Annotated in this window: 39 protein-coding genes and 1 pseudogene (1 of these 40 cut by a window edge); 22 read left to right on the top strand and 18 right to left on the bottom strand. The window is 68.8% G+C overall.

Annotated elements, in window-relative coordinates; genetic code table 11:
- Positions 1-63: 63 nt before the first annotated feature.
- The 4 genes from betT to AC5P9C_RS03310 all read right to left on the bottom strand — a co-directional run bounded on the left by betT (position 64) and on the right by AC5P9C_RS03310 (position 3,404).
- On the bottom strand, positions 64-2,043 hold the full coding sequence (betT, locus tag AC5P9C_RS03325; RefSeq protein ID WP_057493251.1) for a choline BCCT transporter BetT: 1,980 nt from the start codon (positions 2,041-2,043) through the stop codon (positions 64-66).
- 193 nt (positions 2,044-2,236) lie between these two features.
- The gene (locus tag AC5P9C_RS03320; RefSeq protein WP_343541796.1) at positions 2,237-2,617 is read right to left on the bottom strand and encodes a VOC family protein; all 381 of its coding nucleotides are present in this window, start codon (positions 2,615-2,617) and stop codon (positions 2,237-2,239) included.
- A 110-nt stretch (positions 2,618-2,727) separates the two neighbouring features.
- Positions 2,728-3,051, bottom strand: coding sequence for a DMT family transporter (locus AC5P9C_RS03315; protein ID WP_053462985.1), 324 nt, complete (start codon positions 3,049-3,051; stop codon positions 2,728-2,730).
- The gene (locus AC5P9C_RS03310) at positions 3,051-3,404 is read right to left on the bottom strand and encodes an SMR family transporter (protein WP_130767966.1); all 354 of its coding nucleotides are present in this window, start codon (positions 3,402-3,404) and stop codon (positions 3,051-3,053) included. Before AC5P9C_RS03310 ends, AC5P9C_RS03315 begins: the two co-directional genes overlap by 1 nt.
- Before the next feature lie 159 nt (positions 3,405-3,563).
- Here AC5P9C_RS03310 and AC5P9C_RS03305 point away from each other — a divergent pair, with 159 nt between their 5' ends.
- Positions 3,564-4,415 (top strand): LysR family transcriptional regulator, encoded by an 852-nt coding sequence (locus AC5P9C_RS03305; RefSeq protein WP_343541790.1) that lies wholly within the window; start codon positions 3,564-3,566, stop codon positions 4,413-4,415.
- A gap of 410 nt (positions 4,416-4,825) precedes the next feature.
- On the opposite strand, the gene AC5P9C_RS03300 is transcribed toward AC5P9C_RS03305, so the two are convergent.
- Positions 4,826-5,746: a M14 family metallopeptidase gene (locus AC5P9C_RS03300; protein WP_049464510.1), complete on the bottom strand. Its 921-nt coding sequence runs from the start codon at positions 5,744-5,746 to the stop codon at positions 4,826-4,828.
- 131 nt (positions 5,747-5,877) lie between these two features.
- Here AC5P9C_RS03300 and AC5P9C_RS03295 point away from each other — a divergent pair, with 131 nt between their 5' ends.
- The 3 genes from AC5P9C_RS03295 to AC5P9C_RS03285 all read left to right on the top strand — a co-directional run bounded on the left by AC5P9C_RS03295 (position 5,878) and on the right by AC5P9C_RS03285 (position 10,626).
- On the top strand, positions 5,878-7,959 hold the full coding sequence (locus AC5P9C_RS03295; RefSeq protein WP_343541786.1) for a TonB-dependent receptor family protein: 2,082 nt from the start codon (positions 5,878-5,880) through the stop codon (positions 7,957-7,959).
- A 62-nt stretch (positions 7,960-8,021) separates the two neighbouring features.
- The gene (locus AC5P9C_RS03290) at positions 8,022-9,794 is read left to right on the top strand and encodes a chloride channel protein (RefSeq protein WP_053463223.1); all 1,773 of its coding nucleotides are present in this window, start codon (positions 8,022-8,024) and stop codon (positions 9,792-9,794) included.
- Between the two features lie 115 nt (positions 9,795-9,909).
- Entirely contained in the window at positions 9,910-10,626 is a 717-nt protein-coding gene (locus AC5P9C_RS03285; RefSeq protein ID WP_049464505.1) for an MgtC/SapB family protein, read from the top strand.
- A gap of 1 nt (position 10,627) precedes the next feature.
- Here AC5P9C_RS03285 and AC5P9C_RS03280 read toward each other — a convergent pair whose 3' ends face one another.
- The gene (locus tag AC5P9C_RS03280) at positions 10,628-11,032 is read right to left on the bottom strand and encodes a MerR family transcriptional regulator (RefSeq protein WP_182067477.1); all 405 of its coding nucleotides are present in this window, start codon (positions 11,030-11,032) and stop codon (positions 10,628-10,630) included.
- Positions 11,033-11,095: 63 nt separating this feature from the next.
- Here AC5P9C_RS03280 and AC5P9C_RS03275 point away from each other — a divergent pair, with 63 nt between their 5' ends.
- Positions 11,096-11,923, top strand: a complete 828-nt coding sequence (locus AC5P9C_RS03275) for a class I SAM-dependent methyltransferase (protein WP_343543041.1) — start codon at positions 11,096-11,098, stop codon at positions 11,921-11,923.
- 86 nt (positions 11,924-12,009) lie between these two features.
- Here the strand turns inward: AC5P9C_RS03275 and AC5P9C_RS03270 are convergent, their stop codons facing one another.
- The 3 genes from AC5P9C_RS03270 to AC5P9C_RS03260 form a co-directional block, all read right to left on the bottom strand.
- The gene (locus tag AC5P9C_RS03270) at positions 12,010-12,300 is read right to left on the bottom strand and encodes a DUF6959 family protein (RefSeq protein WP_014037513.1); all 291 of its coding nucleotides are present in this window, start codon (positions 12,298-12,300) and stop codon (positions 12,010-12,012) included.
- 121 nt (positions 12,301-12,421) lie between these two features.
- On the bottom strand, positions 12,422-13,264 hold the full coding sequence (locus AC5P9C_RS03265; protein WP_343543043.1) for an OmpA family protein: 843 nt from the start codon (positions 13,262-13,264) through the stop codon (positions 12,422-12,424).
- Between the two features lie 61 nt (positions 13,265-13,325).
- A complete protein-coding gene (locus AC5P9C_RS03260) occupies positions 13,326-19,493 on the bottom strand; it encodes an ESPR-type extended signal peptide-containing protein (RefSeq protein ID WP_495205068.1) in 6,168 nt (2,055 codons plus the stop codon).
- On the opposite strand from AC5P9C_RS03260, the gene AC5P9C_RS03255 reads away from it, so the two are divergent.
- Entirely contained in the window at positions 19,492-19,710 is a 219-nt protein-coding gene (locus AC5P9C_RS03255) for a hypothetical protein (protein ID WP_146038165.1), read from the top strand. The two genes, AC5P9C_RS03260 and AC5P9C_RS03255, sit on opposite strands and share 2 nt — an antisense overlap.
- 18 nt (positions 19,711-19,728) lie before the next feature.
- On the opposite strand, the gene AC5P9C_RS03250 is transcribed toward AC5P9C_RS03255, so the two are convergent.
- On the bottom strand, positions 19,729-20,709 hold the full coding sequence (locus tag AC5P9C_RS03250) for an AraC family transcriptional regulator (RefSeq protein WP_053506970.1): 981 nt from the start codon (positions 20,707-20,709) through the stop codon (positions 19,729-19,731).
- A 681-nt stretch (positions 20,710-21,390) separates the two neighbouring features.
- On the opposite strand from AC5P9C_RS03250, the gene AC5P9C_RS03245 reads away from it, so the two are divergent.
- The 13 genes from AC5P9C_RS03245 to AC5P9C_RS03185 all read left to right on the top strand — a co-directional run bounded on the left by AC5P9C_RS03245 (position 21,391) and on the right by AC5P9C_RS03185 (position 33,980).
- Positions 21,391-21,579 (top strand): Flp family type IVb pilin, encoded by a 189-nt coding sequence (locus AC5P9C_RS03245; RefSeq protein ID WP_049467634.1) that lies wholly within the window; start codon positions 21,391-21,393, stop codon positions 21,577-21,579.
- Positions 21,580-21,668: 89 nt separating this feature from the next.
- Positions 21,669-22,214: an A24 family peptidase gene (locus tag AC5P9C_RS03240; protein ID WP_326421679.1), complete on the top strand. Its 546-nt coding sequence runs from the start codon at positions 21,669-21,671 to the stop codon at positions 22,212-22,214.
- Positions 22,211-22,687: a TadE/TadG family type IV pilus assembly protein gene (locus tag AC5P9C_RS03235; protein ID WP_343541430.1), complete on the top strand. Its 477-nt coding sequence runs from the start codon at positions 22,211-22,213 to the stop codon at positions 22,685-22,687. Before AC5P9C_RS03240 ends, AC5P9C_RS03235 begins: the two co-directional genes overlap by 4 nt.
- A 25-nt stretch (positions 22,688-22,712) precedes the next feature.
- Positions 22,713-23,750: a Flp pilus assembly protein CpaB gene (gene cpaB / locus AC5P9C_RS03230; protein WP_343541428.1), complete on the top strand. Its 1,038-nt coding sequence runs from the start codon at positions 22,713-22,715 to the stop codon at positions 23,748-23,750.
- A gap of 18 nt (positions 23,751-23,768) precedes the next feature.
- On the top strand, positions 23,769-25,127 hold the full coding sequence (locus AC5P9C_RS03225; RefSeq protein ID WP_343541426.1) for a type II and III secretion system protein family protein: 1,359 nt from the start codon (positions 23,769-23,771) through the stop codon (positions 25,125-25,127).
- 28 nt (positions 25,128-25,155) lie between these two features.
- Complete coding sequence (locus AC5P9C_RS03220) at positions 25,156-26,412, top strand: CpaE/TadZ family protein (RefSeq protein ID WP_049467643.1); 1,257 nt, start codon at positions 25,156-25,158, stop codon at positions 26,410-26,412.
- Entirely contained in the window at positions 26,397-27,746 is a 1,350-nt protein-coding gene (locus AC5P9C_RS03215) for a TadA family conjugal transfer-associated ATPase (protein ID WP_049467645.1), read from the top strand. The genes AC5P9C_RS03220 and AC5P9C_RS03215 overlap by 16 nt, the downstream gene beginning before the upstream one ends.
- A 2-nt stretch (positions 27,747-27,748) precedes the next feature.
- Positions 27,749-28,705 (top strand): type II secretion system F family protein, encoded by a 957-nt coding sequence (locus tag AC5P9C_RS03210; RefSeq protein WP_049467647.1) that lies wholly within the window; start codon positions 27,749-27,751, stop codon positions 28,703-28,705.
- Positions 28,706-28,733: 28 nt separating this feature from the next.
- Positions 28,734-29,669, top strand: a complete 936-nt coding sequence (locus AC5P9C_RS03205) for a type II secretion system F family protein (RefSeq protein WP_343541422.1) — start codon at positions 28,734-28,736, stop codon at positions 29,667-29,669.
- On the top strand, positions 29,669-30,556 hold the full coding sequence (locus AC5P9C_RS03200; RefSeq protein ID WP_343541420.1) for a tetratricopeptide repeat protein: 888 nt from the start codon (positions 29,669-29,671) through the stop codon (positions 30,554-30,556). The genes AC5P9C_RS03205 and AC5P9C_RS03200 overlap by 1 nt, the downstream gene beginning before the upstream one ends.
- Positions 30,553-31,008: a DUF3613 domain-containing protein gene (locus AC5P9C_RS03195; protein ID WP_343541419.1), complete on the top strand. Its 456-nt coding sequence runs from the start codon at positions 30,553-30,555 to the stop codon at positions 31,006-31,008. The genes AC5P9C_RS03200 and AC5P9C_RS03195 overlap by 4 nt, the downstream gene beginning before the upstream one ends.
- A gap of 8 nt (positions 31,009-31,016) precedes the next feature.
- Positions 31,017-33,170: a TadG family pilus assembly protein gene (locus AC5P9C_RS03190; protein ID WP_150826788.1), complete on the top strand. Its 2,154-nt coding sequence runs from the start codon at positions 31,017-31,019 to the stop codon at positions 33,168-33,170.
- Between the two features lie 105 nt (positions 33,171-33,275).
- The gene (locus AC5P9C_RS03185; protein WP_049470692.1) at positions 33,276-33,980 is read left to right on the top strand and encodes a DUF2968 domain-containing protein; all 705 of its coding nucleotides are present in this window, start codon (positions 33,276-33,278) and stop codon (positions 33,978-33,980) included.
- A 76-nt stretch (positions 33,981-34,056) separates the two neighbouring features.
- On the opposite strand, the gene AC5P9C_RS03180 is transcribed toward AC5P9C_RS03185, so the two are convergent.
- On the bottom strand, positions 34,057-34,443 hold the full coding sequence (locus AC5P9C_RS03180; RefSeq protein WP_164082318.1) for a hypothetical protein: 387 nt from the start codon (positions 34,441-34,443) through the stop codon (positions 34,057-34,059).
- A 185-nt stretch (positions 34,444-34,628) separates the two neighbouring features.
- Between AC5P9C_RS03180 and AC5P9C_RS03175 the strand changes: the two genes are divergently transcribed.
- Both AC5P9C_RS03175 and AC5P9C_RS03170 read left to right on the top strand, forming a co-directional pair.
- Positions 34,629-35,453, top strand: a complete 825-nt coding sequence (locus tag AC5P9C_RS03175) for an alpha/beta fold hydrolase (protein WP_074725351.1) — start codon at positions 34,629-34,631, stop codon at positions 35,451-35,453.
- A 129-nt stretch (positions 35,454-35,582) separates the two neighbouring features.
- Positions 35,583-35,771, top strand: a pseudogene (locus AC5P9C_RS03170) (alpha/beta fold hydrolase); the annotation flags it as partial.
- Positions 35,772-35,893: 122 nt separating this feature from the next.
- Here AC5P9C_RS03170 and AC5P9C_RS03165 read toward each other — a convergent pair.
- The 7 genes from AC5P9C_RS03165 to AC5P9C_RS03135 form a co-directional block, all read right to left on the bottom strand.
- Entirely contained in the window at positions 35,894-37,537 is a 1,644-nt protein-coding gene (locus AC5P9C_RS03165) for an MFS transporter (protein ID WP_343542225.1), read from the bottom strand.
- Positions 37,531-38,814, bottom strand: coding sequence for an alginate export family protein (locus AC5P9C_RS03160; protein ID WP_343542223.1), 1,284 nt, complete (start codon positions 38,812-38,814; stop codon positions 37,531-37,533). The genes AC5P9C_RS03165 and AC5P9C_RS03160 overlap by 7 nt, the downstream gene beginning before the upstream one ends.
- Positions 38,793-40,640 (bottom strand): amidohydrolase, encoded by a 1,848-nt coding sequence (locus tag AC5P9C_RS03155; RefSeq protein WP_343542226.1) that lies wholly within the window; start codon positions 40,638-40,640, stop codon positions 38,793-38,795. The genes AC5P9C_RS03160 and AC5P9C_RS03155 overlap by 22 nt, the downstream gene beginning before the upstream one ends.
- A gap of 119 nt (positions 40,641-40,759) precedes the next feature.
- Positions 40,760-41,185, bottom strand: coding sequence for a DoxX family protein (locus AC5P9C_RS03150; RefSeq protein WP_074725355.1), 426 nt, complete (start codon positions 41,183-41,185; stop codon positions 40,760-40,762).
- Positions 41,186-41,187: 2 nt separating this feature from the next.
- On the bottom strand, positions 41,188-41,844 hold the full coding sequence (locus AC5P9C_RS03145; protein ID WP_343542220.1) for a hydrolase: 657 nt from the start codon (positions 41,842-41,844) through the stop codon (positions 41,188-41,190).
- A complete protein-coding gene (locus tag AC5P9C_RS03140) occupies positions 41,841-42,257 on the bottom strand; it encodes a helix-turn-helix transcriptional regulator (protein WP_049465175.1) in 417 nt (138 codons plus the stop codon). The genes AC5P9C_RS03145 and AC5P9C_RS03140 overlap by 4 nt, the downstream gene beginning before the upstream one ends.
- A 77-nt stretch (positions 42,258-42,334) precedes the next feature.
- Positions 42,335-42,664, bottom strand: a complete 330-nt coding sequence (locus AC5P9C_RS03135; RefSeq protein WP_049465174.1) for a hypothetical protein — start codon at positions 42,662-42,664, stop codon at positions 42,335-42,337.
- A gap of 96 nt (positions 42,665-42,760) precedes the next feature.
- Here AC5P9C_RS03135 and AC5P9C_RS03130 point away from each other — a divergent pair, with 96 nt between their 5' ends.
- Positions 42,761-45,563 carry the 5' portion of a sensor histidine kinase gene (locus AC5P9C_RS03130; RefSeq protein ID WP_414615276.1) on the top strand. Its footprint extends 227 nt past the window's final position, so 2,803 of the gene's 3,030 nt are visible here — the first part of the coding sequence; the start codon lies at positions 42,761-42,763; its stop codon lies beyond the right edge, outside the window.

Here is a 45,563-nt window from a genome sequence, read left to right as displayed (position 1 = left end):
TCGATGTCCGCAAGCAGGAGCAGTCGACTAACAGTCGACTCTACCCATCCAGGCGTTCCTGCATCACCGGCTCAGGTGCAGGAACTGCAGGTGCCGTTCGTACTGGCTGATGATGTCGTTGATGATCTGCTTGCGGCTGTAGCCGACCAGGTCATAGTCCTGGCTGCCTTCGAACAGGTGCACTTCAGCGCGGTAGTAGCGCTGGTTGCGCAGCTGCTGGGCGGCGAACGACGGGGTCAGGTAGCCGCTCAGGATCACCCGGTACAGGAAATCCTGCTGCTCGCCGTGGTTCACCGTCAGCTCCATGTCGCCGGCCTCGAAGCGGGTGGCCACGTCCCAGCCCTGCCCGCGCAGCTGTTCGGCCACCGCCTCCATCGCCGGCTTCACCGTGTCGTCCATGAAGCGGTATACCTGGTCGCGCACCGGGAAATGCATGGCCTGGCTCAGGCGCTGGCGCCAGCCCTGGTGGTGGCGGTCGTCGCCGATCAGCGGCGAGGGCCGGTACTGCAGCGCGCGCTTGCGGTGCGATTCATCACTGAAGGCGCGGGTCAGGCCCCACATCATCAGCAGCAGCACCGCCGAGAACGGCAGCGACGCCAGTACCACCGCGGATTTGAGCGCGTCGATGCTGCCGGCCAGCAGCAGCCCGGCGGTCAGCACGGCGATCACCGTGCCCCAGAACACGCGCAGCCAACGCGGGCCATCGTCCTCCGGTGCACCGCCGTGCGAGGACAGCGTGGACAACACCACCGCCCCCGAGTCGGCCGAGGTCACGAAGAAGATGAAGCTGACCAGCACCGTCACCGCGATCACCGTGCGGCTCCACGGGTAGCTGTCCAGCAGTGCATACAGCACCGTCGGCGGATCATCCACCGCCAGCTGTGCCAGCTGCTGCTGGCCGTGGTGCAGGACTTGGTCCAGCGCGCTGTTGCCGAAGATCGACAGCCAGGCCAGGGTGAAGCCCAGCGGGATGAGCAGCACGCCGAACACGAATTCGCGGATGGTGCGGCCACGCGAGATGCGCGCGATGAACAGGCCCACGAACGGCGCCCAGCCGATCCACCAGGCCCAGTAGAACACTGTCCAGCCGCCCAGCCATTCCGGCCGGCCACCGTAGGCGTACACGTCGAAGCTCTTGCCGACCACGCTGCCCAGATAGTCGCCCAGGTTCTGCATCAGCGTACTCAGCAGGTACTGGGTAGGCCCGGCGCACAGCATGAACAGCACCAGCGCGATCGCCAGCAGCATGTTGATGTTGGCCATCCAGCGCACGCCCTTCTCCACGCCTGATACCGCCACGGCCACCGCCGCGCCCATCATGCTGACCACCAGGATGATCTGCACCAGGTTGGAGTGCGGGATGTTGAACAGGTGTGACAGGCCCGCATTGAGATGCAGCACGCCGAAGCCCATGTCGGCGCCGATGCCGAACACGGTGGCGACGATGCCCAGCGCGTCCACGGTGTAGCCGATCGGGCCGTTGATGCGCTTGCCGATCAGCGGATAGAGCGCTGAGCGCAGTGCCAGCGGCAGGTTGTGGCGGTAGGCGAAGTAGGCCATCGCCATTGCTGCAAGCGCGAACACGCCCCAGCCGTGCAGGCCCCAGTGCAGGAACAGCAGCTGCATGGCCTGGCGCGCGCCGGCCTCGCCCGCCGCCGGGTCGCCCTGCGGCGGCTGCAGGTAATGGGTCAGCGGTTCGGATACGCAGAAGAAGAACAGGGTGATGCTGATGCCAGCGGCGAACAGCATGCCGGCCCACGAGAGATAGCTGAACTCCGGCTCGTCATGGTCGGCGCCGAGCTTGATGCCACCGTACTTGGACAGCGCCACGCCGACCACAAACACCAGGTACAGGGTCATCGCGAGCAGGTAGTACCAGCCGACATTCAGGGCGGCCCAGTCCTGGGCCTGCAGCAGCAGGCGGCCCGCACCGAGCGGATACAGGCTGACAAACAGCGCGAACGCCACGACAACGATCGCCGCGAAGGCGAACACAGGCCGAAGGGTGCGCACCGGGGATTGTTGCGGCTCCAGTGCATCCATGGGGCGGCGTTCTCCGGTAGATCAAAGGGTTAGCCGACCAATTCTGGCTGAACCGCAGTGGACGGCGCATGAAGTCGCGGCCTGCCTGCATCAGCCAGCCCCGCATTTCCGTGCTACCACGCGCGCGCCGGCACGCCTGTTTCGGGTTTGACCGCACGCGCCGGAACAGACCCGGACCGCGCGCGCCATCCCATCACGACAGGGCGTGCACTGCACACAGCTTGTTGCCATCCGGATCGCGCAGGTAGGCCAGGAACAGCTGGCGACCGGCCATGGTGCGGACGCCCGCCGGGTCTTCAATGGCGGTGCCGCCGTGGACCACGCCCGCATCCTGCCAACCACGCACGGCGTCGGCACTGCCAAGGCTGAAGCCGATGGTGCCACCGTTGGCACGGCACGCCGGTTGCCCGTCGATCGGCGCGGTCACGCCGAACATCCGCCCATCCTTGAAGTACAGCAGCCGGCCCTTCTCGTCGAACACGCCCGGGCGTGCCCCCATCGCGGCGAACAGGGCGTCGTAGAAGCGGCGCGCGGCATCCATGTCGTTGGTTCCGACGGTGATGTGGCTGAACATGCGGGCACTCCATGTGGAAAACCGCAGTGTCGATGAGCGCAGGTGACTTCGCAAATCGCCCGCACCGGTGCCGCCATGCCGCGAGCCGCCACGCGCGAAAGGACCCGGTGCTACTTGGCGGTGCTGAGCAGCAGCACCGCCGCGGTGACCAAGGCGATGCCAACCCAGCCGATCGGGCGCAGACGGTTGCCGAACAACAGGCGACCGCAGCTGGCCGTACCGATCACGCCGATCGCGCCCCACAGCGCGTACGCAGTGGCGAGGTCCATGTAGCGCACGGCCTGGCCGAGCAGGGCGAAGGCGATCCAGACCAGGACGATCGCGGCGACGCCCCAGCGCCAGCGGCGGAAGCCCTCCGACTTGGCCACCATCATGTTGGCGGCGACGTCGATCAGCGCCGAACAGATCACGAAAAACAGGGCCAGGGTATTCATCAGTGCGCCTCCCCAAGGGTGACGCAGACGATGCCGACCACCGCCAGCACCAGGCCGGCCAGCTGCTGCAGCGACAGGCTCTCGCCGAAGACGGTGAGGCCGACCACGGTCAGCAGGGTCAGGCCGAGGCCTTCCCACACCGCGTACGCCACGCCCACCGCGATGCGGCGCACCGACTGCGCCAGGAAGAAATAGGACAGCGCCAGCGCGCCGGCCATGATCAGATAACCGGCCCAGCCGCCATCGCGGGCGGCGTGGGCCATGAACGAGGTGCCGACCACCTCGGCGACGATCGCCACGGTCAGGCAGGCCCAGGCGACCAGTGCGCCACGGGCGGGAACGGTACGGGACATGTGAAACTCCTTGCGGGGCGGCATCGCGCACCGCCTTCAGTAGATCCACGCCGTGCGTGGATGATCTCGAGCGCGGTGCAGACACCGCTGATGGAGATCAGTATCATCGTCTTTTACGGTGGTATCAAAATGGATTCCATCGACTGGAGCGATGGATCAATGCCCTACTCCCCAGAATCCCTGCAGGCCTTCGTGGAAGCCGCCGCGCTGGGCTCGTTCTCGGCTGCAGCGCGACGGCTGCACAAGACCCAGTCCACGGTCAGCACCGCCATTGCCCACCTGGAGGCCGACCTGGGCGTGAGCCTGTTCGACCGCAGCGGGCGCTACCCGCAGCTGACCGAAGCCGGCCGCCAGGTGCTGGGTCATGCGCAGGAAATCCTGGCTGCCGATGCGCGCCTGCAGCAGTTGAGCGTGCGCCTGGCCGCACCGGTCGAGTCGCGCCTGACCGTGGTGTTTTCCGATGTCTACCAGCTCGATCCAGAGCAGCGGATCCTGCAGCGCTTCGCCGAGGCGTTCCCGGAGATCGAACTGGAATGGCTGGATGCCGAGGGGGAGGACGTGCTGGAACTGGTCGGCAGTGGTCGCGCCGGGCTGGGCCTGCTGCCCAGGCAGGAGCGCTATCCCGATGGACTGGTGGCGCGACCGCTGGCCCACCACAGCGAACTGTCGGTGTACGTGGCGCGCGACCATCCGCTGGCCAGCGCCGGGCGTCGCGCCGCCGCACAACTGGCACGGCATCGGCAGGTGCGCCTGAGCGCGGAAGTCGATCCTTCCCGCGTGGTCACCGGCCTGGCCTGGACCGCCACCGACTACCTGATGGTGATGGAGATGGCCGAGGACGGCATCGGCTGGGCCGAACTGCCGCGGGCGCTGGTGCAGCGCTATGACCGCGGGCGCCTGGTGGAAATGGTGCTGCCCGGCTGGCCGCGGCGCATCCACAGCGACCTGCTGTGGCGCCGCGACACCCCGCCGGGACCGGCTGCCCTATGGTGGGCCGACGCATTGGGGTGAGGTAGTGCCGGCCGCTGGCCGGCAATCCGGTCTCGCGTGGTTGCCGGCCAGCGCCCGGCACTACCGGTCAACGATGGGCGAGCGCATCATCCAGCGCCGCGACACGCCGCCGGAACCGGCCGCCCCAGGGTGGGCCGACGCATTGGGGTGAGGTAGTGCCGGCCGCTGGCCGGCAATTCCGGCCAAAGATGGGTGATCGCGTGACCCACCGCCGCGCACACCGCCGGGACCGGCCGCCCTATGGCGGGCCGACGCATTGGGGTGAGGTAGTGCCGGCCGCTGGCCGGCAATCCCGGTCAGCGATGGGCGAGCGCGTAACCCACCGCCGCGCACACCGCCGGGACCGGCCGCCCTATGGTGGGCCGACGCATTGGGGTGAGGTAGTGCCGGCCGCTGGCCGGCAATCCCGGTCAACGATGGGCGAGCGCGTAATCCAGCGCCGCGCACACCGCCGCCACCTGTGCGTCGTTGCACTGCTGCGGGGTCGCCCGTGGGCTGTCCGGGTAGACCTCGGTGGTGGTGGTGAACTTCGCACCGGTGATGCCCGCGCACAGTCCGAGCTTCACCAGCGGATACTCGATCACGCCGTGGGCGATCACCGGCGAACCGATGATCTCGCCTTTGTCATCGGCCGGGGCGATATGGGTGACCTTCTCCACGGCGGCGATGACCGTCTGCTGGAAGGCCGGCTGCGGGTTCTCGCTGTCATCCACCAGGTAGAAGCCATCGGGGATCAGGCCCGGCTCGAACGGCTTGCCGTCACGGGCGGCCAGCGCCGGGCGGAACTCGCTCTCGTCGCTGTCGGTGGTCTCGTGCAGGTCGATGTGCAGCACGAACTGGCCCTTGTACGGCGCGATCAGGTCGATGACCGCAGTTGATTCACGCGCAGGGCCATCGGTACGGAAGTTGCGGTTCGGGTCGATCGCATCGAAGTTCCAGCGGTTGATGCGCTCAAAGCCCCACGGATTCACGCACGGCGCCACCAGCAGGTTGGCCTTCCCGGCATAGTCGGCAGCGTGCTTTTCGAGGAACTCCAGCGCGCCCATCACGCCACTGGTCTCATAGCCGTGCACGCCACCGGTGACCAGGGCGGCCGGCAGCGCCGGGTTCCAGTCGCGGCTGCGCAGGGCGAACAACGTATAGGTCTCGCCAGCGTAGTCGAGCTGGCCGTAGGCCACCTTGTCGAAGCGCGAGGCCAGCGCGTCGATGCGCGGCAGCACCTCGTCGTCATAGCGACGCAGGCGCTGCTGGCGGCTCCGCCACGCCTCCCGTTCCGCTGCGCCCCACGGCTGGCCAGGGGTTCCAACGGGGTAGAAGGCGGCTTGGGACATGGCAGATCTCGGCGGTCAGGAAAGCAGTCGCGCACTTTACCACCGGGGCATCGGCATGACCCGGCAGCGCATTCCCTTGCACAACGGAATCGGCAATAATTCTCATTTACGACCTTCCGCAGCCCGAACCGATGCCCTTCCACGCCCTGCAACCGGCCCGCCTGCCGCTGGCCGCCGCCCTCGCCCTGTGCCTGTTCCCGGCTGCTGCCGCCTTCGCGCAGGACAGCGCCACCACGCTGGACAGCATCCAGGTTTCCGGCAGCTGGCTGGGCACCGGCCTGCACGACAGCGTCAAGCGCTTCGCTGGCGCACGCACGGTGGTCGACCGCCAGCGCATCGAGGCCAGCGGCGCGGCCAGCATCGGCGACGCCATGCGACGCATCCCCGGCGTGCAGGTCACCGACAACTCCGGCACGGCCGGCAGTTCGGTGTCGCTGAACATCGGCGTGCGCGGCCTGACCGGGCGCTACTCGCCGCGCTCGACCGTGCTGCTGGATGGCGTACCGCTGGCGGTGGCGCCCTATGGCCAACCACAGCTGTCGTTCGCACCGACCAGCCTGTCCAACATCGACTCGATCGACGTGGTGCGTGGCGGCGGCGCGGTGCGTTACGGCCCGCAGAACGTGGGCGGCATCATCAACTTCAGCACCCGCGCCATTCCGACCGACGCGGGCCTGCACGGCGAAGCCGGCGCGCGCTACACCGCCCATGACCATGGCGGCGGTGACAGCACCCAGTACAACATCTTCCTCGGCGGCACCGGTGACAACGGCCTGGGTGCGGCCCTGCTGTACTCCGGCCAGGATGGGCGTGGCTGGCGCCAGGGCAGCGATGACCGCTTCAACGACCTCGCACTGAAGTTCGCTTACGCGATCGACGAACAGCAGGAGCTGCGCGCCAAGCTCTCCTACTACGACGTGCGTTCACTGACCCCGGGCGGCCTGACCCGTGCGCAGTACGAGGCCGACCCGTTCCAGAACACCCGCCCCACCGATTTCTGGAAGGGCCACCGCACCGGCATCGACCTGGGCTACACCAACACGCTGTCGGCCAACAGCGAGTTCGAGGTGCTGGCCTATTACAACGAAAGCAGCCGCGCCAGCTCGTTGATCAACGCCGCCAACACCCAGCTGACCGTGCAGCCGCGTGACTACCGCGTGCTCGGCATCGAGCCGCGCTACACCCAGCGCCTGCACTGCGGTGCCAGCGTGCACGACATCACCGCCGGCTACCGCTTCCTGCGCGAACGTGGCAACGACCGCAGCTACACCGTCACCCGCCGCACCGGCGTGGCCAGTGCCACCACCCGCTTCGACAACGCCACCGATGCCCATGCGTTCTACATCGACGACCGCATCGCGATCGGCCCGTGGCGGATCACCCCGGGCGTGCGCATGGAATGGATCGACATGGACCGTCGCCAGGCCGGCGGCGGCGCCACCTTCAGCAGCCGCAACGACAAGGCCCTGCCCTCGCTCAGCATCGCCTACCTGCTGACCCCGCAGCTGACCTTGTTCGGCAACTACACCACCTCGTTCGGGCCGGTGCAGAACATCCAGCTCAACTCGCAGACCGCCCGCAATCCGCTGAACCCGGAAGTGGCAAAGACCGCCGAGCTGGGTGCGCGCTGGCAGGACGGCGCACTGCGCGCGGAGGTGACCGTGTTCAAGATGCGCTTCGACAACCAGATCCTGCAGGTGCCGGGCATCACCCCACCGACCTTCCAGAACATCGGCGCCACCGACCACAAGGGCGTGGAAAGCGCGCTGGAGTACCACTTCGCCGAGGACAGTGCGCTGGCCGGGCTGGAGCTGTACGCCAACTACACCTGGACCCAGGCGATCCAGCAGTCCGGTGACAACCGTGGCCTGGACGTGCCGTTCTACGCGCGCGACACCGACAGTGTCGGCGCCCGCTATGCGCTGGCCGGATGGACCTTCAATGTCTCCAGCACCCACCAGAGCGGCCAGTTCTCCGATGCGGCCAACACCTGGGACGAAAGCGCCGATGCGCGCGTGGGCCGCGTGCCGGGCGTGCGCCTGTGGAACGCGCAGGTGGCCTGGCAGGTACCGGGCCTGGGCGACAGCGAGATCGCACTGGGCGTGAACAACTTGGCCGACACGCGCTGGTACACCCGCAACGTCGATGGCAACGCCGGCCGCATGGTGGCCGCGCCGCGCACCTTCTACGTGCAGGGCCGCTACCGCTTCTGACGCGGTAACCGCCCGATGCAGTGACGGTGGCGATCACGGTGGCGGCGTATGATGCCGCCACCATGTCGCTGCCTGTTTCGCCATCGCGCCTGCACCTGGCCTTCCAGGGCCTGCGGCTGCGGCTGCGCGGCAGCGACCTGTGGTTCATCGCGCTGGCCCTGGTGGTCGGACTGATCGCCGGCTACCTGACCCTGCTGCAGTCCGGCATTGCGCGCTGGCTGCAGGGCACCCTGTACGGGCTGGACGACGGCATGCGCCTGAGCTCCCTGCCCGCGCTGACCTGGACCGCGCTGCTGGTGCTGCCACTGGGTGGCCTGCTGGTCGGCCTGGTCAGCCTGGCGGCGGCACGGCTCAAGCGCCCGCTGCTCGACGCGGTGGAAGCCAATGCCCTGCATGGCGGCCGCATGTCGATGCGCGACAACCTGATCGTGCTGACCCAGACCCTGCTCTCCAACGGCTGTGGCGCCTCGGTCGGGCTGGAGGCGTCGTATACGCAGATGGGCGCCGGCAGCGGCTCGCAGCTGGGCCGGGTGATGCGCCTGCGCCGCAACGATGTGCGCATCCTGGTCGGCGCCGGGGCCGCCGGTGCGATCGCCGCCGCCTTCGGTGCCCCCTTGGCCGGTGCGTTCTACGCCTTCGAGATCGTCATCGGCGCCTACACCCCGGCCGCACTGGCGCCGGTGGCGGTTGCCGCACTGGCCGGTGCGTTCGTGGCCGACCAGGCGGGCATCGAGGCCTACCTGCTGCCAGCCGCTTCGACGATTGATGTCCGCGCCGCCGACTATGCCATCTACGGCCTGCTCGGCTGCTGTTGTGCAATGGTCGGCATCCTGGTGATGCGCTTGATCGCCTCGATCGAAGGCACGGTCAAGCGCAGCCCGCTGCCGCTGTGGGGACGGCCGGTGGTCGGCGGCCTGCTGCTGATCCCGCTGGCCCTGGCCAGCCCGCAGGTGCTGTCGTCCGGCCATGGCGCGCTGCACCTGGACTTGACCACGCAGCTGCCGCTGATCTGGATCGGCGGGTTGCTGGCCCTGAAATGCCTGGCCTCGGGCATCTCGCTGGGCTTCGGCTTCCGTGGCGGCCTGTTCTTCGCCTCGCTGTTCATGGGCACCCTGGTCGGCGCGCTGTTCGCCGGCCTGCTGGCGCTGGCCACCGGCGTGCCGGTGATCGACGCCACCTCCGCCGCGCTCGCCGGCATGGCCGCGCTGGCGGCGGCCGTGGTCGGTGCGCCGATGACCATGGCCATGCTGGTACTGGAAGGCACCCACGACTTCCTGCTGACCAGCGTGGTGATGAGCGCGGTGCTGGTGTCCAGCACACTGGTCCGGCAGTGGTTCGGCTATTCGTTCTCGACCTGGCGCATGCACCTGCGCGGAGAGACCATCAAGAGCGCCCGCGACGTGGGGTGGGTGCAGAACCTCAGCGCCGGCCGGCTGATGCGCAAGGGCGTGGCCACCGCTCCGGCCGATCTCGACGCCGCCGCGTTCCGCCAGCGCTTCCCGCTGGGCTCAGGCAGCCGCGTGGTCCTGATCGACAGCGAGGGCCACTACGCTGGCATCGTGCAGATCCCGCGCGTCTACGGCGATGGCGTGAAGCCGGAAACCGCGATCGGCGAGCTGGCCGAGAACCGGGAGGTGTCGCTGTCGCCGGCCGCGGACGTCGTGAGCGTGATGCAGCGCTTCGACCAGACCCAGGCCGACGAACTGGCCGTGGTCGCCGCCGACGGCCAGGTACTGGGCGTCGTCTCCGAAGCTTTCGTGCGCAAGCGCTACGCCGAGGAGCTGGACAAGCGCCAGCGCGAACTGATGGGCGAGCGCGTCGAGGACACCGACTGACCCGCAAAAAGGGGACGGAGGGGATTAAGTCGTTTCCGGCACCTTGGCGATCGACATCCCGGATATCCACGCATGGCGTTGAGCCACTGTCACTTCGACGCGATAGACTCCGGCCATGCGCTTCATCGAGACCTTCCAGGCGGGCCCCTTCGCCGACACCGTCGTCAGCCTGCTGGCCGCCTTCGTGCTGGGCACCCTGATCGGCGCCGAGCGCCAGTACCGGCAGCGCACGGCTGGCCTGCGCACCAATGTGCTGGTCGCGGTCGGCGCCGCCGCCTTCGTCGACCTCGGCATGCGCATCGCCGGCAGCGCCGAGGCGGTACGGGTGATCTCCTACGTGGTTTCCGGCGTTGGCTTCCTGGGTGCCGGCGTGATCATGAAGGAAGGCATGAACGTGCGCGGCCTGAACACGGCCGCCACCCTGTGGTGCTCGGCGGCCGTTGGCAGCTGCACCGGCGCGGACATGCTGGCCGAGGGCGTGCTGCTGACCGTGCTGATCATCGCCGGCAACACCCTGCTTCGGCCCCTGGTCAATGCGATCAACCGCATCCCGATCAACGAGGCGGCGACCGAGGCCACCTACGAGGTGCGCCTGAGCGTAGACGCCGAAGCGGTGCCGCGGGTGCGCGAGCGCCTGGTCGACGCGCTGGAGGCGGCGCAGTATCCGGTGGGCGACGTACAGCTGGTCGAGCATGCCGACGCGCCCACCGACGTGATCGCAGTGCTGGTCAGTACGGCGGTCAGCGCCGACGAGCTGGACCTGGTCCTGGCGCGGATGGAGCACGTGCCGGGCGTGCTGCATGCCACCTGGGAAGTCAGTACCCGCGATTGATTCAACCGCCCATCCGCTGCTGCGCGCGCAACAGTTTCCGGAACGAACCGCACTTGCGGGCATCCTCCGCCTGCGGGCAGGCCGCCGCGCGCTGCAGGTGCCGGCGCACCCGCTGCAACCGGGTGATCTGCCGCTGCAGCACCTCGGCCTGTGCCAGCAGTGCCTCGCGGTCGAGTGAGATGCATCCCTGCGGCGACGGCAGTGATGCACCGATCTGCTGCAACGACAGCCCGGCCGCCTGGCCCAGGCCGATCAGCGCCAGCTGTTCCAGCACCTGCGCGTCGTACTGCCGGCGCAGGCCGCGGCGGCCCAGCGCCTGCAACAGCCCCAGCTGTTCGTAGTAGCGCAGGGTCGAGGCCGGCACGCCGCTGCGCTTGACCACCTCGCCGATATCCAGTTCACGCATGGGCTTGACCTCAAGTCACCTTCAAGCGCCAACCTAGGGCCAATTTCCCGGCGAGGCAAGGCCATGGCCAGTACATCCCCTGTTGATCAGAACACCCTGTGGAACGGTCCCGGCGGCCAGATATGGGTCGAACAGCAGGCCATCCTCGATGGCCTGTTCCAGCCGATGGCCGACCTGCTGGCCGCCGAACTGCCGCAGGCCGTCACGCAACTGCTGGACATCGGCTGCGGCACCGGCGCCAGCCTGCTGGCCGCAGCGGCAGCGCGCCCGGCGGCGCACTGCACGGGGCTGGACATTTCCGCGCCGATGCTGGCGCTGGCCCGCCAACGCGCCGAGGCCGCCGGACGGGCGGCTGACTTCATCCTTGCCGATGCACAGCGGCATCCGCTGCCTTCCGCGCACTTCGACTGGATCCAGTCGCGGCTGGGGGTGATGTTCTTCGACAATACCGAGGCAGCCTTCGCCAACCTGCGCCGCGCGGCACGACCCCGCGCCGGCCTGCACTTCATTGCCTGGCGCAGTGCCGAGGAGAACCCGTTCATGACCACCGCCGAGCGCGCCATCGGCGATGCGCTGGATCTGCCACCCCGCGTGCCCGGCGCGCCGGGACAGTTCGCCTTCGCCGATGGCGAACGCGTGCAGCGCCTGCTGCAGGCGGCCGGCTGGAACGATGTGGAGGTGACCGCCGTGGACCTGCCCTGCTCTCTTGCCCGCGACGACCTGCCCACCTATGTCGGCCAACTGGGCCCATTGGGCATGGCATTGCGGACGTTGCCGGACGAACGCGCCCATCCGCTGCTGTCCAGGGCGCTGGCAGCATTCGCACCGTTCATCGAGGGCGACCGCGTGCGCGTGGACGCCGCATGCTGGCAGGTACGCGCCCGCGCCTGATACAGGAAAAGGGGACGGAGGGGATTAAGTCGTTTCCGGCACAGCCGGGGCAAGAACGACTTAATCCCCTCCGTCCCCTTTTTCTTCTAGAGTGCCTCGCCGGCGTCGGCCAGGCGCGATTCGATCAGCGCGTACCACTGCTGCAGCACGTCGATCAGCATGTCCAGCTCGGCATCGGTGCGCTGGGCCCGGCCGCTGCGCAGGCACGCCTGCGCTTCCTGCAGCTGGGCCAGGAAACCGGCCACCGTATCGGCCTGCAGGATCAGGCCTGGCAGTCGCCGCCCGGGGATGCGCACCACGGCGTGGTTGCCGAGCTGCCCGTACACGCTGAGAGTGGCTTCCGTCTTCATGGAGAGGGGCAGGAATTGGGCATTCATCACGTGCACCGTTTGCAGACCTGAGCCGCCGGCAGGCGTGGACGACGGGGGAGACGTTGCCACGCCTGCCGGCAGTCAGGGGGGACTCGGGATGCCGGGGCATTGCCCCGGCGCAGGAAATTCAACGCGGCTGCGCCATGCCGGCGATCTGCACGCGCCGGTTCGGTGCCAGGCACGCAATCAGCTCACGCCGGTTGTGCTGCGCGCACTGCACGATCGGCTCGGCGGCACCGCGTCCTTCGGCACTGATGCTGGCGGCCGGCACGCCCCCCTGCACCAGCGCAGCGCGCACCGCCTCGGCACGCCGCTGCGACAGCGCCTGGTTGTAGCTGGCGCTGCCGATGCGGTCGGTGTAGCCGGTCACCCGGATCGACTGCACCTGTGCGGCCTCGCGTACCTGCGCCAGGATGCCCTGCACCGCGCGCTGCCCTTCGGCACTGAGCACTGCGCTGTCGAAGCCGAACAGCGCGTCGGCCGACAGCCGCAGCGGTTGTTCCGGCAGCGGCGCCGGCGCCAGTGCCGGTGGTGCCGGTGGCCGCGGCGGCTCGAGCACGGCCGCGCATGATTCCGGCTTCCAGTAGCCCGCCTGCGCAATGCCCTTGCTGTCGAAGCGGACCTGGAACTGGCAGGTGAAGTACTCCGCGCCCTGTGCGGTGCGGAAATTGAACAGGTAATTCCACTCGCGTACGCCCCACATGCCTTCGTTGAAATGCGGCGTACCCAGCAGTGTGTACAGCTGCCGCTTGCTCATGCCCGGTGCGAACCGGCGCAGGTCGGCAACGTCGGGATAGATGCCTTCCTTCAGCGAGGCCTTGGAGACCTCCGGGAAGTGCACGGTGGTGGCGTCGGCCGGACCCTCGGCGGCCGGCGCATGGCTGCGGCACGCGGCCAGCAGGCCCAACCCCAGGACCAGGCCCAGCGTTGCGGCGAACCGGCCGGCGCGGGCGATACGATGCGGTTTCATGTCATTCCCCCTGTAGACGTTTCCGCGATGCCGGGCCGCGCGTGCGGCCCGGCCGCGGGGATCACCACTGGATGCCGGCACCGACGGCCACGCCGGCCTCGCCTCGGCTGTTGGTCGAACCGCTGAACTTGTAGATCCAGCGACCGCCTTCGGAGACACCGGAGATGCCCACCGCCACGCCCGATTCGCCGTTGTAGCTGCCGGCCGCGATCGAGGCCATGCTGCGGCCCGCTTCACTGGGCTGCGGCAGGGCGGCGGTGGCCATCGCCGAAGCGATACCGGCCGAGGCGCGGTTGTCGGTCTTGCGCAGGTCGCGCTCGAAGCCGCCCATGCGCTCATCGGTATAGGCCTTGGACCAGTCCAGGGTCTGCGCCATGCCCGACTTCAGCTGGTCCACGTTGACCGCGTCGGTACCGGCGGTACCGGCAGCGACGTTGCGTACCGTGGTCGGCCCGCTGCTGGTGCTGCCAAGGGTGACGCTGTTGTAGTTGGTGGCCCCATTGACCGTGGTGTCGTAGCGGATCGTGCCCTGCTGCGAGGCCTGCAGCTGGCGCACGTTGACCGCGTCGGTGGCCTGCGAACCGTCGGCCACGTTGACCACCTGGCGTTCGGCACCGCTGGCACCCACCGAGACCGTGTTGGCACGGTTGGCCACCGAGCCCGCACCCAGCGCCACCGAGTTGTTGGCCTGCGCCTGTGAACCATTGCCCAGCGCGGTCGCGTTGGCCCCGGCCGCGCTGGAGCCTGCACCACCGGCGGCCGAGTTGGCACCGCTGGCGGATGGGTCGGCCAGGTTGTTGGTGTTGTTGGCACGGAAGCTGCCGGCGACGTTGGTGATGTTCTGGATCTTCTGGTCGGTGTAGGCCTTGGACTGGTCGATGGCGTAGTTCACGCCGTTCTTCAGCTGGCCGACGTTGGTCGCGTCATGGTCATCGGAACCGTCGGCGACATGCGTGATCTTGCGTTCGCTGCCACTGCTGCCGATCGACACCTCGCCAGCGGAACTGCTGGCGCCGGTCTGCCCGTAGGCCCCGGTATAGCCACTCTGCGCACCGACGCTGGCCACCGAACCTGCACCCAGCGCCACGCTGTTGCCGGCGCTGCTGCTGGCCCCGTTGCCGACCGCCACGCTGTTGGCGCCGGCTGCACTGGCCTGCGGGCCCACGGCCACCGCTTCGGCACCGGCCGCGCTTGCCGCCGCCGCGGTCGAGTTCACCGCCAGGTAGGCACTGCCACCGCCGCCGTTGCTGATGCGCTGGTTGAGGATCCTCAGCGAACCGTCCACGGCAGTGAAGGCCGCGGTGACGTTGTTGTAATCGCCACTGGTGAAGGTGCCATCGGTGGCGATGCTGGAGATGCTGAACGTCGGCGCGGTCCACACATTGGTGCTGCCGTTGTAGGCGGTGCTGCCACCGAAGTAGTTGGCGAGGGTGCTGTTCGTGTTGAACAGCTGGTCGCCGGTGATGGCATCAGTGCTGCCGGCCAGGATGCTGCCGGCGGCCACGTTGGTGATCTTCACCGCGCCGCTGCCGGTACCCGTCAGCGTCACGCTGTTGAGCACGTTGCCAGCGCCATCGACGTCGTACTTCACGGCCAGCTTGTCGATCTCGCCGGTCTGGTCGGCAACGTTGGCCAGCGAGTTGCTGACCGCATCGAAGGCGGTGCCGACATCGTTGTAGCTGCCCCGGGTGATGGTGCCGTTGGCGGCCACGTTGTTGATCGAGTAGGTCGGCGCGGTCAGCACGCCGTTGGCATCGACTGTGGCGCCACCCCCCAGGTGCGTGGCCACCGCCTGGTTGGCGGCGAACAGCTGGGCCCCGTTGATGGCCTCACTGCTGGTGGCGCTGACCTGGCCCGGGCCGAGGTTGCGCAGCGTGGTGGCGGTGCCAGTCTGGCCCAGCGTGGCGCTGGCATAGTTGACGCTGCCATCGGCGTTGAGGTCGTAGCGCAGCGCGCCCTGCTCCGATGCCTGCAACTGTCCTACGTTGACCGCATCGGTGGCCGCGGTACCGGCCGCCACGTTGACGACCTGACGCTCTGCGCCAGCAGCACCGATGGAAACCGTGTTGGCACGATCTGCAAGGCTTCCCGCACCCACCGCGATGCTGTTGGCCGCCGTCGCCCGCGCATTGGTGCCGACCGCAATCGAATCGGCGCCGCTGGCCACAGCCTCGGTACCGGTCGAGTTCACCCGCAGGTACTTGGTACCGCCGTTGCGGATATCGGTGATCTGCGTGTTGAGGTTGACCAGTGAACCATCCACCGCCGCGAACGCATCGGTGGCGTTGGTGTACAGGCCCTGGGCGATGGCGCCGGTGGTGGAGATCGTGCTGATCTCGAACAGCGGTGCGGTGAAGATGCCACTGGCCGGGTCAAAGGCTGCACGACCACCGAAGAAGCTGGCGATGGCGCTGTTGGTTGCCGCCAGCTGGCCACCGTTGACGGCCTCGAGGCTGCCCGCGGTGACCGCACCGGCGGCGAGGTTGCCGATGGTGGTGGTGCCCGTGCCTGCACCGAGGGTGACGCGGCGATAGTTCGGATTGCCGCCGGCGTCCAGATCGTAGGTCACTGCCGCATCCGCCACGCCGTTGATCAGGCTGATGGCCCCCTTCAACTGCGCGACGTTGACCGCGTCGGTGTTGCCGCTGCCCGCAGCCACGTTGGTGATCTGGCGCTCGCCCCCGCCGGCGGTGCCCACCGACACTTCACCGGCCGACACCTGCGGCGCCGTGAGGCCGTAGGCACTGTAGCTGGCCTGCGCGCCACGCAGTGCGGCCGAGCGGTAGCCCAGCGCGACCGAGTTGGCCTGGTTGGAGGTGGACTCGGCACCCAGCAGGGTCTGCCCGTTGGCGGTGCCGACGGCACTGTCGCCGACGATCACCGAATGGCCCATACGCGCGGCATAGTCGGCCGTCGGCACGCCGGTCGGGTTGCTGGGATCATTCACGCCATCACCGGGGAAGGCGACGTTGGCATCGACCTTCGGCAGCTCATGCCGTGCGTTGGCACCGATCACCACTTCCTTCGACCCGTTGGCAAAGGCGCCGTCACCCATCAGCACCTGGTAGTCCTGCGCGGCGTTGACGGCCCAGCAGGAGATGTCGGCCAGCGCGATGTCCAGGCACTTGGCCGCCCACGCCGGCGAATCGGTCGGCAGAAGAAGGCCCAGCAGGCCACCGGGATTGCCGTTGTTGATGTTGTAGATGTAGCTGTCGGAGGTCACGCCACCGATCAGGGTCAGGTGCGAGCTGCCGCCCGTGGCCGCGCCGCCCAGGCCATTGAGGGTGCTGCCGACCGGCGACAGGTTGACCACCGGCAGACCCAGCACGTTGACCGCCGAATAGGTCTGCATGACGTTGGCGTTGCTCAGCTTGAGATTGCCGTTGCTGACGTAGCCATCGCCGCCGAACAGGCTGGTGGTGGTCGGCCCGATCAGCTGGCCGACATTGCCGACCAGGCCGCCGGTGCCGATGATCAGGCCGGCATTCGGGTCAGCCGGCGCCGGCGCCTTCGGACTGGTCGGCGGGATCGCCGACGGCTGGGTCAGGCCGAGACTGCCGAGCGTGCCACCCACCAGGCCACCCACGGCGCTGCCCAGGTTGCCGACGGTGCCATTGAGATTGCCGTTGAGCAGGTTGCCCACCGCGCTGCCGACGTTGCCCAGCGTGCTACCCAGCACGCCGCCCAGCACGCCGCCCAGGCCAGTGCCGGGGCTGCCCGTGGTGCCGTTGAGAATGCCGCCGACTGCACCACCGACGGTGCCGACCGTGTTGTTGAGCGTGCCGCCCACTGCACTGCCGACCGTCCCGACGGTGCCGTTGAGTGCGCCACCTACTGCGCTGCCGACCGTGCCGACGGTGCCGTTGAGTGCGCCACCCACTGCGCTTCCTACCGAGCCAACCGTGCCATTGAGGGCACCGCCCACTGCGCCGCCAACCGCACCGACCGTGTTGTTGAGCGTGCTGCCTACCGCGCTGCCGACCGTCCCGACGGTGCCGTTCACTGCGCCACCCACGGTGCTCCCGACAGAGCCAACCGTGCCGTTGAGGGCACCGCCCACTGCGCCACCGACCGCGCCGACCGTGTTGTTGAGCGTGCCACCCACTGCACTGCCGACCGTGCCGACGGTGCCGTTCAGTGCGCCACCCACTGCACTGCCGACCGTGCCGACGGTGCCGTTGAGTGCGCCACCCACTGCGCCACCGACAGCACCGACGGTGTTGTTGAGCGTGCCGCCCACTGCACTGCTAACCGTGCCGACGGCGCCGTTGAGTGCACCGCCAACTACGCCACCGACAGCACCGACCGTGTTGTTGAGCGCGCCACCCACTGCACTGCCGACCTGGCCGACGGTGCCGTTCAGTGCGCCACCCACGGTGCTCCCGACAGAGCCAACCGTGCCATTGAGGGCACCGCCCACTGCGCCACCGACCGCGCCGACCGTGTTGTTGAGCGTGCCACCCACTGCACTGCCGACCGTGCCAACGGTGCCATTGAGGGCACCGCCCACCGCGCCGCCGACAGAGCCGACGGTGCCGTTCAGTGCACCACCCACGGTGCTCCCGACAGAGCCAACCGTGCCGTTCAGGGCACCGCCGACTGCGCCGCCGACCGCACCGACGGTGTTGTTGAGCGTGCCGCCCACTGCACTGCCGACCGTGCCGACGGCGCCGTTGAGTGCACCACCCACTACGCTTCCTACCGTGCCAACCGTGCCATTGAGGGCACCGCCCACTGCGCCACCGACAGCACCGACCGTGTTGTTGAGCGTGCCGCCCACTGCACTGCCGACCGTGCCGACCGTGCCGTTCAGTGCGCCACCCACTGCGCTTCCTACTGAGCCAACCGTGCCGTTGAGGGCACCGCCGACTGCGCCGCCGACCGCACCGACCGTGTTGTTGAGCGTGCCGCCCACTGCACTGCCGACCGTGCCGACCGTGCCGACGGTGCCATTCAGTGCGCCACCCACAGTGCTCCCGACGGAGCCAACCGTGCCGTTGAGGGCACCGCCCACTGCGCCGCCGACCGCACCGACGGTGTTGTTGAGCGTGCCGCCCACTGCACTGCCGACCGTGCCGACGGCGCCGTTGAGTGCACCGCCCACTACGCCACCGACAGCACCGACCGTGTTGTTGAGCGTGCCACCCACGGCACTGCCGACCTGGCCGACCGTGCCGCTCAGCGCGCCACCCACCGTGCTCCCGACCGCGCCGGCAGCGCCCTGCAGCGTGCCGCCCACGGCGCCCACGGCGCCGCCCACCAGATTGCCAACCCCGAGCGCGCTGTGCTGCGCGGCTACGGCCGTCTGCCCAGCCAGCTTCAGGTTGCGGTCGGCGACGACTTCCTGGCCGTCCGGCGCCTGCACGCGCACCTTGCCGGCGGCGCCGGTGTCGAACGCGGCGCTGATGGCACGATCGTGGGTTTCACCCGGCAACTCTTCCTTGGCTGGCAAGCGGACGGCCGCCGTCGCTCTGGCCTGGCCTTGCCCGTTGATGTGATGGCCGGCTACCGCCAGGCGCGCGTCGGTCCGGCTGTCGAGTGTGGTGTCCAGCCCGGGCAGCGACCCAGCGGTTGCGCCCCGCAGGCCGGCCGAGGCGTGCGTACCCGCATCAAGCGAAGCGATCTGACGGCCGGCGACGCCGACCTTGGCCTTGGCGCGCGCCCCAGCAGCGACAACCCCGGTTGACTGCGCGCCCGGCGCAACGTGCGCGGCCAGCGACGCATCCACCTGTGCCGCGCTGGTCGCGGCGTTGCCCAGGCCCACATTGGCGCGGACATCGGCCGCCAGCGCCGGCACGGCAATCTGCTTCGGTGCGGTGTTCGCTGCCAGCTTCACCTGCACCGTGGCCGGCAGCACGTCGCGCACCAGCGGCAGCGACGTGGTGTTCAGCTGCAGGCCCACGCGGGCGTCCGCGCTGAGTGCCGGGCTGCTCTGCGCCTGTCGTGCGGCAGCGGCCAGGGCGACTTCCGCGTCGACCTTGACCGGCATCGGCTGCGCATACTTGGCAGCCAGCGCCTGCAGGTCACGCAGCGATTGATTGGTCTCCGATGCTCCTGCGTGGCCGCTGGCCAGCACGCACAACAGTGCCAGAGCCAGCGCGGTGGGCATCAGCAGGGATGTGCGCGGATCGCGTGCGGCACTGCCACCGCTGTCGCCGGTGGCCAGTTCCGAGGCCACCACCAGAGCATTGAGCTGGCGGTTCCATACACGCCGGTAGATGCGGTTCATGAGCATTTCCCCCGTAGACGAACAACTGGAATGTCAGTGGACTTGCCGCGAGGCAGGTGACTGTCATTTCAGCGGTTGCAACGGAGCTGGCGCACTTCAATCCGGCACGGCAATCGCGCATTCCGGCAAATCCACGGCCGGAATCGGCAGCCGGTTATGCAGAAGCGGCAACACGATCGGCAAGCGGATGCGCAATTCCGGCACGAATGCCGGGTAAACCCTTGCAGGGCTTGGCTCAGGCCGGCTGGCCGATCTGCGCGGGGGCGCGCATCAGGGTGTCGCGCGGCAGCTCGCCGAATACCTTGCGGTAATTGTCAGCGAAGCGCGACAGGTCCCACAGGCCGCAGCTGAGCGCGATGGCCTTCACCGAGCGACGGCTGGAATCGGCCATCGACAGGCTGCGGCACGCCGCGCACAGGCGCAGCATGGAGAGATAACGATTGGGCGAAGTGCCGAACAGATCCTCGAACGCGTAGCGCAGGCCGCGTTCGCTGACACCGGCGGCATCGCATATTTCATTCATGTAGATATTGCGGCGCAGGTTGAGCCGCATGAAGTTTTCTGCCCGCTGCGCGATCAGATAATGCGTGCGCCGCGCGCGGCTGCACCCCGGGCGATCCGCCGCACCCGCGCCGAGCAGGGCCTGCACATGCTCGTGCAGAAGATGCTCGGTTTCTTCCGGCTGCAGGCCGGCGCCCTGCCCCAGTTGCAGGTGCAGCTGCTGGTAATGGCGCGCCAGCGGCGTGGCTTCGCTGCCCAGGGTGAACAGTGACAGGGCCTGGCCGGCCGGTGGCGTGCTGCGCAGGCTCAGCTCGGTCAGCTTGCGCTGCACCCGCGCCACCGGCACCAGCATCAGGGTCATGTGCGTGCCCGGGCTCAGGGTGAACTCACTGATGCCCTCCGGCATGATCGTCAACGCCATGCCCGCCGTCAGCGGTACGCCGTGGCACCAGCTCTGCGTTTCATCCGTGGCGTGCAGGTAACCGAGCATCGCCCAGTCCGGTGGCAGCATGAAGCGGCCACGGCAATGGAAACCGCAGCTGATGCTGCAGAACAGGGCTTCCTCGTGCACGCGCGAAGCAAACGCCGCACGTGGCCCGTTGCCATCCAGCAGCAGCAGTTCGACATCACAGACACGAAGCACCCCGCCCAGCGTCGCCAGGTCTATCGACCGCAGGCCGCTGTCGTCGCTGTCTCCTACCCCACCATCGACCATGACAGTGTTGTCCCCCCGTTGATCCGCCATCCGCTGCGGCCCCCACTGCCTGACAGGGCGCACAACGATCCAGAATCCATTTCCGTTGCCACGCCAGCCGCGCTGGCGTCGATGCGATCGTACAAATCAATGCAAGAGCTTGAATGCGAGTATGCCCGATAATCCGCAGCGGTAAAGCCATGGACCGGCATGAAGAAAGTAGATACACAGGTGAAGAAAATGTCGGAGCCGCTGGCATGGTTTTCGCATGCGGAATCACATTATCTACACGACGATGAATCGTTTTGCCTGGGAATGGATTTGCGTCACAGAAAAAATCTGAAAGTTTCAGGGCAGCGGGGTTTCTGCCGAATTTGCATATAGGTTCCTGTTGCAGCCAACTTCCATTCAGGCAAAGTCGATACCACGGTGATCCGGCCATCTGATCCGGCCGCACCCAGGGGACAGCATGACCAAGCACGCATCATCGGATGCCTCGACCAACGGCCCTGCGCCGTGCGGTCGCGACCGCGCGGCCCGTGTCCCGCCGGGAAACGATCACCCTGCTTGAGCACGGCGGGCCCGTCCCGCCGTGCCTCCCCCGCCAGGACGTGCGGGGGCCACGGACGATCCCGGCGGAGCCGGGCCACCGCCCAACGCAGGTGTACTGCATCCGCAGACAGGTAGAGGGAGACATTGGTCATGAACGCATCGGTCCGCAAATTCCTGAAGGAAGAAGACGGTGTCACCGCGCTCGAGTACGGGCTGCTGGCTGCCGTCATCGCTGGCGTCCTGATCGCGGTCGGCAACGACCAGATCAAGGGGTTCTTCGAAACGCTGTTCAAGAACCTCTCCGCACTGGCCACCAAGGCGTCCGGCTCGACGACCTAGGCGGCGACCGCGGGCCGCCTTGAGGCCCGCGGCCACGGGGGGCAGGGAACCAGGTGAAGACCGTCCAGTGACGGACGACGGAGTGTGCGATGACACTGCTGGGATTGTTGGCCATCGGCGTGTGCCTGCGGATCGCGATCAGTGATCTGTACGCCCGCAGGGTGCCCAATACCTGGCTGGTGGGTGCGGGCGTCATCGCTGCGCTCGCGATCATCGCCGGCCAGTTCAGCGCACCTCGCCTGCCCTGGCTGCCCCACGTCGCTGGCGCGGTGCTCGGCCTGCTGGCCCTGCTGCCGTTCTACGCCCTGCGCTGGATGGGCGCCGGCGACGTGAAGTTCTTCGCAGTGCTGGGGCTGATGCTGGGCTGGCAGGCGCTGCTGCCGGTCTGGCTGGTGGCCAGCCTCGCTGCCGGAGTGCACGCGGCGGTGGTGCTGGCGGGCCGCCGCTTGGGCGTGCTGTTGCCCGGCCACCTGCAGATGCAGGTCAGCCGCACCAGCACGCAGTGGCAATCCCATCCGGCGCTACGCGACATGCAGGCCGCCCGCCAGGGGCGACGCGGCATTCCCTATGCGGCGTATCTGGCACTGGCGGCCATCGGCTGGGTGCTGGTCCGCATCTACGGAGGTGCTCCATGAACGTCCACGGCCCTCGCCTGCAACGTGGCGCCGCCAGCATCGAGTTCGCCCTGGTGCTGATGCTGGGCCTGCTGCCATTGCTGCTTTTCACGTTTTCCGGCGTGATGATCATGGCGGCGCAGCAGACCCTGGCCACCGCCTCGGCCGAAGGTGCGCGTGCCTCGCTGCGCTACGGCACAGCCGGCGAACGTCGCACCGCCGCCTGCGTCGCCGCGCGCACATCGATGCAGTGGCTGCTGCAGTTTTCCAAGCAGAACGTCGACTGCAGCGCCGGCGGCAGCAATGCCATCGTGGTGTCGGCGCAGGCACCGTGCGCCGGCCTGGCCACGGCACAGTGCATGACCGTCACGGTCAGCTACGACTACGCCAGCCATCCCTTCCTGCCCGGCACCGCCACGCTGTACCGGTGGGTGATGCAGGCCCCCATCCGCAGCGTCGCGGTCGCCCAGCTCGATCTCGGCAGCGGCAATTGATGCTCGGTATTTTGGAGACGATTCCATGCTCAAGTTGACCCGCATCGCTGCCATTGCCCTGATAGGCCTGGCCGTGCTGCTGGCGCTGGTCGCCTTCATGATCGGACGCAAGCCGGCCGCACCCACCACAGTCGCGCCGGTGGCCCACAGCGAGGCGCAGGCAATCACCGTCGTGGAAGCCGTGGCACGCCTGCCCGCGGGCGAGCCGATCAGCGCCAACGGCCTGCGCCTGGCCCAGCGCACCACGCCGGTCGCCGGCGCCGCCACCAGCATCGCCGCCGTGGTCGGCAAAGTGCCGGTGCAGGACATCGCCGAAGGCAGCCCGATCAGCAGCAGCGCGTTGGCACAGGGTTTCTCGCTGCAACTGCGGCCGGGCGAGCGCGCATTGGCCGTGCCCGTGGACGAACTGGTCGGTGCTGGCAACCGCATCCTTCCTGGCGACTTCGTCGACGTCTTCCTCAACCTGCGCAACGCCCAGCCCAGCGTCAACGGCCCCGGCGAAGCCGGACAGACGCGCCTGCTGCTGTCGCGCCTGCGCGTGCTGAGCTACGGCCAGCAGGACATTGCGCCGGTCGCCACGGAGGTCTCCACCGGCAGCGACGTCGACACCCGCAACGATCCACGCGCAGCCGACATCACCGGAAGCGGCAGCAGCCGTGCCAACAACACTGAGCCGGCGCAGCCCGCGCGCAGTGCGGTGCTGGCCGTGCCCGTGGCCGATGCCAATCGCCTGCTGCTGGGCGCGCAGCAGGGCAAGCTGTTCCTGGCACTGCGCAATCCCGCCGACACCGGCCAGCCCGACCTGGCGCTGTTTCCGCAGTCGCGCGGCGTGATCGATCCCCTGCGCGGGCTGGATGCGGAACAGCAGCTGGCGCTTCAGCGCCCGGAAAACCATGCCTTCGCCGGCATCGACAGCGATGCGCTGGCCGGCCGTGGCACGGCGCCGGCGCGCACCGGCGCCGACACACCGGGCCGGGCGCAGGCGCCACGCCGCAGCGCGCCGCGCGCGTCCGGCATCGAGATCATCCGCGGCGACAGCTCCGCGCCTCGCGGCTCCCTCTGACCTGCATCGAGTGCATCCATGACCGAACGCCGCTGCCGTCCACGCATCTCCCCCCGCCAGCGCTGGCTGGCCCTGCTGCTGGTGCTGCTGGCACCGGCAACAAGCGTGGCCGCCGACGATCTGGTGCTGCAGGCGCGCGAGCAGCGCCCGTGGACCCTGCCGGCCGACCTGGAGCGCGTGGCCATTGCCGACCCCGGCGTGGCCGACCTCGTGATGCTGCGCGGCCAGCGCCAGGCGCTGCTGGTCGGCAAGACCCCCGGCACCACCACCCTGTTGCTGTGGCACCGCAGGCAGGCCGAGCCACAGCGGTTGACGGTAAGGGTGGAGAGCGCCGTGCAGGGCGCCGCGCGTACCGGCGGCAACGACCTGGTGTTCACCCAGCAGGACCAGCAGGGCCTGCTGCAGGGAAGCACCGACAGCGTGCTCTCGCACATGCAGGCGCAGCGCACCGCAGCGATGGCGCTGGGCAAGGATGGGGTCCTTGCCGATACATCCACCATCAGCAGCGGTGGCGTGGTCCAGGTCGAGGTCAAGGTGGTCGAGTTCAACAAGACCGCGATGAAGCAGATCGGCATCAACTTCCAGAACCGCAACGGCGGCTTCGCCTATGGCTTCGCACGGCCCGGCACCGGCCTGCCCGGCAATACCGGCCTGCTGCCCGGCATGAAGGAAGGCAACAGCAGCAACGAAGCAACGTCGCCCATTTCTTCGGCGTTCCGGCTGGTGTTCGGCTCGACCAAGGGGCTGTGGAATGCCGATGTCGAACTGCTGCAGAGCAATGGCATGGCGCGCGTGCTGGCCGAGCCGACGCTGGTGGCACTGTCCGGCCAAAGCGCCAGCTTCCTGGCCGGTGGCGAACTGCCGATCCTCGAACCGCAGGGACTGGGCACCACCACCATCACCTACAAGCCTTTCGGCATCGGCCTGACCGTAACCCCGACCGTGCTGGCCGCGAACCGGATCGCGCTGAAGGTGGCACCGGAGGCCAGCGATCTGGACTACAGCAACGCGATCGTGCTCAACAACGTGCAGATCCCTTCGATCACCACCCGCCGCGCCGACACCACGGTCGAGCTGGGCGATGGCGAGAGCTTCGTCATCGGCGGCCTGGTCAGCTCCAACATCGTCTCCAACGTCAACAAGATTCCACTGCTGGGCGACCTGCCGATCATTGGTTCGTTCTTCCGCAACTTCGACTACAAGCGCCAGGACAAGGAACTGGTGATCATCGTCACCCCGCGCCTGGTGCAGCCGCTGGCACGCAACACCGAACTGCCGCTGCCCGGCGAGCGCGAAGCCAAGCCGCATCTTCCCGAATGGGGTTCCTGGCTGCTGGGGCCGGTCAGCCAGGACCCTGTGCCCGGCTTCTCGCGCTGACCTCCATGACGCCTGCGGAACCACGCCCATGCCCTACGCCACCGCCCAGCCGCTGCATCCGCAAGGACCGCCGATGAACCTGGTCCTGTACGGCATCGACCGCGAACTGCTGCCCCGGCTGGCCGCCAAGCTGCCGCCGACCACCAGCCTGCACTGGCAGGACAGCAGTGCGCCGACCTCGGCGCAGGACCTGCAACGCGGCCCGCAGAGCCTGGTGCTACTGGACTTCCGGCCCGAGCACGCGGCTGCCTCGAGCGTGCTGGCACAGCAGCTGCAGCAGACCCAACCGGACCTGGCGCTGGTCGCGGTCGGCGCCACCAGCGCCGGCCAGGTCGAAGGCGTGGTGATTGCCCTGCGCGCCGGCCTGCGCGATGTGCTGGACCTGGACAGCGACAACGCCGGCATCGAGGCCGCCCTGCGCCGTGCGCTGTCACCACGCCCGGCCGCGGTTGCGCAGAACGCGCACAAGGCGCGCCTGATCGTGCTGCTGGGCGTGCGCGCCGGCGTCGGCACCAGTACCCTGGCCGCGCATCTTTCGGTGCTGGCGCAACAGACGCGGGCCCTGGCCCAGGGCGATGCAGTGCAGCAGGACGGCCTGCTGATGGAACTGGCACAGCCGTCCGGTGACCTTGCGCTGTACCTCAATCTCGACAGCCGCTTCCACTATGAGGATGCGCTGCGCAACGCCAGCCGCATCGATGCCACCCTCGCCCGCACCGCGATGGCGCGCCATGACTCCGGGCTGGTGCTGCTGGACCGTGCCGGCGGCAGTGACGCCGTGCCGCCGTCCGACCCTGGCGCGCTGCTGCAGCGCCTGCGCGGGGTGTTCGCCAGCGTGCTGTGTGATGCCGGCGGCTGCCCGCTGCGGCAGCTGCCGCCGCTGTTGCTGGACCAGGCCGACGAGATCTGGCTGGTCACCGATGCGTCGATCGCCACGCTGGTCTCGCTGGACCAGGCGCTGAAGCACCTGGCCGGCCAGCGCGAGCGCGAGAAGCGCCTGCAGCTGGTGATCAACCGCCACGACGACAGCAGCGGCATGAGCCCGGAGCAGATCGCACGCCGCTTCGAAGTGCCGTTGCTGGCGACACTGCCTGAACGACCGCGTGTGCGCTTGGCCGCCAGCCAGGGCCACCTGCTGCTGCAGGATGCGCCGCGCGATCCCTACCTGCGTGCCCTCGCCCCGCTCGTGCCACGGCTGGACCCGGCCGCCTGCCCGGTCCAGCCGCATGGCCTGCGGGAAAGACTCTCCCTTGCCCTGGGTGGATCGCAATGGAAGACAAGGTAACTCCTTTCCCGCATGCCGTTGCCCGCCCGGTGCTGCCCGAGAGTCCGCCGGGCCACCTGCCGTTCGCGCAGACCGAGCAGTACCAGAAGGTGCTGTCGGCCGCGCACGAGCATCTGCTCAACAGCATCGAGGACGAGCGCATCGACATCGATTCCTGGGCCCCCGACACCATCGCCCGCTGGGTGCAGGTGCAGACCGTGGGCTTCATCCAGGAATGGCGCATCCCGATCAACGAGGAAGAAATGCAGGTGGTCGCCGAGGGGCTGGTCAAGGAGCTGACCGGTTTCGGCCCGCTGGACGACCTGCTGCATGATCCCTCCATCGAGGACATCCTGATCAACGGCTTCAAGGATGTGCACGTTTCGCAGGGGGGGCAGCTCAAGCGCGCCACCCAGCGCTTCACCGATGACACCCACCTGCTGCGCATCCTGCGCCGCATCCTTGCCCCGCTGGGCCGCCGGCTGGATGATTCCAACCCGATGGTCGACGCGCGCCTGCCCAACGGCGGCCGCCTCAACGCGATCATCTCGCCGCTGGCGGTGGATGGCCCGATGGTGTCCATCCGCAAGTTCCGCAAGGACCCGTTCACCCCCGACGAACTGCTCGCCAAGGGCACCTTCGACGCGCCGATGCAGGCCCTGCTGAAGGCGATGGTGCTGGGCCGCTGCAACATCCTGGTCTCCGGCGGCACCAGTTCGGGCAAGACCTCGCTGCTCAACGCCCTGGCCAGCTACGTGCCACCCAGCGAGCGCGTCATCACCGTGGAGGACACGGCCGAGCTTTCGCTGAACCACCCGCACGTGGTGCGCCTGGAAAGCCGCATCGGCGGCGCCGAGGGCCAGGGCGCGGTCAGCATCCGCGATCTGGTGCGCAACAGCCTGCGCATGCGCCCTGACCGCATCGTGGTCGGCGAAGTGCGTGGCGCCGAAGTGCTGGAAATGCTGCAGGCGATGAACACCGGCCATGACGGATCGATGGCCACCATCCACGCCAACACACCGCGCGACTGCCTGTACCGCATCGAGATGCTGGCCGGCTTTGCCGGCTTCCAGGGCAGCGAGGACAGCCTGCGTCGGCAGATTGCCAGCGCCATCGATTTCATCGTGCAGATCTCGCGGCTGGGCAGCGGGCGCCGGGTGCTGGTCTCGATCACCGAGATCACCGGGGTCAGCGACAACCTGATCACCACCCAGGAAATGTTCCGCCACGAAGTGCAGATCGACGCCGCCGGCCGCGAGACCGACCGCTGGATCGGCCTGGGCTTCCATCCGCACTCGCACAAGCTGGAGCCGTTCCGCCAGCAACTGCGTGAATCGCTCTACGGGGACTTCTGAGCATGGGCACCGGCCTGCTGCTGGGCGTGTTGAGCATCATCTCGGTGCTGCTGGCGCTGGCGGTCTGGCTGTGGGGCGCTGCCAGCAGCCGCGAGCAGCGCCAGGCCTCGCTGCAGCATGCCGAGCAGCAGCTGGCGCGCGGCAGCGCGACCGGCGCGGTCCCGGCCGGGCCTTCCGTGGCCGCGGCCAACGACCCGGCCCGTCCGGCCAGCAGCGGCAACCGGGTGCTGCCCTGGGACGGCGTGCTGCAGCGCGCTGGGCTGCAGCCGGGCTGGAAGCTGCCCCTGATGCTGCTGGTGCCGGGACTGGCGCTTGCGATCATTGCGGCGATGCGTCTGGGCACGGCCTGGATGTTCCCGCTGACCCTGCTGCTGTACCTGCTGGGCTGCTGGTTGTGGGTGATGCGCCGGATCACCAGACTGCGCGCGCAGCTGCTGCACCAGATGCCGGACTTCCTCGACAACCTGGTCCGCCTGACCGCGCTGGGCAACAGCCTGCAGGCGGCGTTCCAGGTGTCCTCGATGCAGACCAGCGCGCCGCTGCGCAGCCTGCTGGACACCACGGTGCGCTACGCACGCAGCGGCATGGACCTGGACCGTGCATTGAGCCTGGCCGCACAGCCCTATCGCATGGACGTGCTGAAAGTGCTGGCGGTGGTGATCGGAGTGAGTGTGCGCATCGGCGGCCGGGCCGACCAGATCCTGCAGCGCATGGGTGATTTCATGCGCGACCTGGAACAGGCCCAGCAGGAACTGGCAGCCACCACCTCGGAAACGCGCATGTCGGCCTGGGTGCTGGGCCTGCTGCCACCGGCCAGTGCCGTGCTGATGGCGATCTCCAGCCCCGCATTCTTCCAGCCGGTGCTGCACGACCCGCTGGGGCACAGGATCCTGCTGATCGCGCTCGGCCTGGAGCTGCTCGGGGCGTTCCTGCTGTACCGCCTGGCCAAATCGCTATGACCGCCCGCAGCCACCCCGGAGGTGCCCGATGAGTGCCAGCGCCTGGTTTGCCCTGTCGCTGCTGGTGCTGGCGGCCGGTGTGGCCTTGCTCGGCATTGCCGGCTGGGTGCGCAGCCATCGCGAGCACCGCACCTCGGCCACATTGAAGACCGCCCTGCAGCCGCGCGACGACGCGCGCGACACCGAAGCCACGCGCCGCGACTCGCTGGGCTGGATCGAGCGCTTCGGCCGCTCGCTCAGTGGCGGCCGCCTGGAGGCGGCGCTGCTGGCCAACGAGGACAAGCTGCTGCTGGACCTGGCCGGCTGGAACACGCGCCGTGGCACCGCCATCTATCTCGGCCTGCGCCTGCTGCTTGCGCTGCTGGTGCTGGCCCTGGCACTGGCGTTCAGCAGCGCGCACGGACTGGCCCGGGTAATGGTGGTGATCGGGGCGCTGGCGGCCGGGCTGCTGCTGCCCAAGTTCGTGCTGTCGTCGTGGGTCAAGCGCCGCCGCCGCGCAGTCGAGAACGAGCTGCCCCTGCTGATCGACCTGCTGCGCCTGCTGCAGGGCGTGGGCTTCAGCATGGACCAGAGCCTGCAGACGCTGGGCGACAAGCTGCGCGATGCGCTGCCGGTGCTGGGCGGCGAACTGCAGGAGGCCAATGTGGCCTATACCCACGGCCGTACCCGCGCACAGTCACTGCGGCGGTTGAGCGAGGTCTACGCCGATGACGACCTGGCCAGCCTGATGCAGCTGATCCTGCAGGTGCATGCGCATGGCGGCGCGGTGCAGGAACCGCTGCGCCAGTTCAGCCTCCGCCTGCGCGAACAGCGCCGCAACACGTTGAAGGAGAAGGTCGGCAAGCTGTCGGTGAAGATGACCGTGGTGATGATGCTGACCCTGTTGCCGGCGCTGATGCTGGTGCTTGCCGGTCCAGCGCTGGTCGCGCTGGCCACCACCCTGTCCAAGATGGGATCGCCCTGATGCCTGCCCTGCGCACCACCGCCGTGTTGCTTGCCGTCGCCCTCGCCGCCCTGGCCAGCGGCTGCGCCTCGACCACTCCCAAGTACGTGCGGGCGCCCAGCCTTGCGCCACCGGAACCGGACCCGCAGGACAGCCGCAACGCGTATCTGGAACTGATCGAGCGCATGCAGCAGCAGGGCGCCTGGTACGCCTCGCTGGCCCATGTGGAGGCATTCCGCCAACGCTACGGCGATCGCCCGGCCCTGCGCCTGCTGCAGGCCGACGCGCTGCGCGAGACCGGCCAGTCCGACGCCGCAGCCGCGCTGTACCGCGAGCTGTCCAGCGGACCGCAGGCAGCCGCCGCCGCGCATGGGCTGGGCCTGATCGCCGCACGCCGCGATGACGACGGCGGCGCCGAACGGGACTTGGCGCGCGCGACCGAGTTGCAGCCCTTGAACACCGACTACCTGGGTGACCTGGGCTATGCACGGCTGCGTGCCGGCCAGTTCGACCAGGCCCGCGAGCCGCTGGCCAAGGCGCTGGAACTCTCGCCCGGTAACGCCAAGGCCACTGCCAACCTCGCGCTCTGGGCGGTACTGCGTGGCGACGCCGCCACCGCAGAGCGCTTGTCGGTGCAGGCCAACCTCACCGAAGAAACGCGGCGCAGCATCCAGCAGCAGGCCCAGCAGATCCGCACACGCCTGCAGCAGCGCCAGGCCGCTGCCAGCGTCAACGCCCACGGGGCGGCGCGCACTGCCAGCGAAGGCAGCGGACGCGCGCCCGGCAGCACGCGGCTGGCGGCAGAACCGCAACGCGACCCACCTGACCCGCGCAATCCACAGCGCCTGCCAGCGTCGATGCTGGAACGCTTCAGCGCCACCGATCACCCGACCGGAAGCACACCATGACCGCGATGCGCCTGACCCGACGCCTGTTGCCTGTGCTGTCCTGCGTGCTTGTTGCCGGTGCCGTGCAGGCGCAGCAGCCGCCCTTGACCGGACAGATGCTCGGCGGCCCGTCGCCGTCGGCAGCGACCACCGCGCCGATGCAGGCCGAGCCGCTGCCCACCGTGGAGCTGCCCGCGCCGGCCGGGAGGAGGGTGGCGCCACCGGCAACCGTTGCAACCGACATCGCACCCCCGCCGCCGGCGCCGCGCACGCGCCTGCAGAGCGGCGAGGCCACCCGCAACCTGTTCCGCCTGCAGGCATCCGGGCAGCACGCTGGCCAGCGCCTGCCGATCCTGGGTGACCAGGCCACGTTGAGCTATGCGCGGTACCTGAAGAGTTTTGAGCACGAGATCCCGGACTTCTTTGAGACCGATGTTGCCCGGTCCAAGGACGCCGCTTCCTCCGGACGCTGAGGTCGGTCATGAGACGCGCACGCCAGTTCAGCTTCAGCCGCCCGCGCGGCGGCATGTCGGTCACGATGATGCTGGTCATGCTGGCGCTGCTGGCCATGCTGGGCCTGGTCGAGATCGGCTACCTGTTCTGGGCCAAGCGTGATGCGCAGAAAGTGGCCGACCTGGCGGCGCTGGCCGGCGCACAGCGGCTGGAGCTGTGCACCGCGGACAACAGCGACAACAGCGCGGCCCGGCAGAACGCACTGGCCCAGAACAGGTTCGCCGGCACCCTGCAGATCCGCTGCGGCAACTGGAGCGCCAGCCGGAGCACCGGCAACCGCTTCGTTGCCAGCGTCGATGCCAGCAACCCGCGCAATGCGGTCCAGGTAATCGCCGAGCGCAGCGTGCTGCCGTTCTTCGGCCAGAATGCCAGCCTGCCCACGGTAAGCGTGCAGGCGGTGGCTCGCCGCGCCGAGCCCACGGCGGTGTTCGCGGTCGGTTCGCAGCTGCTGCGCACCAATGGCGATTCTGTGCTGCTGTCGACCCTGCGCCTGGTCGGCCTGGACGTCACCAATGCCACCGTGCTGTCCTATGACGGCCTGGCGCAGGCCAACGTCACCCCTTCGGGCCTGTTGAAGGCCCTCAACATCCCGGTGAGCGCCAACCTCAGCGTGGCTGACTTCAACCGCCTGCTGTCGGTCAACAGGGTTTCGCTGGCGCAGCTGGTCGATGCCACCGCCACCGTGGTCGGCCGCGACTCCACGGTGGGCGCGCAGCTGCGCGCCCTGTCCGACCTGGTCGCCACCCAGCTGGACATCAACAAGCTCAACATCGTGCTTGGCAGCCAGTCCGGCGGCGGTGGCCTGTTCGCCGAGGTCGTCTCGCCCGACGGCACCGTCGGCAGCGCACTGGAATCACAGATCAACGTGCTCAACCTGATCAACACCGCGATCTCCATCGCCAACGACGGCAACGGCGTGGCAGTCAAGGGACTGGACCTGCTGGGCATCAAGATCCAGGCCGGCGTGGTCGAACCGCCGTCGATCGCCATCGGCGGCGTCGGCAGCCGTGCCTACAACGCGCAGGTCCGGCTGCTGGCGGACGTGGACAGCAACAACCTGTTCGCGCTGGGGCCGCTGCTGAATCTGCTCGGCACCCGCCTGCATCTGCCGCTGCACGTCGATATCGCCAACGGCATGGGCACGCTGACCGGCATCCAGTGCGGCGCAAGTCCCCCCAGGGCGACGATCCAGGTGGACGCGTCGGTACTGCGCGCCTGCGTCGGCAATGTCGACCCTGCGCAGCGCTTTTCCAAGGCCAATGTCTGCGACGCCACCCTGCAGAACGAACAGTTGCTGAAGCTGCTGGGCCAGCCATTGATCAACGACAGGATCACCCTGCCCGCCCTGACCAGTTCGCAGAACCTGACCCTGGCCGCTGGCGAAACCGGATCCACCCGGATCAATCCGCTCGCGGTCGGTGACGCGGTCTCCGGCCTGGTCAACGAACTGCTGCGCGTGCTGTCGGGCATGCTCAGCTCGCCCAAGCAGGGCATGAGCGCCAATGACACCGCCAAGGCGCTGGCCGACCGCTACCTGCAGGCGGCGTTCCCGCCCAACACCCGCTACGACGTCGACAAACTGATTCCCCTGCTGCGCGATGGCGATCCCAGCAAGCAGCTGGCGCCGCTCAACAGCTGGACCGTGCCGGGGGGACTGCCGTATGCGTGCGGGCTGCTGAACCTGACCACCTGCCACAAGGACGGCCCGGTCTGGGATGCGCTGAAGGTGACGGTGACCGGCCAGGGCCTCGGCGTCCTCGACGGGCTGCTGGGCTCGCTGGTCGGCGGCCTGCTGATCAACCGCTGCGACAGCCTGCTCGGCAACCTGATCGACTACAACGGCTGCGTGCGCAACAACCTGGCGTCGTACATCCAGACCGCACCGGCCGGCTTCCTCGATGGCGCCGGCGGCAGTGGCGTCGCCAACCCCGACGGCAGTGTCAGTTGCAGCGGGCTGCTGTGCACGCTGCTGAAGCCGATCCTGGCCGCACTGCGGCCGGTGCTCAACAGCGTCGGCACCCTGCTGACCAACCTGCTGGCCAGCGTGCTTGGCCTGGAACTGGGCCGGACCGACGTCAACGTGCAGTCGATCCAGTGCAGCGCCGCACAGCTGGTCTACTGAAATCGAGCCGTGACGGGCGCCCTTGGCGACGCCCGCGCCCATGCTAGACTCCCGGCGGGGAACCACCTTCAACTCAACCCACACTCATCCGTGGATGGTCTAGACATGCGAGAAACTTCAGGGGGCGCGGTCTTCGCCCGGTCCGCGCGCAGCGCGGCAGTGCTGGCCGTGGCGATGATGCTGGTGGCACCGGCGGCGATGGCGGCCCGTGGCGACCGTGAGGCGGCCGCCGAACCGGCGCGCAGCGCGCCGGTGGTGCGCAACACCGTGGACGAGCTCAAGCAGTTGATGGATTCGCGCCAGCTGACCGAGCTGCGCACCACCTACAACGGCAACTACGGCGCCAGCCTGCTGTTCAATGCCAACACCCTGACCTACTACGTCGCCCTGTTCCAGGAGAAGAACTTCTGGCGCGTGATCAAGACCGACGCGGTGGACAACGCCGAGCGTGTCTATCGCACCTTCGCGCAGCAGTCCGAACAGCTGGCCCAGGTCTACATCGACACCACCCGCCTTGAAGCGGGCAAGCGCTACACCGAGCGCCTGGTGGCGTACAACGAGGAACGCCTGCGCACCCTGCAGCAGGAAATGGAACAGCAGCAGGCGCAGTCGGCACAGGTCAGTGCCGCCCTGCAGCAGGCCCAGCAGCAGGCGGTCAGCCTCAGCACCGACGTGCAGAGCACCAACAGCCAGCTGGACGCCCTGCAGCGCCGCATCCAGATCCTGCAGGCCGAACAGGGCAACCCGGAGCTGAGCCTGCCCAAGCCGGACAGCCTGCCCGCACCGGCCGCGGCCAGCGACGGTCGCTGAGACCTGCGCTCACGGCATTGCACACGACGGCGCCCCAGGGCGCCGTTGTTGTTTCCGGCATGTTCGCGCCACCGCCTCATCGGCAGGCGTCATGCACCGCGTCATCCCATTGCCGGCGCTGCACGAAGTCGGTGCGTCGGCGCTTGAGCAGCGCCTGCTCGCGTTGGCGCCGCGCGCGCTCACAGGCCACCGCATCCGAACTGATCGTGATCAACGCGCCCCGGGCCCGCGTCGCACGCCGCGGCCGGGCGGACGCCTTCGGTGCCGGAACCACGGGAGCCGCAGCGCCGCGGGACAGTGACTGCTCTGCCGGCACGTCCCAGCGCCACGCCGCACGCCCCTGGCAGGGCGTCTGCTGGTAGACCGGATGCGGTCCGTCCACGCATTTGTAGACAAGGGTCTGGGCCGGTGCCGCCATGGGCAGCAGCAGGCACAGCATCAGCGACCATCGCGTGGCAGGCATCCTGCGTTCCTGTGGCGGGTTGCGCTCATCCTCGGCACGTGGCACCGGTCCCGCCAGAGCGATACGCGTCACATCCGCTGCAATCCGCCACAGCGGTGCAAGTCCCTCGCCCGCGTCTGCGCTGTACTGCCGGAGGCACCGGCAGACCGCCGATGCCTTCCCTCCCTTCCGCCAAGGAACCTTCAATGAGCAACTTCGTCACCGTCGCCGACGGCGCCCGCATCTTCTACAAGGATTGGGGTACCGGCCAGCCGATCGTGTTCGCCCACGGCTGGCCGCTGTCTGCCGATGCCTGGGACCCGCAGATGCTGTTCATGGGCCAGAACGGCTTCCGCGTGATCGCCCACGACCGTCGCAGCCACGGTCGCTCCAGCCAGACCTGGGATGGCAACAACATGGACACCTACGCCGACGACCTGGCGGCGGTGATCGAGGCGCTGGACCTGAAGGACGCGATCCTGGTCGGCCATTCCACCGGTGGCGGTGAAGTGGCCCATTACATCGGCCGCCACGGCAGCAAGCGCGTGGCCAAGGTGGTCCTGGTCGGCGCGGTGCCGCCGCTGATGCTGAAGACCGATGCCAACCCGGCCGGCACGCCGCTGGACGTCTTCGACGGCATCCGCAAGGGCACCGGCGGCGACCGCTCGCAGTTCTTCAAGGACCTGACCACCCCGTTCTTCGGCGCCAACCGTGATGGCAACAACGTCACCCAGGGCATGCGTGATGCGTTCTGGCTGCAGGGCATGCTCGGTGGCGTCAAGGGCCAGTACGACTGCGTGCACGAATTCTCGGAAGTGGACTACACCGAGGACCTGAAGAAGATCGACGTGCCGGCGCTGGTCGTGCATGGCGATGACGACCAGATCGTGCCGTTCGACGCCTCGGCCAAGCTGTCCTCGCAGATCATCAGGGATGCCGAGCTGAAGGTGTATGCCGGTGCCCCGCACGGCCTGACCATCACCCACGCCGAGCAGTTCAACACTGACCTGCTGGCGTTCGCACGCAAGTGATGTCCCGCGGCGGCGCCCCAGGGCGCCGCCGCTTCTTGGGTAGTGCCGGCCGCTGGCCGGCAACCCGATCATCCGTCGTAATCACGCACAGCCGGCCAGCGGCCGGCTCTACCCGTGGCGGGTCAGATGATCGACGTGCCGGCGCTGGTCGTGCATGGCGATGACGACCAGATCGTGCCGTTCGATGCCTCGGCCAAGCTGTCCTCGCAGATCATCAGGGATGCCGAGCTGAAGGTGTATGCCGGTGCCCCGCACGGCCTGACCATCACCCACGCCGAGCAGTTCAACGCCGACCTGCTGGCGTTCGCACGCAAATGATGTCCCGCGGTGGCGCCCCAGGGCGCCGCCGCTCCTTCGGTAGTGCCGGCCGCTGGCCGGCAACCCGATCATCCGTCGTAATCACGCACAGCCGGCCAGCGGCCGGCTCTACCCGTGGCGGGTCAGATGTCGGTGTGGTGATGCGGTACGGTGGCGGGCAACGGATCGTGCCCACCCACGAAGTGACGCACCACCGGCGCACGCTCACCGCGATGCAGTGCCCGCAGGGCTTCCTGGATCGCCCTGTCATCGGCGGTGATGCGCTCATGCTGGCGCAGGTGCTCCAGCCACGATGGGGTCACGAAATACTCCAGGTAAATCCCCGGGGTTGCCACGTCCTCGACCACGCCCCAGACCACCGCGCCATCGCGGCGACGGATCGTGCCCAGCGCGCGCATCTGCGCCTGGAACGCCGCACGATCGGCATCGTCGATGCGGTACTCGAGTGTCACCAGCACCGGGCCCCGATCATTCGATACCGGCACCGACAGTTCCGGCGCCGGCCAGTGTCCGGCAGGGCGCAGATTCAGGTCCTCGGTGCCTGCAATGCGCACCCGCCACACCAGCAGTCCTCCGATCACCGCGCCGGCGGCCGCCACCAGCAATGCCAGCTCCGGCGAAGTGCGTTGCGCCAGCGCGCCCCAGCTCAGGCCGCCGGCGGCCATGCCGGCGGAAAACACCATGATGTACAGCGCCAGTGCGCGTGCACGCACCCACGCCGGTACCGCCGTCTGCGCGGCGATCTGCAACGACGACAGCACGGTGATCCAGGCAAAGCCATTGACCAGCATCACCGCCGGCAGCACGTACCAGCTGCGGGTCAGCGCCAGCCCGACCAGGCTCAGCGCCAGCGACAACGTCGCCAGCAGCACCAGCAGGTCGCGGTCCAGCTGCGCGCGCAGCTTCGGCAACAGCAGCGCACCGCCCACCGCACCGATCCCGATGCAGCCCAGCAGCATGCCGTACTGCCCCGCCCCGCCGTGCATCTGCCCGCGCACCACCACCGGCAGCAGGGCGTTCATCGCTGCAGCGAAGAAGAAGAAGCCGACCGACTTGATCAGCACCGCCTGCAACCGCCCGGCGCGGCTGGCGTAGCGCAGGCCCGCCTTCAAGCCGGCGCCAAAGCCTTCCGGCGGCAGGCTGGACTGCTTCGGGTCGCGTTTCCAGCCCCACACCACAAACAGCATCGCGGCGAAGGTGATCGCATTGAAGCCGAACGCCCAGACCGCTCCCAGCTGGGCGACGATCACGCCGCCGACGGCCGGGCCGATCGAGCGCGCGATGTTGATGCCGATCGAGTTCAGCGCCACTGCCGAGGCCAGCATCGGCTGCGGGACCAGCTCGGACACGATCGCGGCCTGCGCCGGCATCGCCATGGCTGCACCGCAGCCCATGCAGAACGTCAGCAGCACCAGCAGCTGCGGCGTCAGCAGGTCCATCGCGGTCAACGCTGCCATCGCCGCAGCGACCGTCAGCATCCAGCCCTGCGTCGCCAGCAGGTATCTGCGGCGGTCAACGATGTCGGCCAGCGTGCCGGCGGCCAGTGCCAGCAGCACGATCGGCACCGTGGTGGCTGACTGCACCAGCGCCACCATCAACGGCGAGCCGGTACGCTCGGCCATCACCCAGGCGGCGGCCACGTCATTGACCCAGGTCCCGATGTTGCTGGCCAGGATTGCCAGCCAGATCGATCGGAACATCTGGATCTTCAGGGGGGACCAGGCGCCTTCGGCCGGTACGGGTTGCGACGCGTTTGCGTTCACCATTGCCATGCTCCAACGATCGAGGCGAACAACGTGTCCTGGCCACCGGCCTGCTTCAGCGCAGGACCGGCGTCGACCCAGGCCAGCTGCAGCTGCCATTGCCAGTGTTCGCTGGCCTGCCAGCGGGTTTCGGATTTGTACTGCGTGCCGATGCGGCGCGCGCCACCGGCACTGCCCGGCAACGCCAGCAGCGGCGCCGGCGTGGTGTAGACCGCATCGGCCCGGCGATGCTTCCACGCCATCTGTACGCCCAGTTCCGTCGTCACCGCGTCGCGCAGGCGCAGGGTCAGGGTCGGCTGCACGTCCATCAGATTGGCGGGGGCCAGCAGGCTGGCCTCGCTGAAGTAGGCCGATTTCGGGAACAGTGCATTGAAGGTGCCCACGCGACCATCGCGAAGGTTGCCGTCGCCACTGGCGATATCCGCCTTCAGCCCCAGCCGTGGTTGCAGCGGCCGCTCGGTCCAGCGCCAGCCGGTGTCGGTGGCCAGCGTCCAGGCGCGGACATCCAGCGTGCCGGCGACCGTCTGCAGTTCACCGCCCTGCGCCACCAGCTCGGTGTTCCAGTCCAGCGCACCGGCCTGGCCGTACCAACGCGCACCGAGGGTCTGCCGCCGCTCGGTACCGGAGCCCGCCGCAAAGCGCGCGCCTTCACGACGGTAGTCCAGCAGGTACAGATCCCATTGCCCTGGGCCACGACCCCGCGCGGTGGTCGCATACGCGCCCCACAGGTGGGCACCGCGTTCGCCGCGGTCATCGAAGGCGCCGGGTCGGTTCTCCAGCGGTCGCAGCGCCATCAGGTCCAGCGTGCCGAGGCGGCCTTTCCAGCCTGCACGGGCACCATCGAATGCCAGCCGGATGTTCGGCCCATCGCGCACCGACAACAGCCGCGAACTGCCATAGCCGGCTTCCTGCCGGCCGAGCTGCAGATGGAACCCACCGCGCTGCCAGCGCCAGTAGGCCTGCTGCACGTCCAAGGCGCCTCGGTCGGTACGGCCCGGGCCGCCTGCCTTGCCATTCTCGGCATGCACGCCCAGCTGCAGCCGTGCCTGCCAGTTGTCCTCGACATACGTGGCCGACGCCAGTGCACGCAGCAGGCCGTAGCCGTCTTCACTGCCGCCGATACCGAATCGGGCCGGGTCGTAGTACATCCCCCTGAGGCGCAGCGAGGCGTCCCATTGCACTTGGCCGTCGCCCACGTCGGTGCAGCGGGGGGCGTCACAGGCCAGCGCCATCCATGGCATGGCCAGCAGCGCCAGGCTCAGAACGCGAAGCACGAGCATCCCATCGCACCCCAGAAGGCGCTCAGGTCGTCGGTGGGCGCCGTATGCAGCGCGGCATGGCCGTGAGCACCATGCGTACTGCAGGCCACACCGTGATGGTGGCGATGCGCGGCGGCCAACCCGGTGGCGGCGCCGCCAACGTGGTAGCCACCGAAGCGGTTGACCGGCGACCAGTCCGGCATCGCCGGCGGCAGCTGCGGCGCCAGGCCGGCGTAATCGCCGTCGGCGTGCACGATGCGGCCGCCGACCACGGTCAGCAGGCTGGTGATGTCGGCGATCTGCGCGTCATCAACGCGGAAGAAGTCGGCCGAAAGCAGGATGAAATCAGCCAGCTGGCCAGCTTTCAGTGTGCCCTTCACTGCTTCGTCGCCGGAGAACCAGGCACTGCCCTGCGTCCACAGGCGCAACGCCTGCTCGCGTTCGAGCAGGTTCTCCTCGCCATACAGCGCCAGGCCGCCCACGGTGCGCCCGGTCACCAGCCAGGACAACGCCACCCACGGGTTGTAGCTGGCCACGCGGGTGGCATCGGTACCGGCACCGACCGGCACGCCTTCGGCCAGCATGCGCCTGACCGGCGGCGTGTGCCGCGCAGCCTGCACACCGTAGCGCTCGACGAAAGCTTCGCCCTGGTAGGCCATGCGGTGCTGCACGGCGATACCGCCGCCCAGCGCACGGATGCGTTCGATGTTGCGCGGGGTGATGGTCTCTGCGTGGTCGATGAACCAGTGCAGGCCATCGAACGGCACCTCGCGGTTGACCTGTTCGTACACATCGAGGATGCGGGTGATGCTCTCGTCGTAGGTGGCGTGGATACGGAACGGCCAGCGTTTCTCGACCAGCAGCTTCACCACGTCGTGCAGTTCGGGCTCAAGCTCCGGCGGCAGTTCCGGGCGCGGCTCGTTGAACAGCTCGAAGTCGGCTGCCGAGAACACCAGCATCTCGCCGGCACCATTGTGGCGCAGCAGGTCGTCGCCCTGGCGCGGCTGCAGGATTTCACTCCAGCCACGGAAGTCATCCACTTCCTTGCCCTTGTTCTGGGTGAACAGGTTGTAGGCGATGCGCACTGTCAGCTGGTCATCGCGGTGCAGCTGCTCGATGACCTGGTAATCCTCGGGGTAGTTCTGGAAGCCGCCGCCAGCGTCGATCACCGAGGTGACGCCCAGCCGGTTCAGTTCGCGCATGAAGTGGCGCGTCGAATTGGCCTGGTACTCGATCGGCAGGCGTGGCCCCTTGGCCAGCGTCGCATACAGGATCAGCGCATTCGGCTTGGCCAGCAGCAGCCCGGTCGGATTGCCCAGCGAATCGCGCACGATCTGCCCGCCCGGCGGATCCGGCGTGTCCTTGCTGTAGCCGCACGCACGCAGCGCGGCGCGGTTGAGCAGCGCGCGGTCGTACAGGTGCAGCAGGAACACCGGCGTATCCGGCGCGATGTCGTTGAGCTCCTGCAGCGTCGGCAGGCGCTTCTCGTTGAACTGTGCGGCGGTGAAGCCACCGACCACGCGCACCCACTGCGGTGCAGGGGTGCGGTCGACCTGGGCCTTCAACATGTCCAGGGCGTCGCCCAGCGAACGCAGGCCGTCCCAGCGCAGTTCAAGGTTGTAGTTCAGGCCACCACGGATCAGGTGGGTATGGCTGTCGTTGAGGCCAGGCAGCAGGCGCCTGCCCTGCGCGTCGATCAGCGTCGCTTCATTGCCCCAGCCGCGCATGATCTCCTCGTCGCTGCCGACGGCGACGATGCGGCCCTCCTGCACGGCCAGTGCCTGGGCATGCGGCTGCTGCGGGTCGAGGGTGGTGATGCGGGCATTGCGGATGACCAGGGTGCTCATGCGACGCTCCTTGGAAGTGGAATCGAGTGCGGCAGCGGCGCGACCGGCCAGGCCGAGCGCAACCGCGGCGCCGCTGGCCAGCATCACGGTGCGGCGGCCGTGGTCGAGGGGATCGTGACTCATGCGAAAGCTCCCGGAAGTCGTAGGCCATCCAGCGCCCAGGCCCCCGGCCCGGCCAGCGCGAGGGCCAGCAGCACCGTGGTCCACATCAGCGGGTACTCACTGCCGCCGCGCATCCAGAACCAGCCCTTGGGCAGGGCCAACAGGACGGTGAAGCCGATGAAGGCAGCGGCGGCAAGCGCGGCGATGCGAGTCTGCCAGCCGAGCAGCACGGCCAGCCCGGACAGCACCTGCAGCAGGGACAACAGCAGCGGCAACGGCGCCACTGCCGGCAGCCCGAAACCGCGCAGCTCTGCAGCAAAGCCATGCAGCCCGGGTCCACCGAACCAGCCGAACAGCTTGCCCAGCGCGTGCGGCAGCAGGAAGCCGCCTGCCGCCACGCGCAGCATCAGCAGGGCCAGGTCGAGGCCATGGCCAGCCAGCATGCTCAGTGCCCGCCTTCCTGCGCGCCGAACATGCGCTTGGCGTACTGGATGCCGATGCCATAGCCGCCGGCGTGGTCGCGGGCGATGCCGGTGGTCAGGTCGTAGGTTTCACCCCGTGCCCAGTCGCGCTGCAGTTCGAGCAGGTACTGCACGCTGGTCATCGGCACCGCGCCGGCCTGCACCATGCGGGCGATCGCACGCTCGTGCGCTTCTTCGCTGACGTCGCCGCAGGCATCGGTGATCACATGGACCTCGAACCCCTGCGCCAGCGCCGACAGCGCCGGCCCAACGATGCAGACGCTGGTCCACAGGCCGGCAAGAACCAGCCGGCGCTTGCCGATGCGGTTGATCTCATCGATCACCGGCTGGTCTTCCCAGGTGTTCATCGAAGTGCGGTCGAACACCGGCTGGCCCGGGAAGATCTGCGGCAGCTCCGGGAACATCGGGCCGGAGAATGACGTCTCGGCCACCGTGGTCAACACGACCGGCACGTTGAACCCCTTGGCCCCCTTGCTGATCAGCGACACGTTGTTGCGCAGCGCGGAGATGTCGATGGTGTGGGTGGCGAACGCCATCTGCGACTGGAAGTCGATCAGCACCAGGGCGTGGTCGGTCGGCGACAGCAGGGCCGGGGCGGGCGTGGCGGTGGCAAGGCTCATGGATGGACTCCGTGGGAAACACGATCATGGGGAAGCAACAGGGCGGCGTCGCCGGCCCGATACTGGCCGGGGCTGCACCCGGTCTCCGCGCGGAAGCTGCGGACGAAATGGCTCTGGTCGAAGAAGCCCAGCTGCTGGGCCAGGCACGCCATCGGCAGCTGCGCACCCGGCAGCAACTGGCAGGCGCGCTGGATGCGGCGGCGGCGCACATAGCGCAACGGGCTGGCGCCGGTGCCGCTACGGAACAGGCGCACCAGATGGAAGCGGCTGACGCAGGCGGCGGCCGCCAGCTCGGTGACCCGCAGCGGCTGCGACAGGTGCTCATCGACATAGCGCAGGGCTCGCTGCAGTGCGGCGGCCTGCTGCGGGGCAAGCGGGATGGCGGACGGATCGGGCGGACTGACGGTGGCCATGCGGGGCGCCGCGAGGGGGTGGCCCATGGTGCGCGGCCGGCGTGCGATGCCCTACCCCCGTCGGTCGAGGCCGGCGCCTACCCGAATGGGGGAGGCCGACGGCCGAGCAGGCGGCGCCCGAACCAACGCGCGTCCAGCGAATAGGCCCCCGGCCCCACCATCAGCAGCGCCGGCGGCAACACCACCAGCGGCCAAGGCGCCTGCTGCGCGAACATGCCTGCGACCGCCATCATCGCCGCCAGGGGGGTCAACACCCCCAGCGCGAGCATGGCCGCCGCCAGCAGGCACAGCAGCCACCAGCCGGCGTGCACGCCGGGCGTGCACAACGCCGAAGCCAGGCACAGCCGCAGCCACAGCAGGCCAATGCCCGGACCGCGGTCGGGGAACATCACGAACAGGCGCTGCATGGATGCGCTCCGGGAGTCATGCCGGCGTGATAGCCGACGGCGACGCCCGTTGCCTACCCCGTTCGGGTCACCCCGGGCTGCCCCACACCTGCCAGAATGCGCGCCATGCGTGGCCGCCCCTTCCCGTTCCTGCGTCGCCTGCCGGCGCTGCTGACGTGCCTGCTGCTGTTGACCGCCCTGCCCGCCCTTGCCGTGCAGCGCCCGCCGGTGAGCGGTGGCCTGCCCGATTACGAACACACGGCCTGGCGGGTCGGCCAGGGCGCGCCCGGCGACATCTGGGACATCACCCAGGACCGGGACGGCCTGTTGTGGCTGGCCACGGGCTCGGGCCTGTACCGCTTCGATGGCCGCCGTTTCGAACGGCAGCCGGCCCCGGCCGGCAGCCACTTCCCGTCCACCAACATGGTCACCCTGGCCCATGGCCACGACGGCGCCCTGTGGATCGGCTACTTCCAGGCCGGCATCAGCCGCTTCGCGCAGGGTCAGCTGCACAGCTATGGCCGCCAGCAAGGCGTGCCGGTCGGCGTGGTGCCGCACTTCAGCCATGATCGCGAGGGCCAGCTGTGGGCGGCGATCAATGGCGGGCTGCGCCGGTTCGATGGACAACGCTGGCAGCCCATGCCGGCCAGCGCCGGGCTGCCCGAGCGCCGTGTGCAGTGGGTGCTGCACGACAGCCGGGGAACGTTCTGGGTAGTGGCCGACCTGAGGATCTGGATGCGTGCCGCCGGTCAGGCCACGTTCAAGGACACTGGCATCGCCGTCTCGCAGATGGCGACGCTGGCCGAAAGCCCGCAGGGCGAAGTGTGGCTGGCCGACCGCGTGCGCGGCACGTCGCCGCTGGCCAATGCGCAGGGCCTGCTAGCGGACAGCGAGCGTGAAGCGCGGCGGCTGCCGGCGCTGGTCGCCGCGCGCCTGCAATTTACCGCCGACGGTGCGTTGTGGGCCACGATGAGCCCGCACGGCGGCGTCGCCCGCGTCACCTTCGCCGGCACCCAGGCCGTGCGCATGGAGCGCTTCGATTCGCCGCACGGGCTGACCGCCACCTCGGCGGTGCCGATCATCGTCGATCGCGAAGGCAATCTCTGGGTCGGCACCAATCTCGGCCTCAACCGCTTCCGCGCACGCAGCGTGCACACCCTGGTGGTCGGCCCGAGCGACCCCTACCGCTCGCTGGTACGGGCCAGCGATGGTCGCGTGTATGGCTATGGCGAAGACCTCAGGCCCTATGACCTGCAACGCCAGCTGCTGGATGGCAGCGCGCCGCAGCTGCAGGCCGCCGCGCGCCAGGCGCCCACGCCGATCTGGCAGTTCGACTGGGTCAACCTTGCGCGCACGGTGGCCGGCCACACGACATTGATTCCGCTGCCGGCCCCGTTCACCGGGCAGCCCCTGCACGCCCTGCTGTTCCCCGACGACACCCAGGCCTGGGTCTGCACGGGGGAGCGTGGCGTCCTGCAGTACCTGCACGGCCAATGGCGGCAGGAAGGCCGTCTGCCCGAACAGGCCTGCTCATCGCTGGCGCTCGATGCCCGTGGCCAGCTGCTGCTCGGCTATGCCGATGGCCGTCTGCGCCGGATGGGAGCCACCCGCATCGACACCCTCGACGCCCGCCAGGGCCTGTCCGTCGGGCCGGTCACTGCGATACTGCAGCATCAGGAGCTGCTGCTGGTGGCCGGCGAGGCCGGCCTGGCCGCACGTCTGGGCGAGGGCCGTTTCGTTCCGGTGCGCACCGACATGGCCGGTGTGCTGGAAGGCATCACCGGCATGGTTGCCGATCCGAACGGGCACCTTTGGCTCAACGGCAGCCGCGGCCTGGTCAGGCTGGAAAGCGGCCCGTTGCGCGCGGCCCTGCGCAGCGGCCAGCCGGTCACGCCGCGCCTGTTCGATGCGATCGATGGCATGCCCGGCATCGCCCTGCAGAGCGGGCCGATCGCCACTGCCGTCCTGGCCGATGACGGCCTGCTGTGGCTGGCCACCAACCAGGGCCTGGCCTGGCTCGACACGACCCGTTCGCACGTCAATGCGATGGCGCCCAGTGTCCGCATCGGCGAAGTGCTCTATGGCAGCATGCATGCGCCACTGCGCGACGGCCTGCGCCTTCCAGCCGGCACCAGCCAGTTGCAGATCGACTACGTGGCGCTGTCGCTGGCGCGCCCGGAACGCAACCGCTACCGCTACCGACTGTCCGGCGTCGACGACGGCTGGCAGGACGCCGGCAGCAGCACCCGCGCCTACTACACCAATCTGGCCCCGGGCAAATACCGGTTCGAGGTCGAAGCGGCCAACGAAGACGGCATCTGGAGCACCGCACCGGCCAGCCGCAGCTTCCGCATCGCCCCCACCTTCGTGCAGACGGTGTGGTTCAAGCTGCTGTGCGCCGCCGCGATACTTGCGCTGCTGGTGATGGCGGTGCGCATCCGCAGCGGGCAGCTGGCCGCACTGTTCCGCGCGCGCCTGCAGGAACGCAATGGTGAACGCGAACGCATCGCACGCGACCTGCATGACACCCTGTTGCAGGGCAGCCAGGGCCTGATCCTGCGCCTGCATGCGATCAGCCAGTCAGCGCAGACCCCCGAGCCGGTGCGCAGCCAGCTGGAATCGGCGATGCAGCTGGCCGAACGCAACCTGGCCGAGGGCCGCGAGCGGGTCAATGCCCTGCGCGAGGGCCCCTTCGCCGGCCGCGACCTTGCCTCGGCGCTGGCCGATGTGCACGCCGAGTACGCCGGGCACGGCACCAACCCACTGCGCTTGACCGTCGAAGGCACGGCGCCACCGCTGCAGGCCGACGCGGCCGAAGAGGTGTTCCTGATCGGCCGGGAGGCCATCCGCAATGCACTGCGCCACGCCAGTGCCAGCGCCATCGAAGTAGAGCTGTCCTACGGCGCGCGTTGCTTCCTGC

The sequence above is a fragment of the Stenotrophomonas sp. YJH_SMC_10 genome (assembly GCF_059371555.1).
Note: the sequence above shows the minus strand (reverse complement) of the source record. Positions and strands in the feature narration are given on the sequence as shown.

What these genes read in the sequence shown, in the direction of transcription:
- betT (WP_057493251.1), bottom strand. Translation starts at nt 2,043, where the DNA reads ATGGATGCACTGGAGCCGCAACAATCCCCGGTGCGCACCCTTCGGCCT.
- AC5P9C_RS03320 (WP_343541796.1), bottom strand. Translation starts at nt 2,617, where the DNA reads ATGTTCAGCCACATCACCGTCGGAACCAACGACATGGATGCCGCGCGC.
- AC5P9C_RS03315 (WP_053462985.1), bottom strand. Translation starts at nt 3,051, where the DNA reads ATGAATACCCTGGCCCTGTTTTTCGTGATCTGTTCGGCGCTGATCGAC.
- AC5P9C_RS03310 (WP_130767966.1), bottom strand. Translation starts at nt 3,404, where the DNA reads ATGTCCCGTACCGTTCCCGCCCGTGGCGCACTGGTCGCCTGGGCCTGC.
- AC5P9C_RS03305 (WP_343541790.1), top strand. Translation starts at nt 3,564, where the DNA reads ATGCCCTACTCCCCAGAATCCCTGCAGGCCTTCGTGGAAGCCGCCGCG.
- AC5P9C_RS03300 (WP_049464510.1), bottom strand. Translation starts at nt 5,746, where the DNA reads ATGTCCCAAGCCGCCTTCTACCCCGTTGGAACCCCTGGCCAGCCGTGG.
- AC5P9C_RS03295 (WP_343541786.1), top strand. Translation starts at nt 5,878, where the DNA reads ATGCCCTTCCACGCCCTGCAACCGGCCCGCCTGCCGCTGGCCGCCGCC.
- AC5P9C_RS03290 (WP_053463223.1), top strand. Translation starts at nt 8,022, where the DNA reads ATGTCGCTGCCTGTTTCGCCATCGCGCCTGCACCTGGCCTTCCAGGGC.
- AC5P9C_RS03285 (WP_049464505.1), top strand. Translation starts at nt 9,910, where the DNA reads ATGCGCTTCATCGAGACCTTCCAGGCGGGCCCCTTCGCCGACACCGTC.
- AC5P9C_RS03280 (WP_182067477.1), bottom strand. Translation starts at nt 11,032, where the DNA reads ATGCGTGAACTGGATATCGGCGAGGTGGTCAAGCGCAGCGGCGTGCCG.
- AC5P9C_RS03275 (WP_343543041.1), top strand. Translation starts at nt 11,096, where the DNA reads ATGGCCAGTACATCCCCTGTTGATCAGAACACCCTGTGGAACGGTCCC.
- AC5P9C_RS03270 (WP_014037513.1), bottom strand. Translation starts at nt 12,300, where the DNA reads ATGAATGCCCAATTCCTGCCCCTCTCCATGAAGACGGAAGCCACTCTC.
- AC5P9C_RS03265 (WP_343543043.1), bottom strand. Translation starts at nt 13,264, where the DNA reads ATGAAACCGCATCGTATCGCCCGCGCCGGCCGGTTCGCCGCAACGCTG.
- AC5P9C_RS03255 (WP_146038165.1), top strand. Translation starts at nt 19,492, where the DNA reads ATGAGCATTTCCCCCGTAGACGAACAACTGGAATGTCAGTGGACTTGC.
- AC5P9C_RS03260 (WP_495205068.1), bottom strand. Translation starts at nt 19,493, where the DNA reads ATGAACCGCATCTACCGGCGTGTATGGAACCGCCAGCTCAATGCTCTG.
- AC5P9C_RS03250 (WP_053506970.1), bottom strand. Translation starts at nt 20,709, where the DNA reads ATGGTCGATGGTGGGGTAGGAGACAGCGACGACAGCGGCCTGCGGTCG.
- AC5P9C_RS03245 (WP_049467634.1), top strand. Translation starts at nt 21,391, where the DNA reads ATGAACGCATCGGTCCGCAAATTCCTGAAGGAAGAAGACGGTGTCACC.
- AC5P9C_RS03240 (WP_326421679.1), top strand. Translation starts at nt 21,669, where the DNA reads ATGACACTGCTGGGATTGTTGGCCATCGGCGTGTGCCTGCGGATCGCG.
- AC5P9C_RS03235 (WP_343541430.1), top strand. Translation starts at nt 22,211, where the DNA reads ATGAACGTCCACGGCCCTCGCCTGCAACGTGGCGCCGCCAGCATCGAG.
- cpaB (WP_343541428.1), top strand. Translation starts at nt 22,713, where the DNA reads ATGCTCAAGTTGACCCGCATCGCTGCCATTGCCCTGATAGGCCTGGCC.
- AC5P9C_RS03225 (WP_343541426.1), top strand. Translation starts at nt 23,769, where the DNA reads ATGACCGAACGCCGCTGCCGTCCACGCATCTCCCCCCGCCAGCGCTGG.
- AC5P9C_RS03220 (WP_049467643.1), top strand. Translation starts at nt 25,156, where the DNA reads ATGCCCTACGCCACCGCCCAGCCGCTGCATCCGCAAGGACCGCCGATG.
- AC5P9C_RS03215 (WP_049467645.1), top strand. Translation starts at nt 26,397, where the DNA reads ATGGAAGACAAGGTAACTCCTTTCCCGCATGCCGTTGCCCGCCCGGTG.
- AC5P9C_RS03210 (WP_049467647.1), top strand. Translation starts at nt 27,749, where the DNA reads ATGGGCACCGGCCTGCTGCTGGGCGTGTTGAGCATCATCTCGGTGCTG.
- AC5P9C_RS03205 (WP_343541422.1), top strand. Translation starts at nt 28,734, where the DNA reads ATGAGTGCCAGCGCCTGGTTTGCCCTGTCGCTGCTGGTGCTGGCGGCC.
- AC5P9C_RS03200 (WP_343541420.1), top strand. Translation starts at nt 29,669, where the DNA reads ATGCCTGCCCTGCGCACCACCGCCGTGTTGCTTGCCGTCGCCCTCGCC.
- AC5P9C_RS03195 (WP_343541419.1), top strand. Translation starts at nt 30,553, where the DNA reads ATGACCGCGATGCGCCTGACCCGACGCCTGTTGCCTGTGCTGTCCTGC.
- AC5P9C_RS03190 (WP_150826788.1), top strand. Translation starts at nt 31,017, where the DNA reads ATGAGACGCGCACGCCAGTTCAGCTTCAGCCGCCCGCGCGGCGGCATG.
- AC5P9C_RS03185 (WP_049470692.1), top strand. Translation starts at nt 33,276, where the DNA reads ATGCGAGAAACTTCAGGGGGCGCGGTCTTCGCCCGGTCCGCGCGCAGC.
- AC5P9C_RS03180 (WP_164082318.1), bottom strand. Translation starts at nt 34,443, where the DNA reads ATGCCTGCCACGCGATGGTCGCTGATGCTGTGCCTGCTGCTGCCCATG.
- AC5P9C_RS03175 (WP_074725351.1), top strand. Translation starts at nt 34,629, where the DNA reads ATGAGCAACTTCGTCACCGTCGCCGACGGCGCCCGCATCTTCTACAAG.
- AC5P9C_RS03165 (WP_343542225.1), bottom strand. Translation starts at nt 37,537, where the DNA reads ATGGTGAACGCAAACGCGTCGCAACCCGTACCGGCCGAAGGCGCCTGG.
- AC5P9C_RS03160 (WP_343542223.1), bottom strand. Translation starts at nt 38,814, where the DNA reads ATGCTCGTGCTTCGCGTTCTGAGCCTGGCGCTGCTGGCCATGCCATGG.
- AC5P9C_RS03155 (WP_343542226.1), bottom strand. Translation starts at nt 40,640, where the DNA reads ATGAGCACCCTGGTCATCCGCAATGCCCGCATCACCACCCTCGACCCG.
- AC5P9C_RS03150 (WP_074725355.1), bottom strand. Translation starts at nt 41,185, where the DNA reads ATGCTGGCTGGCCATGGCCTCGACCTGGCCCTGCTGATGCTGCGCGTG.
- AC5P9C_RS03145 (WP_343542220.1), bottom strand. Translation starts at nt 41,844, where the DNA reads ATGAGCCTTGCCACCGCCACGCCCGCCCCGGCCCTGCTGTCGCCGACC.
- AC5P9C_RS03140 (WP_049465175.1), bottom strand. Translation starts at nt 42,257, where the DNA reads ATGGCCACCGTCAGTCCGCCCGATCCGTCCGCCATCCCGCTTGCCCCG.
- AC5P9C_RS03135 (WP_049465174.1), bottom strand. Translation starts at nt 42,664, where the DNA reads ATGCAGCGCCTGTTCGTGATGTTCCCCGACCGCGGTCCGGGCATTGGC.